At 37.6% G+C, this 57,671-nt stretch carries 56 protein-coding genes (2 of these 56 running past the window's edge); 14 read left to right on the top strand and 42 right to left on the bottom strand.

Translation table 11 applies throughout. The features are described from left to right. The 12 genes from IGI80_RS10810 to IGI80_RS10755 form a co-directional block, all read right to left on the bottom strand. Positions 1 to 973 carry the 5' portion of a phage tail protein gene (locus tag IGI80_RS10810; RefSeq protein WP_425134609.1) on the bottom strand. Its footprint begins 485 nt before the window's first position, so only the first 973 of its 1,458 coding nucleotides appear in the window; its start codon is at positions 971 to 973; its stop codon lies beyond the left edge, outside the window. Positions 974 to 985: 12 nt separating this feature from the next. Beyond that, on the bottom strand, positions 986 to 1,912 hold the full coding sequence (locus IGI80_RS10805; RefSeq protein WP_002363804.1) for a distal tail protein Dit: 927 nt from the start codon (positions 1,910 to 1,912) through the stop codon (positions 986 to 988). Position 1,913: 1 nt separating this feature from the next. After that, positions 1,914 to 4,715 carry a phage tail protein gene (locus tag IGI80_RS10800; protein ID WP_438723378.1) on the bottom strand — a complete coding sequence of 934 codons (2,802 nt, stop codon included), beginning with the start codon at positions 4,713 to 4,715 and terminating at the stop codon, positions 1,914 to 1,916. Next, complete coding sequence (locus tag IGI80_RS10795) at positions 4,705 to 5,073, bottom strand: hypothetical protein (RefSeq protein WP_002365551.1); 369 nt, start codon at positions 5,071 to 5,073, stop codon at positions 4,705 to 4,707. Before IGI80_RS10795 ends, IGI80_RS10800 begins: the two co-directional genes overlap by 11 nt. A gap of 17 nt (positions 5,074 to 5,090) precedes the next feature. After that, positions 5,091 to 5,450 (bottom strand): tail assembly chaperone, encoded by a 360-nt coding sequence (locus IGI80_RS10790; RefSeq protein WP_002357848.1) that lies wholly within the window; start codon positions 5,448 to 5,450, stop codon positions 5,091 to 5,093. A gap of 32 nt (positions 5,451 to 5,482) precedes the next feature. Next, the gene (locus IGI80_RS10785) at positions 5,483 to 5,995 is read right to left on the bottom strand and encodes a phage major tail protein, TP901-1 family (RefSeq protein WP_002380206.1); all 513 of its coding nucleotides are present in this window, start codon (positions 5,993 to 5,995) and stop codon (positions 5,483 to 5,485) included. A gap of 12 nt (positions 5,996 to 6,007) precedes the next feature. After that, positions 6,008 to 6,424, bottom strand: coding sequence for a hypothetical protein (locus tag IGI80_RS10780; RefSeq protein ID WP_002382237.1), 417 nt, complete (start codon positions 6,422 to 6,424; stop codon positions 6,008 to 6,010). Positions 6,425 to 6,645: 221 nt separating this feature from the next. Then, on the bottom strand, positions 6,646 to 7,053 hold the full coding sequence (locus IGI80_RS10775; protein ID WP_002360491.1) for a RinA family phage transcriptional activator: 408 nt from the start codon (positions 7,051 to 7,053) through the stop codon (positions 6,646 to 6,648). Between the two features lie 19 nt (positions 7,054 to 7,072). Beyond that, complete coding sequence (locus tag IGI80_RS10770; RefSeq protein ID WP_002363798.1) at positions 7,073 to 7,465, bottom strand: hypothetical protein; 393 nt, start codon at positions 7,463 to 7,465, stop codon at positions 7,073 to 7,075. Positions 7,466 to 7,531: 66 nt separating this feature from the next. Then, on the bottom strand, positions 7,532 to 8,374 hold the full coding sequence (locus IGI80_RS10765) for an ATP-binding protein (RefSeq protein ID WP_002384644.1): 843 nt from the start codon (positions 8,372 to 8,374) through the stop codon (positions 7,532 to 7,534). Between the two features lie 18 nt (positions 8,375 to 8,392). Beyond that, positions 8,393 to 9,148 (bottom strand): DnaD domain protein, encoded by a 756-nt coding sequence (locus tag IGI80_RS10760; protein ID WP_002397212.1) that lies wholly within the window; start codon positions 9,146 to 9,148, stop codon positions 8,393 to 8,395. 45 nt (positions 9,149 to 9,193) lie between these two features. Further along, on the bottom strand, positions 9,194 to 9,376 hold the full coding sequence (locus tag IGI80_RS10755; RefSeq protein WP_073459191.1) for a hypothetical protein: 183 nt from the start codon (positions 9,374 to 9,376) through the stop codon (positions 9,194 to 9,196). 168 nt (positions 9,377 to 9,544) lie between these two features. On the opposite strand from IGI80_RS10755, the gene IGI80_RS10750 reads away from it, so the two are divergent. Then, complete coding sequence (locus IGI80_RS10750) at positions 9,545 to 10,027, top strand: helix-turn-helix domain-containing protein (protein ID WP_002360496.1); 483 nt, start codon at positions 9,545 to 9,547, stop codon at positions 10,025 to 10,027. Between the two features lie 34 nt (positions 10,028 to 10,061). Continuing rightward, the gene (locus IGI80_RS10745) at positions 10,062 to 10,547 is read left to right on the top strand and encodes a toxin (RefSeq protein ID WP_002382232.1); all 486 of its coding nucleotides are present in this window, start codon (positions 10,062 to 10,064) and stop codon (positions 10,545 to 10,547) included. A gap of 372 nt (positions 10,548 to 10,919) precedes the next feature. On the opposite strand, the gene rbfA is transcribed toward IGI80_RS10745, so the two are convergent. From rbfA to IGI80_RS10705, 8 genes are all read right to left on the bottom strand, one after another. Beyond that, positions 10,920 to 11,270 (bottom strand): 30S ribosome-binding factor RbfA, encoded by a 351-nt coding sequence (gene rbfA, locus IGI80_RS10740; protein ID WP_002360497.1) that lies wholly within the window; start codon positions 11,268 to 11,270, stop codon positions 10,920 to 10,922. Between the two features lie 24 nt (positions 11,271 to 11,294). Then, the gene (gene infB, locus IGI80_RS10735; RefSeq protein WP_002357859.1) at positions 11,295 to 13,691 is read right to left on the bottom strand and encodes a translation initiation factor IF-2; all 2,397 of its coding nucleotides are present in this window, start codon (positions 13,689 to 13,691) and stop codon (positions 11,295 to 11,297) included. Positions 13,692 to 13,703: 12 nt separating this feature from the next. Then, positions 13,704 to 14,009: a YlxQ-related RNA-binding protein gene (locus IGI80_RS10730; RefSeq protein ID WP_002357860.1), complete on the bottom strand. Its 306-nt coding sequence runs from the start codon at positions 14,007 to 14,009 to the stop codon at positions 13,704 to 13,706. Further along, positions 13,999 to 14,298 (bottom strand): RNase P modulator RnpM, encoded by a 300-nt coding sequence (gene rnpM / locus IGI80_RS10725; protein ID WP_002363794.1) that lies wholly within the window; start codon positions 14,296 to 14,298, stop codon positions 13,999 to 14,001. The genes IGI80_RS10730 and rnpM overlap by 11 nt, the downstream gene beginning before the upstream one ends. Before the next feature lie 20 nt (positions 14,299 to 14,318). Beyond that, complete coding sequence (nusA, locus tag IGI80_RS10720; protein ID WP_002357862.1) at positions 14,319 to 15,518, bottom strand: transcription termination factor NusA; 1,200 nt, start codon at positions 15,516 to 15,518, stop codon at positions 14,319 to 14,321. A gap of 143 nt (positions 15,519 to 15,661) precedes the next feature. After that, complete coding sequence (gene rimP / locus IGI80_RS10715; protein ID WP_002357863.1) at positions 15,662 to 16,135, bottom strand: ribosome maturation factor RimP; 474 nt, start codon at positions 16,133 to 16,135, stop codon at positions 15,662 to 15,664. A gap of 205 nt (positions 16,136 to 16,340) precedes the next feature. Then, positions 16,341 to 18,227, bottom strand: coding sequence for an Ig-like domain-containing protein (locus tag IGI80_RS10710; protein ID WP_438723377.1), 1,887 nt, complete (start codon positions 18,225 to 18,227; stop codon positions 16,341 to 16,343). 141 nt (positions 18,228 to 18,368) lie between these two features. Continuing rightward, positions 18,369 to 20,789, bottom strand: coding sequence for a cation-translocating P-type ATPase (locus tag IGI80_RS10705; protein ID WP_002393199.1), 2,421 nt, complete (start codon positions 20,787 to 20,789; stop codon positions 18,369 to 18,371). A gap of 218 nt (positions 20,790 to 21,007) precedes the next feature. On the opposite strand from IGI80_RS10705, the gene rnhC reads away from it, so the two are divergent. Beyond that, positions 21,008 to 21,925 carry a ribonuclease HIII gene (gene rnhC / locus IGI80_RS10700; RefSeq protein WP_002393198.1) on the top strand — a complete coding sequence of 306 codons (918 nt, stop codon included), beginning with the start codon at positions 21,008 to 21,010 and terminating at the stop codon, positions 21,923 to 21,925. A gap of 66 nt (positions 21,926 to 21,991) precedes the next feature. On the opposite strand, the gene IGI80_RS10695 is transcribed toward rnhC, so the two are convergent. Then, entirely contained in the window at positions 21,992 to 23,164 is a 1,173-nt protein-coding gene (locus tag IGI80_RS10695) for a class I SAM-dependent rRNA methyltransferase (RefSeq protein ID WP_438723376.1), read from the bottom strand. A 257-nt stretch (positions 23,165 to 23,421) separates the two neighbouring features. Here IGI80_RS10695 and IGI80_RS10690 point away from each other — a divergent pair, with 257 nt between their 5' ends. The 3 genes from IGI80_RS10690 (at position 23,422) to IGI80_RS10680 (ending at position 26,903) form a co-directional block, all read left to right on the top strand. Then, entirely contained in the window at positions 23,422 to 25,530 is a 2,109-nt protein-coding gene (locus IGI80_RS10690; protein WP_002357869.1) for an LTA synthase family protein, read from the top strand. 105 nt (positions 25,531 to 25,635) lie between these two features. Beyond that, the gene (locus IGI80_RS10685) at positions 25,636 to 26,337 is read left to right on the top strand and encodes a hypothetical protein (protein ID WP_002360505.1); all 702 of its coding nucleotides are present in this window, start codon (positions 25,636 to 25,638) and stop codon (positions 26,335 to 26,337) included. A gap of 14 nt (positions 26,338 to 26,351) precedes the next feature. Further along, positions 26,352 to 26,903, top strand: coding sequence for a hypothetical protein (locus tag IGI80_RS10680; protein WP_002360506.1), 552 nt, complete (start codon positions 26,352 to 26,354; stop codon positions 26,901 to 26,903). Between the two features lie 38 nt (positions 26,904 to 26,941). Here the strand turns inward: IGI80_RS10680 and IGI80_RS10675 are convergent, their stop codons facing one another. Beyond that, on the bottom strand, positions 26,942 to 28,399 hold the full coding sequence (locus IGI80_RS10675; protein WP_002407008.1) for a sensor histidine kinase: 1,458 nt from the start codon (positions 28,397 to 28,399) through the stop codon (positions 26,942 to 26,944). Further along, positions 28,399 to 29,118 carry a response regulator transcription factor gene (locus IGI80_RS10670; protein WP_010709366.1) on the bottom strand — a complete coding sequence of 240 codons (720 nt, stop codon included), beginning with the start codon at positions 29,116 to 29,118 and terminating at the stop codon, positions 28,399 to 28,401. Before IGI80_RS10670 ends, IGI80_RS10675 begins: the two co-directional genes overlap by 1 nt. 214 nt (positions 29,119 to 29,332) lie before the next feature. Between IGI80_RS10670 and IGI80_RS10665 the strand changes: the two genes are divergently transcribed. Next, entirely contained in the window at positions 29,333 to 30,112 is a 780-nt protein-coding gene (locus IGI80_RS10665; protein WP_438723375.1) for a Cof-type HAD-IIB family hydrolase, read from the top strand. A 17-nt stretch (positions 30,113 to 30,129) separates the two neighbouring features. Here the strand turns inward: IGI80_RS10665 and IGI80_RS10660 are convergent, their stop codons facing one another. Next, on the bottom strand, positions 30,130 to 30,336 hold the full coding sequence (locus IGI80_RS10660; protein WP_002357875.1) for a hypothetical protein: 207 nt from the start codon (positions 30,334 to 30,336) through the stop codon (positions 30,130 to 30,132). Between the two features lie 231 nt (positions 30,337 to 30,567). Here IGI80_RS10660 and IGI80_RS10655 point away from each other — a divergent pair, with 231 nt between their 5' ends. Together IGI80_RS10655 and IGI80_RS10650 are read left to right on the top strand one after the other, a co-directional pair. After that, positions 30,568 to 31,344 carry a threonine/serine exporter family protein gene (locus tag IGI80_RS10655; RefSeq protein WP_002363785.1) on the top strand — a complete coding sequence of 259 codons (777 nt, stop codon included), beginning with the start codon at positions 30,568 to 30,570 and terminating at the stop codon, positions 31,342 to 31,344. Between the two features lie 11 nt (positions 31,345 to 31,355). Further along, positions 31,356 to 31,817 carry a threonine/serine exporter family protein gene (locus IGI80_RS10650; protein WP_002357877.1) on the top strand — a complete coding sequence of 154 codons (462 nt, stop codon included), beginning with the start codon at positions 31,356 to 31,358 and terminating at the stop codon, positions 31,815 to 31,817. 30 nt (positions 31,818 to 31,847) lie between these two features. Here IGI80_RS10650 and IGI80_RS10645 read toward each other — a convergent pair whose 3' ends face one another. The 4 genes from IGI80_RS10645 to IGI80_RS10630 all read right to left on the bottom strand — a co-directional run bounded on the left by IGI80_RS10645 (position 31,848) and on the right by IGI80_RS10630 (position 36,032). After that, on the bottom strand, positions 31,848 to 32,615 hold the full coding sequence (locus IGI80_RS10645) for an ABC transporter ATP-binding protein (protein ID WP_002357878.1): 768 nt from the start codon (positions 32,613 to 32,615) through the stop codon (positions 31,848 to 31,850). Beyond that, positions 32,612 to 33,499 carry an ABC transporter permease gene (locus tag IGI80_RS10640; RefSeq protein WP_002357879.1) on the bottom strand — a complete coding sequence of 296 codons (888 nt, stop codon included), beginning with the start codon at positions 33,497 to 33,499 and terminating at the stop codon, positions 32,612 to 32,614. Before IGI80_RS10640 ends, IGI80_RS10645 begins: the two co-directional genes overlap by 4 nt. A 24-nt stretch (positions 33,500 to 33,523) precedes the next feature. Then, a complete protein-coding gene (gene trpX / locus IGI80_RS10635) occupies positions 33,524 to 34,513 on the bottom strand; it encodes a tryptophan ABC transporter substrate-binding protein (protein WP_104855901.1) in 990 nt (329 codons plus the stop codon). Between the two features lie 859 nt (positions 34,514 to 35,372). Continuing rightward, on the bottom strand, positions 35,373 to 36,032 hold the full coding sequence (locus tag IGI80_RS10630) for a hypothetical protein (RefSeq protein ID WP_002386659.1): 660 nt from the start codon (positions 36,030 to 36,032) through the stop codon (positions 35,373 to 35,375). A gap of 219 nt (positions 36,033 to 36,251) precedes the next feature. Between IGI80_RS10630 and efbA the strand changes: the two genes are divergently transcribed. The 3 genes from efbA (at position 36,252) to IGI80_RS10615 (ending at position 38,798) form a co-directional block, all read left to right on the top strand. After that, positions 36,252 to 37,964 carry a fibronectin-binding protein EfbA gene (gene efbA, locus IGI80_RS10625; protein WP_002384661.1) on the top strand — a complete coding sequence of 571 codons (1,713 nt, stop codon included), beginning with the start codon at positions 36,252 to 36,254 and terminating at the stop codon, positions 37,962 to 37,964. Positions 37,965 to 38,119: 155 nt separating this feature from the next. Further along, complete coding sequence (locus IGI80_RS10620; protein WP_002381957.1) at positions 38,120 to 38,383, top strand: hypothetical protein; 264 nt, start codon at positions 38,120 to 38,122, stop codon at positions 38,381 to 38,383. Between the two features lie 73 nt (positions 38,384 to 38,456). Continuing rightward, a complete protein-coding gene (locus IGI80_RS10615) occupies positions 38,457 to 38,798 on the top strand; it encodes an iron-sulfur cluster biosynthesis family protein (RefSeq protein WP_002391631.1) in 342 nt (113 codons plus the stop codon). Between the two features lie 38 nt (positions 38,799 to 38,836). On the opposite strand, the gene IGI80_RS10610 is transcribed toward IGI80_RS10615, so the two are convergent. The 3 genes from IGI80_RS10610 to IGI80_RS10600 all read right to left on the bottom strand — a co-directional run bounded on the left by IGI80_RS10610 (position 38,837) and on the right by IGI80_RS10600 (position 42,276). Beyond that, on the bottom strand, positions 38,837 to 39,295 hold the full coding sequence (locus tag IGI80_RS10610; RefSeq protein WP_002363780.1) for a DUF441 domain-containing protein: 459 nt from the start codon (positions 39,293 to 39,295) through the stop codon (positions 38,837 to 38,839). Positions 39,296 to 39,768: 473 nt separating this feature from the next. Then, positions 39,769 to 40,818, bottom strand: a complete 1,050-nt coding sequence (locus IGI80_RS10605) for an oxidoreductase (protein ID WP_002394374.1) — start codon at positions 40,816 to 40,818, stop codon at positions 39,769 to 39,771. A 24-nt stretch (positions 40,819 to 40,842) separates the two neighbouring features. Continuing rightward, complete coding sequence (locus IGI80_RS10600) at positions 40,843 to 42,276, bottom strand: glycoside hydrolase family 1 protein (RefSeq protein ID WP_104877137.1); 1,434 nt, start codon at positions 42,274 to 42,276, stop codon at positions 40,843 to 40,845. A gap of 242 nt (positions 42,277 to 42,518) precedes the next feature. On the opposite strand from IGI80_RS10600, the gene IGI80_RS10595 reads away from it, so the two are divergent. Then, positions 42,519 to 43,232 (top strand): GntR family transcriptional regulator, encoded by a 714-nt coding sequence (locus IGI80_RS10595; protein WP_002366529.1) that lies wholly within the window; start codon positions 42,519 to 42,521, stop codon positions 43,230 to 43,232. A 270-nt stretch (positions 43,233 to 43,502) separates the two neighbouring features. Beyond that, positions 43,503 to 44,033, top strand: coding sequence for a DUF5067 domain-containing protein (locus IGI80_RS10590; RefSeq protein ID WP_002384665.1), 531 nt, complete (start codon positions 43,503 to 43,505; stop codon positions 44,031 to 44,033). A 32-nt stretch (positions 44,034 to 44,065) separates the two neighbouring features. Here the strand turns inward: IGI80_RS10590 and IGI80_RS10585 are convergent, their stop codons facing one another. From IGI80_RS10585 to IGI80_RS10535, 11 genes are all read right to left on the bottom strand, one after another. Beyond that, positions 44,066 to 45,031, bottom strand: a complete 966-nt coding sequence (locus IGI80_RS10585; protein WP_128704710.1) for a LacI family DNA-binding transcriptional regulator — start codon at positions 45,029 to 45,031, stop codon at positions 44,066 to 44,068. A 15-nt stretch (positions 45,032 to 45,046) separates the two neighbouring features. Then, positions 45,047 to 48,322 carry a GH36-type glycosyl hydrolase domain-containing protein gene (locus tag IGI80_RS10580; protein ID WP_438723372.1) on the bottom strand — a complete coding sequence of 1,092 codons (3,276 nt, stop codon included), beginning with the start codon at positions 48,320 to 48,322 and terminating at the stop codon, positions 45,047 to 45,049. 17 nt (positions 48,323 to 48,339) lie between these two features. Next, positions 48,340 to 50,490 (bottom strand): glycoside hydrolase family 3 N-terminal domain-containing protein, encoded by a 2,151-nt coding sequence (locus IGI80_RS10575; RefSeq protein ID WP_438723371.1) that lies wholly within the window; start codon positions 50,488 to 50,490, stop codon positions 48,340 to 48,342. Between the two features lie 4 nt (positions 50,491 to 50,494). Continuing rightward, on the bottom strand, positions 50,495 to 51,259 hold the full coding sequence (locus tag IGI80_RS10570; RefSeq protein WP_002377753.1) for an endonuclease/exonuclease/phosphatase family protein: 765 nt from the start codon (positions 51,257 to 51,259) through the stop codon (positions 50,495 to 50,497). Continuing rightward, positions 51,240 to 52,157 carry an acetylxylan esterase gene (locus IGI80_RS10565; protein WP_002385975.1) on the bottom strand — a complete coding sequence of 306 codons (918 nt, stop codon included), beginning with the start codon at positions 52,155 to 52,157 and terminating at the stop codon, positions 51,240 to 51,242. The genes IGI80_RS10570 and IGI80_RS10565 overlap by 20 nt, the downstream gene beginning before the upstream one ends. Continuing rightward, positions 52,150 to 52,743 (bottom strand): DUF624 domain-containing protein, encoded by a 594-nt coding sequence (locus IGI80_RS10560; protein WP_002357898.1) that lies wholly within the window; start codon positions 52,741 to 52,743, stop codon positions 52,150 to 52,152. The genes IGI80_RS10565 and IGI80_RS10560 overlap by 8 nt, the downstream gene beginning before the upstream one ends. Positions 52,744 to 52,799: 56 nt before the next feature. Beyond that, positions 52,800 to 54,398: an ABC transporter substrate-binding protein gene (locus IGI80_RS10555; protein ID WP_002357899.1), complete on the bottom strand. Its 1,599-nt coding sequence runs from the start codon at positions 54,396 to 54,398 to the stop codon at positions 52,800 to 52,802. A gap of 17 nt (positions 54,399 to 54,415) precedes the next feature. Then, positions 54,416 to 55,297 (bottom strand): carbohydrate ABC transporter permease, encoded by an 882-nt coding sequence (locus IGI80_RS10550; protein ID WP_002357901.1) that lies wholly within the window; start codon positions 55,295 to 55,297, stop codon positions 54,416 to 54,418. A gap of 14 nt (positions 55,298 to 55,311) precedes the next feature. After that, the gene (locus IGI80_RS10545; protein WP_002382199.1) at positions 55,312 to 56,223 is read right to left on the bottom strand and encodes an ABC transporter permease; all 912 of its coding nucleotides are present in this window, start codon (positions 56,221 to 56,223) and stop codon (positions 55,312 to 55,314) included. A 291-nt stretch (positions 56,224 to 56,514) separates the two neighbouring features. Beyond that, positions 56,515 to 57,405, bottom strand: a complete 891-nt coding sequence (locus IGI80_RS10540; protein ID WP_002384670.1) for a metallophosphoesterase — start codon at positions 57,403 to 57,405, stop codon at positions 56,515 to 56,517. Between the two features lie 257 nt (positions 57,406 to 57,662). Then, a protein-coding gene (locus IGI80_RS10535) for a hypothetical protein (protein ID WP_438723450.1) crosses the window boundary here: on the bottom strand, positions 57,663 to 57,671 show its 3' portion. The gene runs 666 nt beyond the window's last position; only the last 9 of its 675 coding nucleotides appear in the window; the start codon falls outside the window, past its right edge; the stop codon is at positions 57,663 to 57,665.

Below are 57,671 nucleotides of genomic sequence, written 5' to 3'. Positions count from 1 at the left end.
CTTTTTTACTTTCTTTTTTGATACGAAGGTTGACACTCCCAAATTCATTCGTATTAATCATGATAACCGTACCCAACCGCAAACGATCGATTGCCAAAGGTTGATCTGTTAATTTAATTAAATCAGCTGCAGTCACTACCCAAGAAACTTGTGGTTTGGTCCATTCTTCTAACATTCGCAAAGCATTTTCCTTTAATGCCTTGGGATCAGAAAAACGCTGTTCCACCCAAATTGACTCTAATAAACCATAGCGGTCAATTGCGGCCTTGTTCTCTAAATACGGAACCCCTTGATTGACCGAGCGAATATTGACTTTGTTAACACCTTCGCCTGAACCTAATGGATAAATCCGATTGATTAGCATCTTGGGATTACGTTCTATTTCAAATCCTTGCATGTTGTAACCTTCTTGAATTCGCGCAACTGGTTCTGTTGGCGGTTTGACTAATGAAAGTTCAAAAGGATAGACCTCTGTATTCCATTGCCAAAGATATTCCTCTTCGAAATCGGCTGGGATGCTAAATAAAGGCTCGACTAGCCCGTTTTCATTCTCCCATTTATAGGTTAATTTCCTTGAAAAATCACATTTTTTTAGGACCCAATGCTTTGTTTTTTGTTTATTCAATAGAAATTGAATGGCCTCTTTCGTTGTTTTGTTTTTAATTTCGTGACAACCAAATAGGACAGTATCGCCTAAGGTACATAATGCTTCTGTGGCAGAGTAGTGAATTTGATTATTGTTCGCATCTTTCTTAATTGTGGTTGGCATCACGCGATATAAACCAATATATTCATTCTCATTGTCGGTCAGTTCCACCCATTGCATTTCTTCAATAAATTCATTTTTAGGATCATCTAGTGGCATGGTAAAATCTAAACTCCCAATTTTGTTCTCTATTTTTTCATAACTGACTTGATAGGCATTGTCCAAAATTGCCGTATATGTTCTTTTCAAATCCAGCGCCATTAACATTTAATCACCCTCCTACACAAATCGGTTAGGATAGCGAATCGTCAAGCGGAAGTCGCTATCTTTGGCTTGAATATACAGCGGTTCATTGGGATATAGATAAAAATCGTTCATTGGTCGAATCATCGGTGCACCATTTTTTGTCAGATAAAAATTTTCAGTATCAATGATAATTTCCGAACGATCAAAGTCTCCTAAGTTAATTGTATCGTTCCGTGTTTTAATCCAAACACCACGTCCGGTTCCTGTTAAAATAATGATCGGTTTGACTTTTAATCCTTCGACCGTAGGATAAATTTCAATTGGCCGAACTTCTTTACCTAAATCCCCCATCGTGTAAGCCCGATTTTGAAAGGTAATCATGGTTGATCCCCAATAAGCCCCGCCTTCAATTAAAATTGGAAAATCAACTGCACCTGAGCCTGTATTCCCCATTAAGTAATTCGCTTGAAATGTAATGGTTGGCGAACCCCACATCACACTAGTCGCATCACTCCGTGTGTATTTATACGGATCAGAAAGCAATAAAGTAAAGGTGCCTGTTACTTGGTTAACACCTTCGGGTACATCACTCACTGAAGACTTACTGCCAAACCACAGCATTTCCGGTTCATCGTTAAACCAAATAGAAACGTCTTTTTCCGTAAACAAAGCAACGTTTAAATGATTAAATGCATCTCGAAACGCTTCATTATTCACAGCTGAAAGGCGATATTTGACTGTTAATTCTCGTTCTGGAATTCGCGCATAAACGTGACGTTTACCATCACGAATCCCTAATTGATAGCTTTCAATTTCGCTTGGAACTAATTCTCGTCCTGAAACTGATAATGTTTGATAGCCAGGGATGACTTTTTCTAAAAATTGACCGTTAAAATTCAACGCTTCTGAAGGAAGAGGCGTTGAATGAGTTGCTTGATTGGTATCAACAAATTTATACATGTTATCCTCTCCTTCCTAAGCGGTTATTTTGTTTCACTTGTTGTCGTTGTAACTCTGTTGCTAAATAAGGCGCCGTAGTTGCTGCGACAACTTTTCCATCTAACGTTGACTCTACTGTCACAAATAATGGTCGATTGTATGCATCATTTTCTAAACGATGGTCAATCGTTGCCGTGAAGTTTCCTCGACCAGCTAAGTCCAAGGCAAAATCATTTAACAGCGGTAAATCTAAAATAGAAGCCATTGCTCTACTAACGGCTGTTTCACCTGCATAAATCCCCGTGGCAATCGTGCCGCCGAAATTCAATTTATGCAAATCAGATAAGGGACCTTCTTTTGCTGGTGAAAATGGTAAAAAGTTACGAATTTTACTGACGACCCCATCGATTGCTTCTTTGGCTTTTCCAATTGCGCCTGTAATTCCATCAGCAATCATACCGACAATATTCGCACCGGCATCGGTGAATTTTGAAAACCAACCTTGGATTGCTTGCCAAGCACCTTCAATTACAGAACCAATGGCATTTTTTACCTGATCGGCTGCATTGGTAACCCCATTTTTGATATTTTCAACTAACTGTCCGCCCGAAGCTAACAGTTGACCAAAATAAGAACCAATCTTCGTGATCATTTGTGAGATTAATGTTCCTGCTGCGGACAGCAAGGCACCCAATAGACTGAGTACACCATTAATTAAGGCTTGAATCAGTTGAATCCCAGCACTTAACAACTGTGGCAACGCATTGATTAACGCACCCATTAAAGCGGTAATTAGCGTAATTGCTGCAGTAACCAGTTGCGGTAAAATTGAAATAATCCCTTGGATCAAAGCCGTTAGCAATTTGACGCCTGCGCTGATGATTTGTGGCAAGGCACCTACCAACGCAGTCACTAACGCTAGAATAATCGTCAGCGCTGATTGAATTAACTGAGGTAAAATCGTCATAATCCCAGTGATTAATGCCATCAAAATTTGTAAACCAGCAGTCAAAATCAACGGTAACATAGTAACAAATGCATTGACTAAGGCTGTGATAATTGAAACACCTGCTGTAACTAGCATTGGTAACGCTGTGACAAAAGCTGTCACTAATGTAGTGATGATATTAATCGCTGCAGTTGTAATTGTTGGCAAGGCGGTGACAATCGCATTAACTAAAGTCATTAATAAGCTCAAACCAACTTCTATCAACATTGGTAAGACTGTTGTAATCCCCTGAATCAACGTAGTAATAATTTGTGTTGCCGCTTCAATTAAGACGGGCAAATTGGCAACGATCGCACCAACAATTAACGTAATTAAACTAGATAACGCGGTTACGATGCTTGGAATAGCTTCTGTTATTTTCCCGAGAATACTGGTTAAGACTGTTGTAAAAAGTTGTATAACTTTCGGTAGATTAGCTGCCAGCATTGTTGTAACCGATGTAATCGTGTTACCTAAATTATCAAAGACTTGGGTAATACCACCCGCACTCAAATCACCGGTTTTCATCCAGGCCGTCACGAATGAAACAATCAAGGAAATAATTAGACCAAACGGCCCAGAAATTCCTAATGCAGCCAGTGCAACCTTTGTCAGAACTTTTACCAAAAGACCAACCGCTAAACCAGCTTTGTCAAAGGTGCCACCAAATTGCCCTAATAAGTTACTACCTAATTGCAAACCGCTGGCAAAAACGCCTGCTAGCACACGACCAATTGTTGAAAAAATAGTCGCCATTTTCTCTAAGCCTACTGCAAAAAATTGTTTAAAAACTGCCATTATTTGTTGAAAGGCCGGCTGGATCTGTTGTAGCAGTCCTACCAATTTACCAAACGCCGCTGAAACAGCTCCTTGAATGGCACTAGCTAAGCTATTGATACTATTTCTAAATGTTTCATTGGTTTTATAGAAATAAATAAACGCTGCTACCGCTGCTAAAACGGCTGCTACAATTAAAATTAATGGTCCTCCACCTAAGGCACTAAAACTAGCACTTAGTTTTGATAAGCCACCACCTAACTTCCCAATGTTTCCTTGTACAAGAGCCAAACCAGCACTAAACTGTTGAAATTTTTGCTGAGCCATCGTTACCATAATCAACATGGGGCCAATGGCGGCTAAAATGCCCATAATGGCAACAATAAAAACTTGGACGGGTTTTGGTAATTTGATAAATAAATTCACCAAAGCTGTAATGCCTTTGACGACTGTGATAACCACTTGAACCAAAATTTCCATTCCTGGAGCCATCACGCTTTGAATCACTTGTGCTGCCGCTTCAAATGATTGATTCATCTGAGTCAATGCCCCTTGCAACTCGCCTTGCAATGAATCAGAAATCCCTCCTGCACTGGCCATAATCAGTCCTTGCATTCCTTGAAATTCGCCACTGACCCCAGCACCGACGCCCATAGCTGTTTTTAAAACGTTCAGCATAGGTAAGGAAACGGCACTAGTCATGGCCGTCCCAAAGCTCAGCATATTATTTTGTGCATTAGTAAAGCCATCAGAGGTTTCTTTCCCCGCTTTTTTAGCTGCTTCACCAGCTTGTTCAGCAGAATCTGTTAACGCTGTGTTCATTTGATCTGCTGCCTTTGCTGTTTCGTCTCCTGTTTTTTTCACTGTTTCTCCAGATTGTTGCATGACGGTTTTAAATGTGTTCATGACCGTGGTTGACTGATTGACACCCGCACTAATTTTCCCTAAATATCCACTTAATAAGGCATACTCACCGCTCATACTTTTTAATGCTTGTTGGACGCCTGCAAGGCTTTTCTTTGCCTCCGATAACGGCGTTTTTTCTTTGTCATTCTCCATCTACTCTCCTCCCTTCTCGATAGCGGCGTAGACGCTCTGCCACAGTGGCAAGTTGCGTTTTTTTCCGCTCATTTAATTTCGTTCGTTGTGGCTGGTTAGCTGCCAGAACTTCAGCAACTCGTTTTTCATAATCATAAAAACTTTTAAAGCTTTCAAAAACGGGTTTTCCTTTTTTGTTCGTCGCTTGCGCTTTAACATTTAAGTAGGCAAGCTCGTGCCTTTTCCGCTCTTCATCTACTTCTGCTAAATTAAAAGCAATCATTCGTAATTCAAATTCAGACATGGTCATCCGATCCACTTCTTCAAATGAATGACAGCCTAAGTAGCGAAAAGCAGAAAGAGCGATGTCGTGATACACGTCATCGCTCGTTTTAATTAGTTGGTCGCTTGCGCTTCTGCTTTCTTCGCTTCTTTGCTGAACTGATCGATCATTGGTTTTGTAAGAGGTTGCTTTCCCATTTCTTTAAGCAAATCATCTGAAAGTTTTTTGACATCTTGGGTCATTAACCATGCTTCAATTTCCGACTTACCTATTTTTAATTGCCCACTTTGTAAAGCTTCCATGATGTCAACTAAGATTACTGGATTGTATTGGCGTAAATAAATCATTGCTGAACTGATGCCCATGCCGAATTTGGCAGCGCCATTTTCAATTTGGTAACGTTTATCTAATTCACGAATCGCGCCAATCGTAAATTTCACTTCAATTGTTTTTCCGTTAATCTCTAAATTCATTTTTTATCCTCCTAAAATTCAACACTTTTTGATTATTCGCCAGGTTGTGGTACTTTATCTGGAACAGTATCTTGGAACGCATATTGTGCTTCCGCAATAATATCTGCTTCTACTGTTGCAAAACCATCTTGTGGTTTGCCATTAATAGAGGCTTCTGTTTCGATTTCTACTAATTCTTCTACATTGGCTGGTAAACTCCATGAATTTACATAACCTTGGGCATAAATTGCTGGATATTTACCTTCCGCATTTTTTTCACCTTTTAAATCAACATCCCAAAATTCCATTAAGATGCCATCTTCAACTGCGTCTTTCATGTATAAATTTTCATCATCTCGAGAGGCTAAACCGCTTAACGATAACGTAACTTCTAAACCAGAAACAGCATTCGCAACGCCATCTTTTGTTTGCGTACCGCTCGATTCACGTGAGAATTCCCATTCATGTTCAATTTGAAATAAGGGTTTCATTGCTTTCTTTGTCGCTGCTTCATCCAAGCGACGAACTAATAAAATACGGTCTTTTCCTTGCATAACTTCTCCCATTGATAATTCCTCCTAGTAAAATTGCATGTGTAATGGTAGTACAGCATGCCAAATTGTTTTTTTCATTTGTTTGGTATCTTTTACCATTTGTGCTTTGACTTCTTGATGTTTGATACCCCAATTAAAATGAGCCGTTCGTTTTAAGTTACTGGTTGCCTGCCGTAAAATCGTTCCTTTAATTGTAGAAATTTGTTGTCGTTCAGATAACGCACCATAAACATGCATTATTAATTCAATTTCACCCAAAATAGCTGATTTAGTTGGCTTAGGTAATTCTTTACTATCACCTAAGTAAACAAATGGCTGATCTGGTAAATCTGTCGGCAGTTCCTCTAGCAACAAAAATCCTGACGTCTGGCAGATTGCAACAAGGGCTTCATATAACTCTTGTTCCGCTTCATTCATTTTTAGCGCCACCTTTCCATTCAAAAAATTCAGGATTGGTTAACAAATTGGCTCTCTTCTAGTCAAAATGAAGGATCTTGAAAGTAGCCGGCATTTTCTGCTCCTTCATAGCTGACACAAGAAAGCAGTCAAAATCATAGAATTCCGTGTCTTCATTTTTTTGGTTGCCTCACGTTTATCTATCTCTTTCGACACTATTAATTTACCATGTTGACACCTGAAAAAATTCCACGCTTTTTCCATGTTTACATCCCTAGTTCATCCGCCACCGCTTCAAAGAAATGATTTCTTAATTTATAGGCTTGGCTTTTACTAATAAATAATTGCTGGGCAAGTCCAATTAATGTTAAAGAGGGCCGTTTTTTCATATATAGTTCTTCAATAATCACGCGCGTTTGTTCATCCGCTTCAGCTAAACAATTTTTGATAATGTCTCGATTTCTCTCTAAGTTCCACAGACGACGATCCATAGCTATCGTAATCGCCATTCGTTCGGTCACTACAGAGTGAAGTCCTTGTCCTCTAATACCAGCATTTAAATCTGCTTCTTGATAAGGGTGCCGTAATTCTTCTTCCCGTTGCCGGATATACTCATCTGTTTTATAAAAGTCTGCTAAAATATCTTTGATATAATTAAATGTTGACGTACGCATTGGTTAATCTCCTTTACTTTTATTCATTTAAAAGTGTTAATCGATAAATAAAATAACACTCTTTCGACATGTCTAAGCCGTGACGAATCGCTTCATCTGAATAACCGAGCCAAATTAAATAGAGATACTCGCTTTTTGTAAACGATGCGGCCTTGATGGATTGGATGGGTCTTGATTGATCCATCGACCAATTACCGATTGCTTGTCCTAATTCTTGAATTTCCTGCATAATAAGTTTATTTTTTTGACTTGCCCAATCGGGATATTGATTCATTAGTTGTAAGAGTCGTTTTCTTTTTTGTGCTTTTTCGCTTTGTTGCTTTGAAATATCTTTAAATACAACGCTTTTCATTTCAAATAAATCTTTTTTACATTTTGTTAAATTACTCATGTTTACGGCCTTCTCTTTCACCAATTAGATAACCTAACATCAGTGTCATTGTCCAAAAGATAAACCCAATAATAATTGTTAACATATTTATTTCACACTCCTCATTCGTTTGTCTGTTGTGTCTTTATATTGGAAAACATAGCCACTGGCGTGCTTCATTAGACGAGAAATAATGCGTGTTCCATAGGCCTCCACCAGTTGTTTTCCAGAAAAATTAGTAGTAAAAATAGTTGCTTTATTCTGTCTAGCTTCTAAAATTCGATTTAAGATGTCATTATTAAAATCCGTACTAACTTTATTTTTAATTCCTAATTCAGCACCTAAATCATCTAAGACCAAAACGTCTGCTTTTTTCATTCTAGTAATATACGCTTGAGCCTTTGCTTGGCTTTTGGCCGATTCATTCATGGACATTTTTAGTTTTTCTAATAACTCAGAGTAGCTGACAAATAAACAATACTTTTGATATGCAGAGCGTTCTAAGACTTCAACTAAAATACTGATAGCCAAATGACTTTTACCGACACCAGGTTTCCCTGAAAAAATAACGTGGATTGGCTTTCCTTCAACAATCGCTGAAACTGCTGCTAAGGCCCGTTCTTTTGCTTGTCTTGTTTCTAATTCAGTGGTTTGGTAATTGGTTAAGCGACATTGCCGTAGCGCATCATCAGCAATTAAGGACCCTTGATGAAAAAATTTTTGTGTACGCGCCATAAAACTCTCTTGAGAACGTTGTTGAGTGGCTTCTTGTTCATGTTTTTTTAGCATTTTATACCCACACGACCAACAAGTTGGGGCACAACGTTCTGTGCCATCTTTATTTTTTTGTTGCCAAACATATTGTTCACTGCCACATTCAGGACAACGGTCTTCAACTTTTTCTAACAATTGACTCAATAGTATTTGAAAAGTTTGATCTGTCGCATGCATACTGATTTCCTCCTTTCTTTAAAAACCTAACTCTTGATATTCTTCTGTCATTTGCGGCGTATGCTCCAACACTTGTTTTTTATCATTTACCAGAACTTCATGTACGGATAAATAATTTTGTTGCTCCCAACTTTTCAAAATAGCATTTACATAGCCGTAATTCCGTTTATTTCGATCGACGGCAATTCCTAAAGCATGCAAGATTAATTGGCATGCTTCCTCTTGGCTAGCCCCTTTTTGTATAAAATCTTGCAACCAATACTTAAAATCTTGGCTTGTTTTTGAGGCCAGTGTACCAAAGCCGTTTTCCTCATAAAAATGATAAATCATCTTTAAACAATCGTTTTCTGAACTACTACCTTGACTCTGACCTAACTTAGACTGGACTATGCTTTCCTGTGGTAACCGTTGGTAGTCAGCTGGTTGACCACTGACAGACGATTCTGCTTTAAACGTATAAGCTTTGCTATTTTTTTCAACAATCTGATTTTTCTCTTCTTGATACAAGGTTGGTTTGTAACGATCACTGCGAATATAATTATGAATTTTCCAATGTTTGATAACGATTACACCACTTTCAAATACTAGAATAAATTTTTTAACCATTAGCAATTTTAGATCGTCTTCCCCACAACCAACCATTCGCTGCAATTTTTTGGGATTATTGATAAATCCATCATCATCGGCACGCATCGCTAAATGAAAATACAGGGCCTGACTTGATAAGGGCATATCTAAAAACGCATCACTATCAATAATCGTTTTTGCAAACATGCGTCGTTCTGCCAATCCGCTTCTCTCCTTTTGACTAAATTATTGTTACTCTGTTAGTAATTCCATGAGGCCAATCATACCAATCACGATGGCCCCAATTTTTATTGAGACACTGCTTATTAATAAAATAATTGCTAAAAGTAACATATCCGACAACGTTTTTTTATAATTCCGACTCATTTCTTCACCCTTTCTACAAAAATACGGTTTTCCGAACAAAATGTTCAAAAAAATAGTTCAGTTAACCGAACATTTGAATGGCTCTATCTTAGCATCAAATATTTTCACTGTCAACTCATAAGTTTGGTTTTATGAACCTCTAATTTTAATTGCGATTGTTACTTGCCTTCTCTAAACAGGTATAGTATACTTTGAGGCAATAGGAGGTTCGGAAATATGAACATTTTTGCTGTCCGTTTAAAAGAGGCTTTAACAGCCAAGAACATCAAACCTAGTGATTTAGCGAAAAAAACTGGCATCGGTAAATCTTCGATCAGCGATTGGCTAGCTGGTCGTTACGAAGCAAAACAAGACAAAGTTTATCGCATTGCAGATGCATTAGACATTAATGAGGCCTGGTTGATGGGACAAGAGGTTCCCATGGAAAAAAATGCCTCAACTATCGACCGCATTTATAAAAAATTAGAGCCCCAACGACAAGCCATCGTTTATCAATTTGCCGAACAACAATTACACGAACAACAAACGCAAGCAGAAATTCTCTCATTCCCTCGCCGTGACGAAATGACACTGGCTGCCCACGCTGGGGATCCAGAAAAGATATTTTCAAAAGAAGAAATCGAGAAAATTCACGATTACTTGGATGAAATTGATGCCAAATATCAACAATCGATTTCTTCTGACAAAAAAGAGGATTAACTTCCCATCTACTCTTTTTATTAAGTAATGGCAGGTGAATGGTAAAGTGAATGATTATGAAAAACTCGTCAGTTCCATTCAAAAGGATGTGACGGTTTTAGAAATTGATTTATACAATCAAACAGGTTGTTATGGGTTGTATCGAAATGGCAAAATTTATATTGAAAAAACATTGAGTACCCGTCAAAAGAAGAACATTTTAGCCGAGGAATACGGGCATTATCAAACATCCGTTGGCACTATTTTAAATCAAAATTGTACAGAAAATCGGAAGCAAGAGTTGAAAGCTCGCAATGTGGCCTTAGAGCAATTAGTTACATTAGACGATTTAATTCGTTGCTCTGAAGCTGGCTTAAGTAACCATTATTCTTGTGCTGAATTTTTGGAAATCGATGTTGAAACATTAAAAAATGTGATTACGTACTATCGACAAAAGTATGGCGCCACTTATCTTTATAAAGGACGGATTTTTGAATTTAGGGATTATTCTGTGATGGTATTAAATACTGGGTTAACTTAAAAAGCATGGAACAAAATCAATAAGGATTTTGTTCCATGCTTAAAAGTATTCTGGAAAATTCAAGAGCGGTTTTTGTACCAATGGTTAATATGTCCGACGCCAAGCATAAGATTTGGGACAAGTATGAGGACGAATATAAATGACGGCCAAAATCCGATGAACTGAATAATATGTTCCCGCATACTATGTAGTACAAAGAAGAAAAGAAAAAAGTACAGGGAACTCTTGCCTGAACCCATTTCTTTTAAATAACGATCTCCATTTTTATAGAAAACAACAATTCTTTTCATCTTTGCACCTCCATGACTATTTTATCAAGAAATCATGAAAAGAAAAAGCACACCATTCGTCTGGTGTGCTTTTTCTTTTTAATTATTCACCTTGATTCAACTTACGAATCAACTCATCAATGTGATTTCCGTATTGGACAGATTCGTCTCTTTCAAAAATCAACTCTGGTGTTTTATACAAGGTTAACCGTTGTCCTAATTCTTTACGAATCAGTCCTTTGGCTTTGTCTAAGCCTTGTTGAGCTTTTTGTTGTTCGGAAGCTAAATCAGATAACAAGCTGTAATAAATCGTTGCTTGTTGTAAATCACCGGTCACACGAACATCTGTAATAGTGATGCCTTGGACGCGTGGATCTCTGATGCGTTTGTTCAAGATATCATTCACTTCACGCATGATTTCTTGACCTACACGACGGTCACGATAATTTGCCATAGTGTCTTCCTCCAATTACTAAAATTATTGTTTGATTTCTTCCATAATGAAGCCTTCAATCGCATCATCTACACGTAAATCATTGAAGTTTTCAATCATAGCGCCACATTCAAAACCAAGTTTGACTTCTTTCACGTCATCTTTAAAGCGTTTCAAGCTTGCTAATTTACCTTCATAAATAACAATACCATCACGAATGACACGCACGCCACTATCGCGGCGAATAAAGCCTTCTGTAACATAACAGCCAGCGATTGTGCCAACTTTAGATACTTTGTACAATTCACGAACCGTCATTTGACCCGTAATTTTTTCTTCAAATTCTGGATCTAATAACCCTTTCATCGCTGTTTCGATTTCTTCTAGGGCTTTATAGATAATACGGTGTAAACGAATATCAACTTCTTCTTGTTCTGCTTGTTGTTTCGCTTGTGGTGTTGGGCGAACGTTAAAGCCGATAATAATCGCATTACTTGCTGCGGCTAAAGTTACGTCGCTTTCATTGATGGCCCCAACTGCCGCGTGAACAATTTTCACACGAACGCCTTCTACATCAATTTTTTGTAAACTTGCTGAAACGGCTTCGGCAGATCCTTGTACGTCTGCTTTGACAATGATATTAACTTCTTTTAATTCGCCTTCTTTTAGACTTTCAAATAAGTTATCCAATGTCACACGGCTACTTGCTGAACGTTGTTCAAGCAACGCACGTTTAGCCCGTTCTTCCCCTGCTTGACGTGCTGTTTTTTCATCTTCAAAGACCACAAAACGATCACCCGCTTGAGGAACATCATTTAATCCGGTAATTTCTACAGGAGTTGCGGGTCCTGCTTCTTTATCACGGCGGCCCATGTCATTGGTCATCACACGAACACGTCCGTAAGTATTACCAACAACGATTGGATCACCAACATGTAAAGTTCCTTGTTGAACGAGTAATGTCGCAACCGGACCTTTACCTTTATCTAAGCGCGCTTCAATCACTGTTCCAATTGCTTTTTGCGTTGGATCAGCTTTTAAGTCTTCTACTTCAGCAATCAATAAAATATTTTCCAATAGCTCATCAATGTTTTGATTGAATTTCGCTGAAATATTGACGAAAATCGTATCTCCACCCCATTCTTCAGGAATTAATTCATGTTCACTTAATTCTTGTTTCACATGATCAGGGTTCGCACCAGGCTTATCAATTTTGTTAACTGCTACAATAATCGGCACTTTTGCCGCTTTGGCATGGTTAATCGCCTCGATTGTTTGTGGCATTACTCCATCGTCCGCTGCAACAACTAAGATGGTAATATCAGTGATGCTGGCACCACGCGCGCGCATACTAGTAAAGGCCGCATGTCCTGGTGTATCTAAGAACGTAATTGGTTTGCCATCAATATCTAACTGATAGGCACCAATATGCTGCGTGATACCGCCTGCTTCACCTGAAGTCACACGAGAATGGCGCAATGTATCTAATAATGTTGTTTTCCCGTGGTCTACGTGTCCCATGATTGTGACAACAGGGGGACGTGTAGTTAAGTTTTCTTCAACAACTGCTTCTGGTTCGAAGAATTTATCAATGTCCGCAATATCAACTTGGACTTTTTCTTGCGGTTCCATGCCATAGTCCACAGCTAATAATTCAATTGTATCTTTATCTAGGGCTTGGTTTTGGTTAACCATGACACCCATCATAAATAATTTTTTGATGATTTCCGCTGGTTCGCGGTGGATTTTTTTCGCAATATCCGCCACGTTCATACCTTCTGTATATTCTAAAACATCTGGTAATTCACGGAATTTACGTGCTGGTACTGCTGGCTTCGCTGATTCTTGTTGATGTTTGCCTTTTTTCCCTTTTTTGTTGAAACGATTGCGGTTTTGGTTATTAAAGTTATTCCGGTTATTACGATTTTGACCGCCACCAAAATTGTTGTTACGGTTTTGGCCGCCACGGTTTTGGTTGTTCCCGCCATTGTTATTTTGGCTGGTCCGATTTTGATTCGTTGTAGAACCGTTATTGTTTTGGGTATTGCGGTTTTGATTGTTTGTATTTGTTTGATTGCTACGGTTTTGTGTGTTGCTTTGGCCGTGACGATTTTGGTTGTTGTTGTTTCTTTGTTGTCCATTCGTTGATTGATTGTTTGGACGATTTTGGTTATTTCTTTGTTCACCAGGTTTATTGTTCATTGGTTTCTTATTGGCTGGTTTATTTTGTGTTGTTTGTTGCTTTTGGTTGTTTGTTGCTTTTGATTGAGTATTTACGGTACTTCCTCCTCCGAATGCTTGACGAAGCTTTGTTTCTTGCTCGGAACTAATTGCGCCCATATGGTTTTTAACATCCATACCTAATTGATGCGCTTTATCGACAACGTCTTTGCTTGCTTTATTCATTTCTTTTGCTAGTTCATAAATTCTTTTTTTTCCCATGCAATCACCTTCCTAACCTTTTAGTAATTCCTTGATTTTGGTGGCAAATCCTGCATCAGTTACTCCGATAACCATTCGTGGTCGCCCAATCGCTTGGCTGAGCTCGAATTGACTGAACAGTTCGCTAACAGGAACATTATAATAAGAACTTTTGTCCTTGATTTTCTTTCTAGTATTCTCACTGGCATCTTGCGCAACAAACACAAATTTCGCTTTGTTTGCACGAATATCTTTAAGGGTTAATTCCTCGCCTGTGACTAATTTACCGGCGCGCATTGCTAAACCTAAAAGGTTCAAAATTTTGGTTTTATTTTCCATCGCCAAACAACTCTTTGCGGGCTTTTTGGTGCGTTACATAATCCAATAGTTCTTGATAAAATTCATCACTTAATTTTGTTTCTAAGACACGATCAAGAATTTTTTTATCCCAAGCTTTTTGGACTTCCGCAGGATCCAAATCAACGTAAGCGCCACGTCCTGGTAATTTACCAGTTGGATCTAAGGCCACTTCGCCTTCTTTGGAGCGAGTAATTCTGACTAATTCTTTTTTCGGTTTCATTTCGCCTGAAACAACCGATTTACGCATTGGAATTTTTCTCTTTTTCATTTTTTCACCCTCCAAAAACGTTATTCTTGTTCAGGTAATTCTTCTGTAATTTCTGCTTCAACAACTGCTTCTTCAGCAGCCAAGTTTTCGTAATCATCTGCCGTCATATCTGAATGGATAATTGCTTCATCCATTTCTTCTGCCACTTCGGCAACTTCTTGATTGGCTTGTTGTTCATAAAATTCAGCCATATCAGATTCTGATTTGATATCAATTTTATGGCCCGTTAATTTAGCAGCTAAGCGCGCATTTTGACCACGTTTACCAATTGCTAATGACAATTGATAATCAGGTACAACAACTGTACATGCTTTGCTATTTTCTGGATCAAAAATAACATCTAATACTTGAGCTGGATTCAAGGCATTACTAATATAAATAGCTGGATCTTCGTTCCATTCCACAATATCCATATTTTCGCCTTTTAATTCATTCACAATCGCTTGGACACGTTGGCCTTTTGGACCGACACAGGTACCCACTGGATCAATATTAGGATCTGTTGAACGAACAGCTACTTTTGAACGATCGCCAGCTTCACGAGCGACACTTACGATTTCAACAATTCCATCATAAACTTCTGGAATTTCTTGTTCAAAAAGACGTTTTAGTAAATCTGGATGACTACGGCTTACAAAAACTTGTGGGCCTTTTGATGTGTTTTCAACACGTGATACGTAAACTTTAATCCGATCATGCGGTTGGTAAAATTCATTTGGCATTTGATCTTGTTTTGATAAGACTGCTTCGATTTTGCCTAAGTTTACATAGATATAACGACGATCTTGACGTTCAACAATTCCTTGCATGATGTCATTTTCGTATTCGCTAAATTCATTATAAATAATTGTTCTTTCTGCTTCACGGACACGTTGTAAAATTACTTGCTTTGCTGTTTGGGCAGCAATGCGGCCAAAGTCTTTTGGCGTAACTTCAAAACGAATTTTGTCGCCGATTTCATATGCACCATTTAATGCAACGGCATCTTTTAATGAAACTTCCAATTGTGAATCAAATACTTCTTCTGTTACTTCTTTGACAGCATACACGTGAATATTGCCTTTTTTTGGTTCAAATTCAACTTCGACGTTGCTTGCTTGTCCATAATGTCTTTTATATGCAGAAACTAAAGCTGCTTGTAACGCTTCAATCACCGTATCTTTAGGAATCCCTTTTTCAGCTTCTAATACGTCTAATGCATTTAACATTTCTTTGCTCATTGTTTTTCTTTTCCTCCTATGGATTCGTTAAAGCTGAACGAGTGGTTCTTCTTCCAAGGGAAAAACTTCTCGTTAAAACTTGTCACAGGCCTAGCTAAAAGTAAAACTTTTAGTGGACCCTTTTTTACATTCGAGTCTGTTGATTAAAATTGAATGGCTAAACGAGCTTTTGCGATATTTTTACGTTCAAAAGTCATTTCCTTCACTCTGGTTTTAATTTTTACACTTAATGTTAATTGTTCTGAATCAAGATGGACTAAGGTACCCTCAATCTGTTTTTCTCCATCAACTGCTTGATAAAGAGAAATATGAATGTACTTGCCTACCGCTTGTTCATAATCGCTTTCTTTCTTTAACGGACGTTCTGCTCCCGGAGAAGAAACTTCCAGAAAGTACGCTTGCGGAATTGGATCTGGATCCATTGCATCTAGTTTTTCACTTAATTTTTCGCTGACAAAGGCACATTCCTCAATATCAATGCCACCTTCTTTATCGATAAATACTCGTAAAAACCAATTTTTTCCTTCCTTAACAAACTCTACTTCCACAAGTTCAAAATTTTGTTCTTCTAAGATTGGTGTGACTAACTTTGTTACAGTTTCCACAGCACTACTCAAAATTTTCGCCTCCTTCGAGATTGATGTAACGAACCGTGTCCTGATGACTTTTCCATCAAAAAGAGTGAGCAGAAATCCGCTCACTCCCAACTAGTATCATTACGCTAAAGATAGTATAGCACAGAACCACTCCAAACTCAAATGAACAAGCTAAATCTCTCGAAATTTGCACATTTTGTCTCGATTACTGAAACTATCTAAGCGATTATTTTTTCGTTTTAAAATAGATAAATAATCCTTGAATCAAAAGAAGGCTACCTAAGAAAAGAAACGCGTTTTCTTTTGTTTCACCTGTTTTTGGCAATTCCTTATTACGAATCGCCTGTTTTTCAATGGTTATTGAAGTAGTTTCTGTGGTTGAATTCGTGGTAGTATCTGTTGTCCCACTCGTTGGTGGTGTGGTACTTTCTATAGGTTTTTCTGGCGTATAGTGATTAGTAAATACTTGACCTCCATCATACTGAGTAGTCGCCACAAGATTTCCTAAAAGCGCCTCGACGGTTACTTGAACTTGAAGGTTGTGCGTATCGTAGGAAACACCTGCCTGTCGCGTGTTTACTTCCCGAATGGTGTATTGATAGTTTCCGGGAGTTTCAAAGGTTAATGGTGAAAATTGAATTTTCCCTAAAGTATCGTTACTAACCGTTTCTAGTACTGTGCCTTTCTCATCTAACAATTCAAATTGAAATTCAGCATCCTTCAGTGGTTTTCCTAAAAGAACTTTTCCAGCTAAAAATGAAGCAGCGACTGGTTGATATGAAATCTTATGATTCACAACAGTTTTCAGTGCAACTAAGTTTTTACCAAAGTCTTCAGGTGTTATTGAAATCTTGTTTTGCGAAAGCTGGTAACCGGTAGGTGCTTTGGTTTCTTCTAAAGTATAGTTATCTTTTAACAAGCCTTTAACAATCGCTGTTCCGTTTTGATCTGTTGTGATTTTGGCCACTGTTTGATTGGTTGAGTTACGAATGAGTTTAAACTCTGCACCTGCTAAACGCTGGCCTGCTTCATCTTCTTTATGAATTTCAACAACATATTGTTCACCATTAGCTTCTCCACCACCTGTTTGTGAGACACGACTCACTTCGACTTCTTCCACCACCGTTTGATTTTCTGTTAATTTTGCATAATTTGTGAAGGTTTCACCTTTTTCGGGAAGATGATCGATTTTGGTTTTATAGGTGATACGATATTCGTTAGTCCCAATATTGCCAAAATGCACCGAAAAATTGCGGTCACCAGGACCATACTGGACAGCCAACTGATCAGTTATATCTTCCTCTGGCGTGAACTGCCAAATAGCATTTCCATCCAGTGTCCATTGTCCTCGTTCAATTTTCATAGTGTCTTTCATATAACTTAAACTTTCTGTTTTTAGCACATCTTCCACTTCTAAATCAGTATACGTTTGCCCTGTTGGATTAATCCGTAGTACATTGTAAATTTCGGTTGGATCGTCTTCGATAAACCACGAATACTTGCTAAATTTTTCGTTAACATCATCGCCTTCACCTTGGTAATCAAGATCGCCAGCAAATATTTTTTCCCCTTCAACCGTGACGTAAATAGGAATCTTGGATTCATTTTCCACATTTTCGAAATCAATCAAACTTGTAAAATATAAAGACCCACTAATACTAGCATGGTTTTCTACGTAATCTGTATACGTTAACGTGACCGTTTTATTTGCTACATCGGTCTGTGCAATTGCAACCACAGCACCTGTATCATCTACTACATTAAAGGTCATATTTTTCTCGAGACGTAGCTCTTCGGGCAAAGTAATCACACTCGTATCCCCACTATTAACGGTATTATCCGGTAAGTTGAACTCAATTCGGAGGTAGATGTCTGTATATTGATTAATGGTCCCAAGTGGGTTTCCCTCTTTGTCCGTTAGATGAATCGCTGTCACAATGTTGCCTACTTGCTTACGCGGCACTACGTTTGGCGTAGCAGAAATTTGATTGGTTTCACTGGTACTAGTTGGTTCCGTTTGCGCATATCCTGTTTCAAGTTTCAGAAAAGGCGTTATCAGCGTCGACAAAAGAATGAAAAACATTCCCCAATAGACAAAACTTCTTTTTTTCATTTTTATTCAATCCTTCCTATCTAAAATAATTGGTTAGGTTTATACTATCAAGGATTAACTAGGTGCAAGTGTTTTTATTTTTCCCAACAATAAAAAACAAAAAACACCGAACCAAAATAATTTTGGCTCGGTGTTTTGCTCCTAATGTCTTTTCTTATAAAACCATAATTGAACTTTTTCAGAAATGGTTGATAAATGTTGGAAAGTTGAGTCTGCTGCAAAGAAAAGAATGGCTAAAAGTAACAAGGCTGTTGGCGATACCGAAGTTAACGAGAACAAGTTTTTCATGGAAATACTTGTAATAACCATTCCGATTAAACAGCCAATCATTACGCGCTTGCGGTAACGATTCATTGGTGAACTAATTTTATAAAGAACCATAAAGCCGACTGAAACTAGCAACAATGTTGCAGTCGTTGAAATGTCCGTTTTTTGAAGTGCAAGAATATCACCACAAATTAGTAAGGCACCGACTACTAACATATCCGTTAACCCACCAGGAATTGCTTTTGATAACACATTGAAAAGAAATTTCCCTTCAATGCGACGATGATTTGGTTCCAAAGCTAGAAATGTCGAAGGAATCCCAATTGTAAATAAACTAATCAATGTGACTTGTGTCGGTTGTAAAGGATATGTCACGGCAAAAATCATAGCAAAGACAGACATCAGCAAGGAGAAAATATTTTTTACAAGGAATAAACTTGAAGAGCGTTCAATGTTATTAACTACTTGGCGGCCTTCAAAGACAACCTCCGGCATCGTTGAAAAATCAGAATCCAACAACACAACTTGCGAGGCTTGTGCTGTAGCTTGATTTCCTGAAGCCATGGCAATACTACAATCTGCTTCTTTCATGGCTAAAATATCATTGACTCCATCCCCTGTCATCGCCACTGTATGATCTAATTTTTTCAACAATAGTACAAATTGTTTCTTTTGTTCTGGCGTGACACGACCAAAAACGGTGTATTTTTCTAACGCTTCTGTCTGGGCTTCCATTGTAGTTAATGTTCGCGCGTCCACATAATTTTCAGCACCAATAATGCCTGCCGCTTGTGCTACATTGGATACTGTTAAAGGATTATCGCCAGAAATGACCTTAATAGCCACATTTTGTTCAGCGAAATATTCAAAAGTTGCTTTGGCTTCTTTACGAATCGGATTCCAAAGAAGAATGTAGCCTAGAGGTTGTACCTCTGCTGTCAACGTTTCCTGAAATTCTCCTAAATACTTTCCGAACACCAATAAGCGATAGCCTTGACTTGTATAATGTTCCACTTCAGATTGATACATTTCATAATTGTCTCTCAAAATCATCTCTGGCGCTCCAAGAATATACGTCGCTTCTGGGAAAGTCACGCTACTAAATTTTTCGACAGACGAAAACGAGGTATAGCTAACGGCTTCCCTCTGATTATTAGTAACAAAAAATTCTTTCATCGCTTTCATCGTATCGTTGTCAGCTGACATTGTTCGGCAAAAATCGCCAATTAATTTTTCGACATTGGTTAAGTCTGTACCATCATTTTCGATACTCACCACAGGAACCAACTCTTGGACTTCCATCGTGTTTTCAGTAATTGTTCCTGTTTTATCTACACATAACACATCGACACGTGCTAAGGATTCGATACTTTTCATGTTGTGCAATAAAACGCCGCGCTTCGCTAAGCGCATTGTGCTGGCAGCTAATGCAACGGTTGTTAAAAGGTACAACCCTTCCGGAATCATCCCAATCAAGGCAGCTTCCATGGAGACAATGCTGTCATGAAGCCCTTGATGGTTGATGAAATAACTTTGGAAAAATAGAACACAGCCGATTGGAATAATAATAATCCCTACCCATTTCACCAAACGGTTAATGGAACCGACCATCTCTGATTGTTCCCCTTTTTTAATTGATTTCGCTTCAAGCGTTAATTGATGAACATAGGCCTCAGCGCCAATTTTATCAATTCTTGCATAACAAGAACCTGACACAATAAAGCTACCTGACAAAAGTTGGCTATCTGCTACTTTGGTAATCTCATCAGATTCCCCAGTTAACAAGGATTCATTCACACGGACTTCACCAGATAAGACAATTGCATCCCCAGAAATCTGTTCACCCGATTTAAAGAGCACCACATCGTCCAAAACCAGTTCATCTGGCGAAATTTCTTGTTCTTGGCCATCCCTCACAACGGTTACTTTTGTAGCATTTAGAATATTTAAGCTATCTAATACTTTCTTCGACTTAATTTCTTGGTAAATTCCAATGACCGTATTAATGATTACTACTGGCAAAAAGGTCATATTTTTATAAGATTGTACCAGCATTAATAACACACCTAGTACCACAAAAATTAAGTTGAAATACGTAAATACGTTATTAATAACAATCTGTTTCGTTGTGATAAACTCTGTATCGACGGCGGCATTGACTAAGCCTTTTCGCTGTCTTTCTTCAACTTGTGCGGCCGTCAAGCCTTGTTTATCTTCTGGATAATAGCGTTCTGCGTTAGCAGTCACTGCTATTGGTTCATTTTCTTGCATTTCTTTTTTTCTTCTCAAACACATCACCCCTTGTTCTAGTTGACTCTTTCATCGTCTCCTTCTCTCCCACAGTATAGCACTGAATAAAAATTTAGATAACAACTAGCGTCCAACTATAGAAAAAAATTATACATTTCCTAAACATTGTCATTTTCAGGAACAAGCTAACGCAAAACCTTTTCATTTACTTGTTTTTCCTTTACTATAGTAAAGAAGAAATATCAAGAAATGAGGAACAATTGATGGCACAGAATCACGTAATTAAAGTTAGTAAAAAAACATTAGCAGAGATGACCACTGTTTATCAACCCAATCGTTTAAATAAAACGGTCCCTTATACTGTCTTTGTGGCCAAGGTTGGTACCACTACCATCACTGCTTATCAATCAGGTAAAGTCATGTTTCAGGGACCTCAAGCTGAAAAAGAGGCCGCTCGTTGGGAAGGAACGAGTACCACACCAAAGAAAAAAATTTCTCCCCAGACTACTACACTGCCTGCTGATTTTGGCAACTGGTCTGTGATAGGTTCCGATGAAGTCGGTAATGGTAGCTATTTTGGTCCAGTAACTGTCTGTGCTGCCTATGTTGACAAAAGCATGATTAGCAAACTAAAAGCATTAGGTGTTCGTGATTCCAAAGAATTAACCGACCCACAAATTATTCAATTGTCACATGTCATTAAAGAACTGATTCCTTACAAGTTATTAATCGTTGAACCAAAAAAATACAATGAGATCCAACCAAACTACAATGCTGTACACATGAAAGTCGCTTTGCATAACCAAGCGATTTATCTGTTGCTACAAGAGTTGGCTCCCACAAAGCCAGAAGGGATTTTGATTGACCAATTCACCCCTGAAAATAATTATCGGAAATATGTTCGTAATGAAAAAAATCAAGTCACTGAAAAATTGTTCTTCGTCACTAAAGGAGAGCAGTATCATGTTGCTGTTGCTGCCGCCTCTATTATTAGCCGCGCTGCTTTTTTAGAAGAGTTAGACAAAGAATCTGCAGAATTGGGTTTCTCTGTGCCCTCTGGTGCCGGCAGCAAATCAGACCAAGTAGCCGCCCGTATTTTGAAAAAAGGCGGCCTAGACTTATTAGCGAATTACGCGAAGCTGCATTTTGCAAACACCCAAAAAGCCCAAAAGTTACTATAAAATAAACACCAAGCAAAAGTCCCAATGCCGATTAGCGGCGCTGGGACTTTTGCTTGGTGTAAAAAATTATTTTTCAATTTCGATAAACAGGACTTTTAAGTAGTTCCCCTCTGGAAAATTAGGATTCAGTTGAAAGTCTGCTGGTAATTGATACGTGTCCGTAATCTTGTAACGAACATTTTTCTCTTGCAAGGCAGTAATCACCATTTTTTGATATTTGGCCAAGGATAAATTTGCCGCATTGGTTGAGGCAATAAGCGTTCCCTTATCCGTTAAAATATCAATAGAATCTTTCACTAGCTCCCCATAATTTTTAGCAACGGAAAAAACTTTCTTTTTGTTGCGAGCAAAACTCGGCGGATCCAAAATGATCATGTCATAACTCAAGCCTTTACGTGAAGCATATTTAAAGTAGTCAAAAACATCCATGACAATAATCTTTTGCGGGGCAAGATTTAAATGATTGACTTCAAATTGCTCAGTCGTTTTCGGTAAGCTTCGTTTAGCTAAATCCACACTAGTGGTGGCCACGGCACCCCCCATAGCGGCAGCTACTGAAAAAGCACCTGTATAACTAAACATATTTAAGACTGTTTTACCTACTGCAAACCCATCTACTAATCGACCACGAACTTCTTTTTGATCTAAAAAGATGCCTGTCATTAATCCTTCGTTTAAATAGGTAGCAAATTGAACGCCATTTTCAGTGACAAGTAATGGCTCGGGTGCTTGTTCGCCATACAAAAACTGTGATTCGGGTAAATTTTTTGTGGAAAAGCGAATCTTTTCGTAGGCACCAATAATGTCAGGGTAAACTGTGCGAAACGCCGTCAAAAGTTCGGCTTTTTTCTGATAAAGGGTTTCATTATACCATGAAAAAACGGCGTAATCTGCATAGCGATCGATGATCACTCCCCCAATGCCATCCCCTTCTCCATTAAATAATCGATAAGCGGTTGTCAGCGAATCCTTTTCAAAAGACGTCCGCTTCTCACGACTTATTTCAAAAAGTTGCTGAAAAAAAGATTGATTAATTGGTCCATGCCATGACAGCAACCAACCAATTCCTTTATTTTGTTCGCCTAAATATCCTTCGGCTAAACGCTGGCCTTTACTATCAATCAAAGTAAGCCAATCTGTTGGCAACGGCGCTGGCACTTGTTGCAAATCTTCTTTCTGAATTAAAGGATATCCTTTTTTAAATTTATGTTCTGCTTTTTTAGTTACTTGAAGTTTCATTCTGTACACCTACTTTTCAAAGTCCTATCTAGTATAGCAAAAAAAGGCCCATCTGTCTTTAAAGGATTCAAGCTTCACGTCATTTAACGAACTAAAAAGTTTAAGGAAATAGTAAGTTTTCTTTAACATCCCCATTCCTCACTTCGGTAAGAATTGACATAAAATTTGTGAAAGAGTAAAATTAAAGCGATATTGTAAAATACGAAATTTACCTAATTTTACTTTTATAGAATCATCGTTTAGAAAGGACGTTTATTTTGAAAAAATTATTTAAAACAAATATTTTGAACACGCGACTGGGGTTATTCTCGCTAATCGCCATCTTACTGTGGCTAAAAAACCTCTTTGCGTACGCCGTTGATTTCCATTTACGTTTGGAAAATATTAACGAGTATTTCATACTCTTAATTAATCCAATTGCCACAACGGTCTTTTTATTAGCCATCGCTTTGTATGTTCGCCGTAAAAAAGCTTCTTATATTACAATGATGATTATTTACTTCTTGATGAGTTTACTGCTCTTCTCAAATGTCGTGTATTATCGAGAATTTACTGACTTCATCACAGTTAATACGATGCTTGGTGCTGGCAAAGTAGCTAGCGGTCTTGGCGAAAGTGCCTTACGTCTCTTTAGACCTTATGACGTCATTTATTTCTTAGACTTCATTATTATTGGCGTATTATTATTAACGAAAAAAATTAAAACAGATGCGCGTCCAGTCCGCGCACGTGTAGCAGTCTCTGTCACACTCCTTTCTGTTGTCTTTTTCTTATTCAATCTATTTATGGCTGAAACAGAACGTCCCCAATTATTAGGACGTCAATTCTCTCGTGACTATATCGTGAAATTCTTAGGCTTAAATGCCTTTACCGTATACGATGGCATTACAACTTACCAAACAAACCAAGTCCGTGCCGAAGCCAGTGCTAACGATATGAAACAAGTTGAAGATTACGTGAAACAACAATATGCGGCACCCGATGATAGTAAGTTTGGTATTGCAAAAGGCAAAAATGTAATTTATATCCATTTAGAAAGTTTCCAACAATTTTTAGTTAATTACAAATTAAAAGATGAAAATGGCGTAGAACACGAAGTCACACCATTTATCAATAGTCTTTACAATAGTAAAAGTACCTTTAGCTTTGATAACTTCTTCCACCAAGTTGGTCAAGGAAAAACAAGTGATGCCGAAACGTTACTTGAAAATTCACTATTTGGTTTAGACCAAGGTTCACTCTTTACACAAGTTGGTGGCAAAAATACGTTTGAAGCAGCACCCGATATTTTAAAACAAACGCAAGGTTACACTAGCGCTGCTTTCCACGGAAATGCCGGTAACTTCTGGAATCGAAATGAAACCTATAAACGTTTAGGCTATGACTATTTCTTTGATGCTAGTTATTATGATGTTAATTCAGATAACTCATTCCAATATGGGTTACACGATAAACCATTCTTTAATCAATCCGTTCAATATTTAGAACATTTACAACAACCGTTCTATTCTAAATTTATTGCTGTGTCCAATCATTATCCTTATTCTCAATTTACAAACGATGAAGCAGGATTCCCAATTGCAAAAACCTCTGACGAAACAATTAATGGTTACTTTGCAACAGCGAATTATTTAGATAAAGCGGTCGAAGAATTCTTTAACTACTTGAAATCTTCAGGTCTCTATGAAAACTCAGTCATTGTTCTTTATGGCGATCACTATGGGGTTTCTAATTCAAGAAACCAAAACTTAGCAGAGTTAGTAGGTAAAACCAAAGCAGATTGGAACGATTTTGACAACGCCAATATGCAACGTGTTCCTTATATGATTCACGTTCCTGGTCAAGAAAATGGTGGTGTGAACCATACGTATGGTGGCCAAGTTGATGCCTTACCAACCCTTCTACACTTACTTGGTGTCGATACGAAAAACTACATTCAGCTAGGCCAAGATTTATTCTCTAAACAACACAATCAAATCGTTGCTTTCCGCAACGGCAATGTTGTAACACCTAAATATACTATTTTAGGTTCTAGCATTTACGATACTAAAACAGGCACTTTAATTACAGAACCAACCGAAGAAGTTAAGAAAGAAGTCGCTGATTTAAAAGCCAAAGCGACGAAACAATTAGAAACGTCTGACCAAATTACTAACGGTGACTTGCTTCGTTTCTATACCAATAGCGGCTTAAAACCAGTTAACCCAGAAGACTATGATTACAAGAACCAATTGCAACAACTGGAAGCAATTGAAAAAGAAAAAGGTGAAAAATCAACGAGTGTTTACAGTAAAAACAATAATAAATCAACCGTTGATGAATATCACACTGACAGTTATCAAGGCTATCAAAAAACTGGTAAATAAATCTTCAAAAAGCTTGAGCAATTTGCTCAAGCTTTTTTGCTACTTTTTCATAATTAATTCATATTATTTCACTATACTAAAGATAGTTTAGAGAGGTGAAAGTTGATGAGAAGTGTCCGTTACGCTACAGCTAGTAGTTTTTATCATAAAAAAATCACGTTAATCACTGCACTCTTCTTCTTCCTGTTCTCTTTCTTATTGACTGGGCTGTTTAACTTAATTGATTTTGAAAAAGAGTTTTTACGAACGATGCCAGACTTTGTCGATATTGAAAAACAAACTAGTTACCATTACCAACTGATCCAATACTATTGGCACCTCTATCTAGGTAGTGTCATTTTCTTTGGTGTTACTTTTCTTCTGTTGATGTATGTGACATTACGCATAAAAAAGGAAGAAATACATACATGGTATCACATGCACTTTTCAAATATGTATGTCACCAAACAGCTCTTACTAGAGTTATGTTTACCGGCTCTATTAGGAATTTTCAGTTTTTTACTTTTCACTTTAATGTTTCAAGAAACGTATAATACTGTTCTTTGGGCTGCTCGTGATGCTATTTTACAGTGGTCTCATTTGGAAACTCCAGCATTTTTAGCTAAAAGTACCGACCAGGATGTCACGATTACAAATATCCAGCATTTAGGGATTCAAACGATCCAAGCGTTTTCTTTTGATTTTAAAAGTATGCAGTCACTTTATACAATCCGTAATTGCTTTGTTAACTGCTTAATCTTGCTTGGCATTCCTCTTGTTTGCGGGACTCCTTTCACGTTGATTTATTTACGCACACATAAGAAATAAGGGAGGGATTTTCTATGAATGTCACACCATCATTCAAAAAAACAACCGAAAAAAAATCCTCATTCGACGCGTTAGCTTTGCGAGAAGTTTATGGAATCATTTATTCTGCTCCAGAACAAGAACTCGCATTGGCCGATTTTTTCCAAACAAACCAACTAACCATTACTAGGCTTTCTTCTAGTGAAACCTTTTTGCCCTACTTGCCATTAGAAGAAAATTTATTTATCGCTAGTACGATCAAAGAACGGGATCGAAAAGTAGTTCTAGCCGAAGCTTTCCAGGTGTTCCAATTAGAACCTGCCTTACTTGGTCGTTCCTTTACTTCTTTTACGACTTTTGAAAAAATTAAAATGCGCATAATACAACTTTTGCTTTCAAAAACAAGTACGTTAGTGATTGATGACATCTTTTCTTCATTAACGATTGGACAACGTCAAGAAATTTTACCTCAATTAAAAATAGCAGTTCAAAAAAGAAACAAGCGCTTGCTATTTCTGACAAAAGATCCACAAATTATTGATAGTCCCTATGTGCACCCCCTGTCTCTACATGCGTTATTAAACTAAAGAAAACGTCTGGCACTGATTGTGACCAGACGTTTTCTTTAGTTTTCAGTAATTTCAACATCAGGAAATGAAATAATAAACGTGGTGCCTTTACCAAGTTCACTCTCAACATTAATTTTTCCTTTATGCAAGCGGACCAATTGTTGAACGATTGGTAAGCCTAATCCTGATTCTCCATATTTCGTATTTTTACGGGATGGATCTACTTTGTAATAACGATCCCAGATATTCAGAATTTGCTCTTCCGTCATGCCGATTCCTGTATCAGAAATACGGACAATAGTTTCTAAATAGCCTTTTTCTAAAGCAATATGAATTTCGCCATTTTCAGTAAATTGGATGGCATTTTGAACAATATTTACAACTACTTGAACGAAACGATCATAATCGGCATACACATCAATTGGTTCGGTGGTGTCTAAATACAATTGATTACCGGCGGCTTCAGCTTTGGCCGTTAGTTGAGTCACAATATTTTCTAAAGCTTCTGTTCCGTTGAACTTCTTCACAACAATTTGAATCTGGTTGGTCCGAATTTTTTCATAATCAAGATTTTCATTGACTAAGCGAATCAAGCGAGCGGTCTCATTCTGCATCAGTTTAATCGCATTCTCTTTTTGATTTTCAGGAATAGCATTATACTGCAATCCCTCTAACAAGCCATTAATAGTTGTTAAAGGCGTCCGCATTTCATGAGAGGCATCCGCCATAAATTGACGACGGCGCTCTTCTTGCCGATTGATTTCTTCTTGTGATTCTTTTAAAGACGCGGCCATTTTATTAAAATCTTCTGCTAGGTCATCAAATTCATCTTTGTCATGAACCGGTAATTGAATATCAAAATTTCCACTAGTAATTTCTTTGGTGGCTTTACGCATCCGATTTATTCGTTTCACTTGGAAAGTCGCAAATAGATAACTTAGTAACAAGGCAATCACACCAGAAAAAATAAAGCCTTTAATCAAGTTTTGTGTCACGGACTGAACACTTCGGTCAACGTTTTTGGCAGGTTGTGTAATAACTATTGCACCAAGCAGATTATTAGTATTTTTATCACGCACAGGCAGCATCACATAAGCTGAAGTATTCTTTTCCCCATAGATATCAATATTTTCTGTTGCATAAACACGATTACCTTTCATGATTTGATCCCAATTTTTATCGATTAAGGAAAAGTCTAATTTTTTTGTGCTATCAACTGGTGGGTACTGCACTACGCGGTCCTTATTAATAAACACAAATTGCACATCTTGCTTTTGGAGTACACGCTCAGTCAACTGAAATGAATAGGATAAAACATCTCGATCTGAAACACCTGCAACATTAATAAAAAAGTCACGTGTTTCTAAAGCCGATTCTGCATAACCATACAGCTGTTCATAGTTATTTTCTTGCATTGTGCGCTTGGTCAATTGTGTGAAAGACGTCCCGACAATGAGAATAATCAGAGCGATCACACCTATAAAAGCAAGTAATTGTTGATACAAATACTTCATTAAGCAACACCTGAATCGTCGAATTTATACCCTACGCCCCAAACCGTTTGGATGACTTGAGGACCCACTTTTTCAATTTTTTGTCGTAATTTTTTGATATGGGCATCAACTGTCCGTTCATCGCCAAAGTATTGATAGTCCCAAACCAATTCTAGTAGTTGTTCGCGTGAAAAGACTTGGCGTGGTTTTTTTGCTAAAGTGTATAGCAAATCAAATTCTTTAGGTGTTAAGCCTTCAATTAATTGATTATCTAAATATGTTTCTCGTGTTTTCGTATTCATTTTAAAATGATCCGTAATCACATCAAACGTTTCATCTGTATTCTCAGACGTATCATGCGCAGCCTCTGCCACCTCGGCACGACGATGTAGAGCTTTCATCCGTGCAATCAAAGTTAATGGACTAAATGGTTTTGTCACATAATCATCCGCACCCATTTCAAGGCCAATTACTTGGTCACTTTCAGAATCACGAGCGGTCAACATAATAATGGGAACATTGGCTGAAACTTTGCGAATTTCACGACAAACAGCCATCCCATCCATACTAGGTAAGTTTAAGTCTAACGTAATCATGTCCCATTTTTCTGGCGAAGCAAGAAAAGTCGTCAATCCTTCTTTGCCATCATCTTTAAAGGTAGCTTCCCACCCTTCATTTAAGAAAAACATTTGCATCATTTCTGAGACGGATTCATTGTCTTCAATCATTAATATATTCATTTCATTCACTCCTTATTCACTTTTCATAAAACTGCTCTATTGTAGTATACTCTAAAATTGAATTTGTACCAACCGATTCTATATTTCTTCAAAAATCCTTTACAGAACCATCAAAAATCACTTTTTTTCCTGCTCTTTTAAAGAAAACGAAGGGAACCCATTGTCTTTTCAGAAAAGTTTGTTAAAATAACAAGCGTAGAGAGGATGTTAGGGTATGGATAAAATGAAAGCTATTACTTTTTTTGATTTAGATGGAACTTTGTTAGATGGAACATCGCAAATAACTCCTGAGATTACCGCAGCAGTGGCGGCCTTGAAAGACAATCAAATTTTACCTTTAATTGCGACAGGACGGACCTTGTGTGAGATTCAGCCAATTATGAAAGACAGTGGCATTGATTCTGCGATTGTAATGAACGGGCAATTTATTCATTATGAAGGAAAAACGATTTATTCAGATGAATTTACAACAGAGGAATGTGTTTCACTGCATGAACATATCAAACAGCGTGGTCATGAATTGGCTTTTTACAATGAGCGCCGTATTTTTTGTACAGGGCATACTGGCACAGTGAAACAAGCCTATGATTATATTCATTCAGCTGTTCCAGAAATTGATCCCACAGGTTATGAGAATGATGCCGTCAACATGATGTTGGTCTTAAGTCAACATGGCGATGATGATGAATATTACTATGAGCGGTTTCCTGAATTGACCTTTTATCGCAATGGTCCTTTTTCAATAGATATTGTTCGTAAAGGGGTCTCTAAAGGCTCTGGTGTCAAAAATCTTTTTAACACCTTGGGATTAAACGGCATTCCCACTTATGCCTTTGGTGATGGCATCAATGATTTGGCGCTGTTTGAGGCCTGTGATTATGGAATTGCCATGGGTAATGCGCGAGAAGAACTAAAAGAAAAAGCCACCTTTATTTCAACTAAAAATACTGAAAATGGCATTGTTAATGGCTTGAAAAAATTTGATTTACTATAAGAGAAAACTACCTTCTTCTATTGATGTACTTTAGAAGAAGGTAGTTCTTTTGTATGTTCATTTTTCTTTTTCTGCTGAGCACAGAGAGCTACTCCCACTACTTGAATCAGCAAAATCGCTCCCAACAAACAACTTAATACGATGTTTCCTGATAGGATTGTTCTTCTGATTAAAATAATTAATACGACACTGCTAATTCCGTAGAGTAACCATTGGTTGTCCATTTTTATTGACCCCTTTGTTTTTCTATGTTTAGGATAGGATGTTTCCTACTAAAATGCAAGGAAAGATCCTAGATTCTTACAACTAACCCATAATTTTTACTAATTCCTTATTTGTTTTCATTTATTCTTAAGATTCGTTTCATTTTTGTAAAAAATCACACTTTTTTTCTATCTCTGTTTTAAATTGCGTACAGTTCTTAAAAAAAATGATACACTAAAAGTGAACTCGAAATGAAAGGAGCCATTCCTTTGGTTAATAGCGAAAAAAGAAAACAATTAATTATTGATACATGCATTTTAGCTGGAAAAATTATGCTGGAAAGCGGATCTGAAGTATATAGAACCGAAGATACAATTACTCGGATTGCTACAAATGCTGGCGAGCCAGAGAGCGTTTGTTACACGACGGCTACAGGGATTTTCGTGGGTTTTCGTTCCAGTAATTATACGCAATTAGAAAACATCCCCCAGCGCTCGATTAATTTGGAAAAAGTTAGCCTTGTCAATCAATTATCAAGAGAATTTGCGCAAAAAGAGATTACTTTGCCAGAGCTTTATCAGCGCTTAACTCTATTAGAAACAGATACCCCCACTTTTTCAATTTCGTTACGCTTGTTAGCAGCCGGGATTGTTAGTTGTACGTTAATGTACATTTTTGGTGGCACTTGGCAAGATTTTATTGCAACTTTTTTTGTTGGCGTGATCGGGTATGCCAGTTATCTTTTTACCCAAAAGTTATTCCAAGTTCCTTACCTCGATTCATTCGCAGCGGCTTTTGTCATTGGTTTGTTGGCCTATTTGGCTGTGCATTTTCACTTAGCGGTCAACATCGATAATATTATTATTGGTGCGGTAATGCCGTTAGTTCCAGGTGTGGCGATTACGAACTCTTTTCGCGACATTTTAGCGGGCCACCTCATCAGCGGGACGGCGCGAGGGACAGAAGCTATTTTTATTGCTGGGTCTGTTGGCCTGGGAATTGCCTTGATTTTTAAATTATTTATGTAAGGAGTGTTCAAATGGAACTAATTTTTCATCTTCTTTTTAGTTTTTTAGCGACTGTGACGTTTGGTATTATTACGAACATTCCTCGTAAAGCACTGGTGGCTTGTGGCATTACTGGCATGACAGGCTGGATGATTTATTATGTCTTAACGCAAACTTTTGATGCTAGTCAAACCTTTGCAAACTTTTTAGGAACGGTCGGGTTAGGAATCGCTAGTATCTTTTTTTCCCGTTACAAAAAAATGCCGATGATTATTTTTTATATTCCGAGTTTGGTTCCTTTAGTGCCAGGAGGCCCTGCCTATCAAGCGGTTCGGAGCATTTTGTTAGGAAATATTGATGACGGTTTGCAGTTGATTTTAAAAGTTGTCTTTACTGCTGCAGCTATCGCAGCGGGCTTTATGGTGACCTCGCTACTGGAACGAATTGTCAAACGTTTTTTCCCCAAGCGACTCTTCCGATTGGTCAAAAAATAAAAAACAAGCTCATTTTCTGAGCTTGTTTTTTTATTCTACTTCTTCAAAGAACAGCAACAAATCTTGTAGCGTTAATTGTGCTTTTTCAGCAGCGTTTAAATCTTGAACAATTTTACCTTTTTGTAAAACAATTAAACGATTGCCATATCGTAAAGCATCTTCCATTCGATGGGTAATCATCAAACAAGTTAAGTTCCCTTCTTCAATCCGTTGTTCCGTTAAGTGCATCAACTGCTTGGATGTTTTGGGATCTAAGGCAGCAGTATGTTCATCTAAAAGTAATAATTCTGGTTTTGTGATAGTGGCCATTAATAAACTTAAGGCTTGGCGTTGACCGCCAGAAAGGTTACCTGTCGGTGTATCCAGATGATTTTCCAAGCCATTGCCAACTTCTTGGCAGATTTTTGTAAACAAGGCGCGTTGCTCATTTATCTTCCGTAATGTTAAGGGACGTTTTTGTCCGCGTTTCATGGCAAGCAATAAATTTTCTGCCACAGTCATTCTTGGTGCTGTCCCCATTTTAGGATCTTGAAAAACACGCGCTAGAGATTTGGCCCGTTTGACTTCAGAAAGATTGGTGCGATTGACTCCTTCAATTAAAAATTGTCCTTCTGTTAGTGTCAAAGTTCCTGCTAAACTATTGAATAGCGTACTCTTGCCTGCGCCATTTCCACCTAAAACAGTAATGAAGTCCCCAGGATAAATGGCTAAGTTCACATGATCCAAAATCACTTTTTTTTCATTCATCCCATTATCAATGATTTTTGTCGCATTTTTTAATTCAACAACTGGTTTCATTTCGTTTCCCCCTTATCAGAAAAGCCGTGTAGTCGTAATGCTTTTTTCAATTGTGGGATCATTAAACAGATTGCTAAAATCACTGCTGAGAAGATTTTCAAATACGTCGTATCAAAGCCTAATTTAATCACTAATAAAATCAATAGTTGATAAATAATACTCCCTACAACAATCGCCATCAACCGTTCACCAAACGTTAATTCTCCAAACAGTACTTCACCAATAATGAGTGAAGCCAAGCCAATCACAATGACACCGGTTCCTTTACTTACATCCGCATATCCATCATTTTGGGCAATCAAAGCGCCAGATAAGCCAATCAAGCCATTCGATAAAACCAATCCTAAAATTTTCATGCGATCCGTTTGAATGCCAATCGAGCGAGCCATTTCTTCATTGTCACCTGTCGCAATATAGGCTTGTCCTAAACTAGTGTTAAAGAAAAATAACAGTAAAATCATTACCACAGCCAAAACACTAATCCCTAAAAAAATAGTATCATAATAATCGGGTAAGGCCATTTTTTGAAAAACATCTTGAATCTTCGGTTGGTTTAATAAAGACTTATTTGGCGACTTCATCACAAATAAAATCACGGAATTTAAACCAGACATCACTAAAATTCCTGCTAAAATAATTGGAATTTTTCCTTTTGTAAATAGTAAACCAGTCACTAAACCGGCAAGCATTCCTGCTCCGACCCCTAAAAGAGTCGCTACAAATGGTGAAACCCCTGTTGTAATGGCAGTTACACAAACCGCCCCTCCTAACGGAAATGAACCTTCTGTGGTCATATCTGGAAAATTTAAAATACGATAAGTCATAAAGATACCTAGTCCTAACAAGGCCCATAACATTCCTTGTCCAATTGCTGAAACAATCATCGCTTCTCCTACTTTCTTTGATAATTAGTTAATCAATTTCGATTTTTTTGCTAACTCTGCGGGAATCGTAATCCCTAACTTTTGAGCTTGTTTTTCATTGATAATTGTGTCGCCTGTATTAAAGGTATAAATGGGTGTAGTTGCTGGTTGACTTTTTCCAGACAGAACCTCTGCTGCCATTTTGCCGGCTTGTACCCCCAATGCATGTTGATTAATCCCAACAGTTGCTAAACCGCCTTGTTCTACCATTGTATCCACTGAAGGAATAATCGGCGTCTTGGTTCGATTTGCTTCTCCGACTACCGTTTGCATGGCATTAGCAATCGTATTATCAGTTGGTATATAAATCACATCTGTTTCCTTAGTCATCACTTGAACCGTTTGTGCAATTTCATTACTTGATGGCACAGCATATGTTTTCACTGTCAATCCTTTGGCTTCAGCTGCTTTCTGCGCTTCAGCTACTTGGTATCGAGAGTTTTCTTCTGAGGAAGCATAGAGAATACCTATTTTTTTGGCAGCTGGTATCAATTCTTTTAGTAAATCCATCTGGGCTGACAAAGGTGATTGATCACTAACACCCGTGATGTTACCGCCTGGCTTTTGATTGTCTTTCACCAATCCTGCACTAACAGGGTCCGTAATGGCGCCTAAAATGATTGGGATTTCTTGGGTAGTGTTGGCTAACGCTTGCGCAGCTGGCGTGGCGATGCCAATTAAAACGTCTGCCTTTTTTTGTACTAATTGTTGACTCATGATTGCTAACTTACTCTGGTCGGCTTGACCATTTTGAAAAATAATTTCTAAGTTTTTGCCTTTGTCATAACCATTTTCCTTTAACCCTTCCTCAACACCTTTATAAATTTCATCCAATGCGGGGTGACTGACAAACTGCAAAACCCCTACAGTAACTATTTCTTTCTTTGAATTCGTCACTTTTTGATTCACAAAAAAAGCACCAATTAAATAAATAGCTAATAAAGACACGACAAACGTTAAACGTTTATTTTTCATTTTGCATTCTCCTAACTGCCCTTTTGTTTGGCAACTTTTTCTTTTTAATAATAAAACCATTATCTATAGGGCGTTTCTTCCGTTGAAAGTGAAACTGAGATTCGTAATCCTCTGCTTAGTCAAAATCCTAGGAACACTTTTTTACAAATGTCAGGATTTAACTGCGACGAGGATCGCAACTTTGGTGAGAATCGCAGGAGCACTTTTCTACGATTGTGACAACGTTCTCTTCGTTCACCTTGTGCTACTCATCATCTACTCTGTCACTTCGTGCCAATCGTAGTGATTCGTAGCAAAAAAACAACGACTTATCCTAAGTGTTTAGGAGTGGTCGTTGTTTTTATGCAAAACAAAAACCACATAGATGGGTCCTCTATGTGGTCGTTTTTTCTTCTTGAATATAACCAGCATAGATACACTTTTTAGAATAAGTCTTCTAAAGTTGTATCTATGAAAGAATCATACATACAACTATCTACGCCAGTTTTGCCATGATTGGTGCATTTCTTTTACGTTAGATAATTGTGTCATGTATTTTCCCTCCTAGTTATGTTGTTAAAGGTAGTCTACACTATATTGATTTTGTTCGTCAAGAAAAAGTTTTTATTTTCTTGCATTTCTTTTACTTCTAAAAAACGAGCCACTCTTATGAGAGGCTCGTTTTTCTTTATTTCAGCATATTTACCACTTAATTGTTTCGGTTTCTTTCAATTTTCACGGGAACTTTAACTGCTTGTTTTTGCGATTGAATCAGCCATAAACTTACTAAAATCGTCATTGAAATTACTAATGCCATCGAAAATCCCCTCTTTCTAATTCCTTAAAACTTTCTACAATCTAAGTTTAACATAGCTAGCTATTATTCACCAGTTTCTGGTACTGTATCAGTGCTTTCTGTCGTCGTTTCAGTAGATTGAGCAACGCCAGTCGTGCTGGTCGTCGTCTGTGTTTCAGCGGTCTTTGCTGCTTCTTTTTCAGCTTCTTGCGCCGCTTTTTGCTGGTCTTTCAAAACGCCAGCCATTGGTAATCGATTTAATTCTGGTATTAATTGTGTTTTTAAATCCATAGATTTTTCGACAACCGTCCGTGTCTTTTCTTTGCCGTTTTCAAAGAAAACAAGCGTGATCTCATCGCCGCTAACATTGTATTGCTCTTGTGCTTTGCCAGCATTATAAATTAACGGATAGATATACAGCGAACGATGAAATTCATTCATTTTATCTGAATTAAACAGCTTCACCATTTGATCGTATTGCTTGCCAGATGGTTTAGCAAACATGACTGACATGGCTCCTGTTTCTTGGATTTTCTTGTCTGCTGTTTTGTAATCTAAGACACTGACTTTCTCTGATTTGATGGGTCCTGCGACTAACGATTCAACTTGAGCAGCTCGAATATTTTTTTGCATCGTTGGAATAAAAATGATTGAGCCAATTATTAATACTAATGCTACAATAGCGGTAATCATTAACAGTTTTCTTTGTCTTAATTCATAAAGTGCCTCTTTTAGTTCTTCCATAAAATTATTCAACTTCTAATCGCTCCTCGCTTTTAGTTCTTATCTATTATACTAATCATTTTCTTTCTTGCCTACCCTTGCGCTTTAATTACTAAAAAAACCAGCAAACTTCCCCAGCTTTCTAAGGAAAACCCAACTCCTTTTTAACAAGCTTCTTTCTTAAATTCAAAAACTCCGCTATAATAAAGCTATTAGTCGGAAAGAAACGAGGGATTTATTATGTCATTTGATGGCGTATTTACTCATAGCATGGTTCATGAGTTGACAGAAACACTCGTAAGTGGCCGGATTTCAAAAATCCATCAGCCTTATGAAAACGAAGTCGTTTTAGTCATTCGTGCGAAAGGTAAAAACCATAAATTATTATTATCAGCACATCCTAGTTATGCGCGCATACAACTATCTACAATTACCTATAGCAATCCAGAAACACCTCCTAATTTTGTGATGATGTTACGAAAATTTCTAGACGGTGCCATTTTAGAAACGATTCAACAAATAGAAAATGATCGCGTGATTCACTTCACCTTTTCAAAAAGAGATGAACTAGGTGACTTACAAAATATTGTTTTGATTGTTGAATTAATGGGACGTCACAGTACAATCGTTTTAGTTAACCAATCTTCTGGAAAAATCTTAGATGCAATAAAACACATTGGAATGAGCCAAAATAGTTATCGTTCGTTGCTTCCTGGAGCAACTTATATTGAACCGCCAAAACCAATGGGACTTAATCCGCTCACGGCCTCAAAAGAAGAAGTCTTTGCGCTTCTTTCTACAGCTCCTGAATTAAACGGACGCTATTTACAACAACATTTCCAAGGTCTAGGCAAAGATACAGCAGACGAATTAAGTGCCCGTTTACTTGCACAACCAAATGAAAAAATGGCCATCTGGACGGAATTTTGGTCCTCAGTCACTGAAGCTGTTGTACCGACATTAACAGTCACTGAAAAAAAAGAATATTTTACGCCCATTCCTTATCAATCATTAGTTGGTGAACAAACAACGTATCCGACACTCAGTGAATTACTAGATGCCTTTTATTCTGGTAAAGCAGAGAAAGACCGTGTCAAACAACAAGGCGGCGAACTAATTCGCAAAATTGAAAATGAACTAAAAAGAAATCAAAAGAAACTTAAAAAATTACAGCAAACCTTAGCCGATACAGAAAACGCTGAAAATTACCGTCGCGACGGAGAACTATTAACAACCTTCATGGCACAAGTCCCAAAAGGAGCCACCGAGGTGGAATTACCAAATTATTATGAAGAAAATGCACCGTTGCGTATCTCGCTAAGTCCTGCACTTTCACCTAATCAAAATGCACAAAAATATTTTCAAAAATACCAAAAATTGAAAAATGCTGTCCGAGTTGTTAAGACACAAATTCAGCAAACGCAACAAGAAATTTCTTATTTAGAGTCAGTTGTGGCACAACTTGAAATTGCGACACCAATGGACATTGAAGTGATTCGTGAAGAACTGATTGAGCAAGGCTATTTAAAACGTAAAAAAAATAAAAAACAAAAACAGCCGAAAAAAAGCCAACCCGATCTTTTTTATGCCACAGATAGCACACCTATTCTCGTTGGAAAAAACAATTTGCAAAATGATCAATTGACTTTACGAACCGCTAAAAAAACTGATTATTGGCTCCATGCCAAAGATATTCCTGGATCTCATGTAATTATTCGTGACGCACATCCTAGCGAAGAAACCCTTACTGAAGCCGCACTTCTAGCAGCTTATTTTTCAAAATATCGACTTTCTTCACAAGTGCCTGTCGACTATGTCCAAGTAAAACATGTGCACAAACCCAATGGAGCAAAACCAGGTTATGTGATTTATGAAAACCAACGAACGTTATATGTGACGCCAACAGAAGAATCGATCAAAAAAATCCAGCAAAATAAGGCTTCTGCTTCCTAATTATATTAAACTAAAAAACAACGTACTGCCGATTGATCGTACGTTGTTTTTTTGCATTGGCAAAGACATTTATCAAGTGATAAATAACACAAGTAAGCTCAATTAGTTTACAAACTAGCCATTTCTCTCTATACTGACTGTTGGAGGTGAAATTCATGGTCTTTTTACACATTATTTTTGGGATGTTTGCCTTTATTGGCGCTTTAGGTTTAGGTGTCGCCTTCCGCGATAGCTTTACAGAACTTTCAACACCAAAGAAAGCAGCGATTATTTTATCTTACGTAGGTGCGATTGGTTCAACAGTCCTAGGGTTCACATCAGCAACAAAAAATCCATTTGTTTTAGCTGCAACAGTTGTCTTAGTTGTCGCCTTTTCTATTGCTCTTTTCAAAAAAAGCAGTAAAGAAACAAGCAAATAATAAAACCTTTGAAGAGCGGCATAGCGACAAGCTACCCTCTTCCTTTTACATACTATTTAAAGGAGTGAGGCAAATGTCTCTGACTATTTCTGAAGAAGTAAAACAACGTTTAGCCCCTTTCTTAACTGAAACGAACACCTTCTTGTTGGTAGCAAATGACGGCTCTAATCCTTATTCTTCCGCAGAAGGTTGTTGTATGATTGGCGATCGTTTCATTATCGTTCCTGTTGATCAAGCGGAAGCGCCTTATACCGAAACAATTGCTAATGATTCTTTTCACGTCTATACTTCGACGTATGACCAAATGTTTTTAACAGGGCATTTACAGCTAGTGATTCATCCGAATGCGGGAACCATTACTTTAAAAAATGAAAGTGGCATATTAGATAGTAATGTGGACATTTATCAACACTAAAAAAGCAAACAAAACGTTTACGCGTTTTGTTTGCTTTTTTAGTGTTGAAAGGCTTGAAAGGTAGTAATGATTACGTACATCATCCCCGATGCAATAATCGGACCAGCTGCAATTCCTTTTAAAAAAACGACGCCAAGAATCGTTCCAAAAACTAAGGCCACCGTAATCTCAGGCGATTGATTAATTAAACCTACTCCTTTTGAGGATAAAACAGCAACCAGAATTCCACAAAATATCCCCAGCCATCCCATCGGTGTTTTGAATGATTGGATTAAATCCTTTAAGCCAATTTGTCCTGTAGCAATCGGGACTAAAATGGTAATTGAAATAATTGTGACGCCTAAATTAATGCCTTTATCTGACAACCACGACATGATTTTCGCACTATTTGGTAAAGCTTTTAAAGCAAGCACAACAACTGACGCAATTAATAAACTTTGATTTTTTGCAACAAACGCAATCAAGGCAATCAGTAGTAAAAAAAGCCAACTTTCCACTGGTTGTCCTCCTTTCTGATTTGGTTCTTTCGTTAACCAAACTTTCTTGTCTTTCCTATTTTAGCAAAGAACCTCTTTAATTACCATTCAGCTTCAGTAATTATTGTCTTTTTCACCCGAATCTTGCTTAGAAAAAACGAGTTAAAAATTAATTTTTTCTCATAACAAGCCTTTTTCTCTTTGAAAAATTATTTTATGAAGTATACTAATATTAACTATAAAGTAGTTTACTTGCATTTATACTGGATATTCGATATCCTATTTAAGGCTCTTCAATTGAGCGAGCATCACAAAAGACATTTTAGTAGCAATTCTTGGGGAAGTAGTGCTACTAAGATGTCTTTCCTTTTTTTATTTTTACTAACAATATACGTTTCTTATATTAAAATTCACAATTCTTTATAAATAAAAGCGCCTGCCCCACAGTTGTCTGGACTGTAGGGCAGGCGCTTTTCAAGTCATTTAAATACGCTTTAGTTTTCTTTCAAATGATAAACACTTGGACTTGGGTTAAGAAAACCTGCTTCTAAAATTTCGATGTTAGTTAATGCTTGCTCTTTAGTTACTAGTTGCGGTGCACCATTTTTCAACGTTTCATAAACGGCATCATAATAACGACCGTAATCACCTACAGGCGTTTTAATTTGTTTTTTAATCCAGTCGCCATTGCCATTACGGTAGGTCACTTCTCCATAATACATTGGTGAATCTTCTCCAAAGCCTGGTGCATCTGGCATGATTCCGGCTTTTAAATCATTTTCTTGTTGATCTTCACCATATTTGATGAACGAGCCATTGCTGCCATGAACAATAAAACGTGGATACGGACTAGCGACAGAATGATTCGTTTTAACTTTTACTTTTAATTTTGAACCATAATGTAAATCAACGTCAAAATAATTATCGACTGCCTCGCTCACTTCATTATTACGAATATCATAAGTGACTTGATCTGGACGCCCGAAAAGAGCAATCATGCGATCCATTAAATGAATGCCTAGTCCGTAAAACGAACCATTTTCTTTAGGTCCTTGTTCCGTGATACTTCCTGGTCGATAATAATCAATATGTGTTTCCACTTCATTGATTTCTCCTAAAAAGCCTTGCTCTACTACTTGCTTCATCGCTAGGTAATCGCCGTCGAAACGTCGATTTTGATAAGGCATCACTACTACCCCTTTTTCTTGCCCTAAAGCAAATAATTCCTCTGCATGTTCTAACGTATCACAGAATGGTTTTTCCACAATCACTGATTTACCAGCTAAAATGGCTTGTTTGGCTAAATCATAATGTGTATGCGCAGGTGTACAGATTGTGATCAATTCAATTTCTGGATCCGTCAATAATTCATTAAGATCAGTGGTAAAATTTACGCCTTTTTCTTTAAAGGGCGCTGCTGCTTTTTCATTAACATGTAAATCGAAAATCGTTTTCACTTCTAGTGTTTCTCGAATCATTACGTAAGGTAAATGGTAGCGGTTGGCACTTTTACCAAATCCAATAAACCCCATTTTTACTGTCATATTTTCCACACTCTTTTCTTATAATTAGATAAGTCCATTTGTTTCAATGACTTTTTGATACCAATAATAACTGTCCTTCGGGATTCTTTCTAAGGAACCTTTTTGTGTTTCATCTTGATCCACATAGACAAAACCATAACGCTTTTGATAGCCGTTAAGCCACGACAGTAAATCGGTGTAACTCCATGTACAATAACCAATAACTGAAACGCCATCCGTAATCGCCTCTTGAATCGCTTGGATATGGCTTCGCAAATAATCAATGCGATACGTATCGTGAATTTGTTTATCTTCTGTTAAGGTATCATATTCGCCTAACCCATTTTCAGTAATTAAAATAGGCACTTGATAGCGACTAGCTAATCGTCGTAAGGCAATTCTCAAACCTTGCGGGTCAATGGCCCAATCCCAGTTCGTTCGTTCAACATATGGATTATTTACTTTTTTAAATAAACCCGGTACCCCAGATTCCGTTTCAGAACCCTTTTCACCCGTTGTATTCATCTTCCCTATTCCGACGCCATCTAATGGATTAGCAACAACCGTATCCGTCCGATAATAATTAATACCTAGAAAATCAGGTTTGGCTGAACGTAGTAACGCTAAATCGTCCTCTTTTATCGTTGGGGCCACACCTTGCTCCTGTAAGTAATTTAATGCGGCAATTGGGTATTCTCCCCAAAGATAGACATCTAACCAAAAATGCGACAACAAATCTTCTGCATTTTCTGCCGCCAAAACATTGGCAGGATGCGCATCAACGGCATAAACAGGCGTATAAGCAAAGCTAGGGCCAATTTTGCCAGGCATTTCTAATTCATGAAACGCATTAATCACTGCTGCATTGGCTAAATTAGCAATATGATTGGCCTCATACATCCGTTTATTGTCTGTTACGCCGGGAGGATGCACGGCTAATTGATAACCTAACGAAGTAAACACATTTTGTTCATTTAAACTAATCCAATAGCGAACTTTGCCACGGAAAGCGTCAAATAAAATTTTCGCATAGGCCACAAAATCATCAATAATTTTTCTTGATTCCCAGCCACCATATTCTTTTTGCAAAACAGCTGGCAAATCCCAATGATACAAAGTTACCATTGGTTCAATTCCTGCCGCTAATAACTCATCAATTAAATCTGAATAAAATTTCAGTCCCGCTTGATTTACTTGACCACGCCCTTCAGGTAAAATTCGTGTCCATGCAATCGAGAAACGATATGCTTTTAAACCTTGTTGTTTCATTAAAGCCACATCTTCTTTGAAACGATGATAATGATCGACGGCTAAATCGCCAGTTGTCTCTTTGAACGTTTTTCCTGGTAGCCGAACAAATTCATCCCAAACAGATGCGCCTTTGCCGTCTTCATTCCAAGCACCTTCTACTTGATAAGCTGCCGAAGCTGAGCCCCATAAAAAATCTTGCGGAAATGCTTTTAGTTGGTGATGTTCCATTGTCATACCTCCCTCTTTTCTGTGCTGCCCTTTTATTGTAAAAGGTTTTCACAAAAAGTACCAATCAGATCAATAAGTTCTTCTGTTTACTTTTAAAACTATATAGTTTTAAAAAGAATAAGTCAACTACTTTTATTTAAGTACTTGATTATTAAGTGGTTACGTTAAAAATAAATATATAGTTTTAACACGTTAAATTCATGGTATAATGAGAGAAATACTGGTGATAAAGGAGGACTCTGATGCGGACAAATACACGTTATAAAGAAATTTATGCAGCTATAAAACAGGATATTGAAGCAGGTGTTTATCCAATTAATCAAAAGTTACCCCAAGGTCGTCTTCTTGCAGAAAAATATCAGGTCAGCGAACTAACCATTACAAAAGCCTTACATTTGCTTGTGCAAGAAGGTTATGTTGTCAGACGACGTGGCTCGGGCAGCTTTGTTCAAGACTTTCAAAATCGAACCATTACTAAATTTTCTCCGTTAACCGGCACTTACTCAACCTACGATGGAAAAGTTGAATCCGTGGTTTTAGGCTTTGCAACAGAAGTACCTGAGCCTTGGGTGACTGAAAAATTAAGTATTACAGAAGAAGAGTTAGTCTACAAAATTATTCGCTTACGGATTATCGAAGATGTGCCCTCAATTATTGAATACACTTGGATGCCCGTTGCTTTAATTCCGAACTTGACAATGAAAGAATTGAAAGTCTCCATTTATCAATATATTTCGGAACAATTGCATCAAAAAATTCAAAGTGCGCGGGTCAGCATTTCTGGGATCCGTCCTTCTGCGTTGGAAAAAAAATATTTAAACTTAACCGATAATGATTTCCTGATGCGTGCAGAACAAATTGCTTACCTAGGCAATGGACATATTTTTGAATACTCAATTGCGAATCATATTCCTAGTGAATTCACTTTTGAAACTGTCTTAATTGCAGAAAAATAGAAAACTTTTATGTTGCCATTTCTCATTTCTAACAAAATGATCTCTTTACTTTGAGCCAATACTTTTTGTTAGAAATGTTTTTCTGCTAGTTAAAAATATTTTTCAAATTATATTTCCAAACATGAATTTTGATAAAAGTATTGCTATTTACTAGAACTACGATTAAAATATTGCTTGTAGCACTCTTTTTTATATAGATACAAGCAATTTGTTTTTTACATAGTCAATCAACCAAAGTGAGGACTTTATATGAGGAAACCCTACATTTTAATGAGCTTACTCGTTCTAAGTACCTTATTAAGTGCTTGTTCAACTGTAAGTGGCAGCCCAGCAAGTCAAAGTGCGCCCGCACCTGATGAAGTGTTGGCGACAAGTATTGGGACGTATGAAAATCGAACATTGTTGGTTCCAGATGGGCGTTTAGCCTTAACTGCCTTGCATAAAGGAAAAGATTATCAAGGCAAACCAATGTTTTATGTCCTGTTTGAATTAACCAATACAACCGAAAAAACACAAAATATTCAGCTAATGATTCAAAGTTTTATGGAAGTTAGTCAAACTGTCCACGGAAAAGCCCAAAATTTACAATATGCAGTCTTAACAGATTCACCTTTCCAAGACAAATTAGATCGTTTAGCAGATGAAATCAATCCTGGTGAAACAATCCAAGGCGCTTACCCGTATGAATTTATTAATGAGAATAAGCCGGTCCATTTTAAATTTAGAGATCGCCTTCTCAGTCTGGATGAACCCATTGCATCAGAAGAAATTACCATTACAGAAAAAAGTTTGGTCCGCTAGCTTAGCTAGCATTGGACCAAACTTTTTATTTATTATTCAGACGGAAAAGATTCTCCTTCTATAAAACGTGTGTAAATGTGTTCGCTCTCAGCAGCTTCTCCCCGCATTAAATGAATAATTTTTTCTGCAGCCACCATGCCCCATCGATGTTTAGAATAGGCAATTGTTGCTAATCGCGGTTGCACAAACGCACCTAGTTCAGAATTATCAAAACCAATAATCCGAATGTCTTTCCCCATTTGGTAATTTGTTTCTGCAACATATTTATAGACACCGATCGCCATTTCATCATTAAAAGCAAAAACATCGACTGGTTCTGTCTGTGGTTGACTCAAAATTTTTTTAGCAGCCGCATAGCCAGAAGGTTCGGTAAAATCGCCTTGGATAATTTCATAAGGTATCCCAAAACGAGTTAATTCTCGTGTACTAACAGCCAATCGTTCTTGGCTATCATAACCTTTTTCTGGTCCAGAAAGCAGAAGAACTTTTTTTGAACCCACATTGACAAATTGCTCAATTGCCTGCGTGGTACCGCCACGATTATCCAAGAGAACTTGCCGGATATTCCTATGTTCAGTGGTTCGATCAAGGACAACGATCGAATGGCCTCGTTCAGCAAACTTTTCAATTTCTTTTGTTGGAAATGTCCAATCTAAAATAATTGCCCCATCCACCATTTTTTCAGGAATGAAAAGATGTGACTTTTTACCGCTGCAGACAATCATCTCATAATCAAACAGTGCTAAGCCTTTCTTAATTCCCTCCAACAATTCACCATAAAAACTACCGCCATAATCGGCCAAATAGACACCAATAATATTGGTTTGACGACGTTTTAATGTGCGAGCGGCCATGTTAGGAACATAGTTTAGCTCTTCAGCAATTGCTTGGATGCGCGTTCGTGTTTCTTCAGTTACCTTTGAACTACCATTCAATGCGTAAGAAACGGTCGAGATTGATACGCCTGCTTTTTTTGCAATATCTTTAATTCCTACCATGGACTACTCTCCTTTCTAATGGTAAATTTCAATAACACTTGCTTCATTTAATAATGAAAGCACCTCGTCTTTTTTAACTTCCATTCCCCCTTCTCGATAAGGGTTTTCTTCAAACTTAAACGGAACTTCTTGACCATCGATAACTATTTTCGCTGACTGATTTGGATAAAATTTATATGTGACAGGTTTATCAAACAATTGGTAAGTTAGTGTTAAACCAGACAATTTTTCTGGTAACATGGGATCAAAAACCACACTTTGGGCCTTTTGCCGAATCCCTAAAACAGCTGTAATTAATTGATTTAAATAAATTCCCGGCCCGCTTGAATAAATTCGCCAACCACCTTTTACCCCAATACTTCCATCTTTTAGTTTACCAAAATTTTCTTGTGATTCATACCTTGTTTTAAAATCGCCATCGGAACTACTAAAATAGGCATTGGCTTGACGTAACTCTGCATTGTGAACCCCTTCTTTTAATTGAACTGGATTGATTTGCATTAATGCTTGCCAGGTTTTGTCTCGCTGACCAATTTTCGCCATCGCTTCTGTATAGCGAATGTGCGCATGAACATACTGTAAGCCAATTTCGCGACCAAAATTAGCCGCCTGTTCTGCTCGTTTAAAATTAGTGCTCACACCGCCTCGATAGTTCGCTGGTTTGTTCATTAAACGCACGCCATCAGGAAACGTTAATTCTTTTTCAATAATTTCTAAATGATGACTTACTTGTTCCGGTGTTAATAATTCAGCTAACATACTACGAGTCATTGGCAATAATCGATATTGAATCCCTGTTTTTTGGTCATTTGGGTGAATCATTTGTTCAAAAGTTTCTGGCGTTTCCATATAAATAAACCCTGGAATCGTTTCATCCGCCAACATATATTTTTGAAAATCGTTCTTTATTCCTGCGACTAAAATTGCTAAGTGTTGACTATAAGTAGCATCGATTTCCGTAATTAAAGCCGCAAATTTTTTTAACACTTGATACGTTAAGGCAACGGTCCAACTACTAGCCATTTGCTCTTTAAGACGATTATCATAAGGTTGTAACGTGTCATCCCAATCGCCGTCACCGTAACAGGATAGAAAAGTTTCTGGTAAAAAATGTTGTTCAATATAATTTATTTCTTTTTTCAAATGTTCAAATAAAGATGCTGTTTCTTTTGTTTTGTGATTATCTTTGCGACTTGTATAAGGGATTTCCGTAGCTAAGATTGAATAATCTGCAGTTTGTTCCAAATAATCAGTCACTACTTTCAACGGCCAGACGATAATATCGCCATGGCTTTCACTGGCTTTTTGTTCTTCGTATCGGTCAAACATAAACCATTGCGGCCAGTTGCCATCGTCCTCAAATTGATTTTCAAATAGATGCTGAATAATGGAGGCCACGATCTTAGGCTGTTGCGTCGCAAAGAAAAATTCTGTCGGTCCTTGCGACACATCTCGTGTGCCCCAAGCTGCTCCACCATACTGTTCTAAGCCATGTGGCGACAAATAATGAACGAGCATATTATGAGTATACCAACGAGTTAATTGATTCATTTGCTGCACACTTGAGTCTGTGTGTGTTAACTCAAAATGATGCAACAAGCCATTAATGAATGCTAAATATTGACTTTCTGCTTTTTCAAAATCTAATGGTGTATTGACTAATGCTTGGTCCTCTGTGCTGCCCGTAATAAGTAGTGAAAATTTTTGGGTCTTTTCGATTGCCAAAACTAATAAGTCCGCTTCAGCTCCACCAAATAATGTGCTATCGGTTACTTGAAATGATTTATCAACTGTCAATGCATAGGTTAGTTCTGGGTAATAATTTTCTGTAGCAGAATGATTTCCCGTCACTCGAAGCGTTTTGCCAGTTTGTTCTAATTGATAGGTTGGTACTTCTTCAGGTCCTAATAACAAATGGTTAGAAACAGCCCACATATATGCATCCTTTTGACTGGTCACTTCCAATTGAATCACTCTTGAATCAGGCGAAGTGAAGGTGCGTACTCGAATTGTATCCTTTGGCAACTTATAATACCACGTAGCAGAGTTCAACCCCATTTCAAAAGCAGAAGGCATTGTTAGTAAGCGCCATAAGCCATTCTCTAAAATGTAGATTCGTTGACCAGAGCGTTTCATAACGTTTAAAGCGTTTCGGCTATTACTCATTAATTTGTTCATGGTCGTATTTCCTAAAACTACTTGTGAATTGAAAATGCCATACATATACACTGTCGTACTAAGCAAAGGTTCGTCAACCGTTAAGCCTTTACCACTTAATAAAATGTGGCCATGCGCTCTTTCCATGGCAATTTCTTTTTCTTGAAGAACAACGTGATGGTAATTTTCCGTGAAAAAGGAATACGTCTGACCTGCTACTTTTTCAATTTGTGTCTGAATGGGATAAAGTGCAGCCAACTCTTCTTCTGTTAATGGATTTCCTGTGATAGGTTCTCCTAAAAGTTTCGGAGGATAGTCCTGTGTTTCTTCTAATGAATCGAATGTCACAGTTTCATAAATAGCTTGTAAGTCTTCTTTCGATAAAAAAGGTTCAGCTAATGCTTGCGGATGTGTTTCTGTTACCGCACCATAAAAAACAAATTCCTTACTTTCATTCGTTAATTGGACGGCATCCGTTTGTAAAGCGGTGTAAGCAAATTCATATTGATAGACTTCATTTGCTAAATATCTTTTCCCCAATGCTTCTGGTGTGTTTGTTTGTTTAAATGAACGTCCAAAAAATTGATAGCCGTCCGTTGAGTAGCCTGCTAATTTTTGAAAACTCCCTTGAATAAGGGCTGGAAACTTCTCATTTTGCGGTTGATTTTGTCTTGATAAAACAACAAGCTCTTCGCCCTCTTGCCAAATGTGATGATCAAGATACTGCGACACATACGCTTCATTTGACTGAACGGCTCCTTTTGTCGCTAAGCCAATATCTTGACCATAAACAATATCTACTAAGCCAGTTCCAGTGACATTAACCCGCCAGAACCATTGATTGCTTGACCCCAAACGAAAGTCAACTTGGTAACGAACCGCTTCAAATTCACCCCGCCATGTCAATTGGTTATCTGAAAGATAAAAATCACTTTGACTGTTGGAACCAATCATTGGTCGATAATTAATTGTGTCACCTGTAATTATCCGCAAATAGAGTTGATTCATACTGCCGTCTAAAGGATTGCCTTCTAATTGATTAATCATCATGCCACAGCTGTTCAATTCTTTTAAATCACCTGTCTCTAGAAATGTAGCGACTGTGTCTGCTTGCTTAAGCTTCTTTATCTGCATAACTTATCCTTCCCATCTTATTCATTTAACGTGACTGTTGCGGTTTGTACATCGCGACTATTTCCACCAATCATTACGATAAATTCACCTGCATCACTGGTTACCTGATTGTCTGAATGAACATAACGCACCATATCCTCTGAAAGAAGAAACTGAACTTCTTTTTCTTCCTTTGGTTCCAGCCAAACTTTTTGGAAATCTTTTAACTCTTTAATTGGGCGAACCACTTGTCCCACCAAATCACGTACATAAAATTGCACGGTTTCCTCTCCAGCGATTGGACTGTCATTTCTTACTAAAACAGAGACAGTGACTGGTTCTTCTTTGGTAAATGTTAATGCACTTAGTTGAATTGGTTGATAAGAGAAATGACTATAACTTAAGCCAAATCCAAAGGGATATTTAGCGTAATTGGAGACATCTAAATATTTAGAAACATATTTTTCTTCTGGTGCTGACTCATAAGGACGCCCAGTATTGTCGACATTGTAAAAAATTGGCACTTGACCAACCGTTTCTGGGAACGACATACTTAAACGACCACTTGGATTGTACTCTCCCCACAAAATTTCTGCTAGCGCATTGCCCCCTTCTGTTCCAGGTTGCCAAGCTTGCACAATTCCTTTTGCAACATCTATCCCTTGTAAATCTAAGGGCCGGCCACTGTAGACCGTGACAACAACATTGGGATTTTTCTCAATAATTTGTGCCACTACTGCTAATTGTTTTTCGGGTAGACGAATATCACTGCGACTGGCAGCTTCCCCACTCATCCAGTCTGTTTCGCCTAGTGCCACTACTACTTTATCTGCTTGACTAGCTAATGTTAAAGCCTCTTCAATGGCCGCCGCGGTCGGTTCAAAGTAATCAAAGGGTTCTTGGGCAACTAGGAGATTTGTGGTTAATTTTTGGGCCCCAGCCACGAGGGAAATGGCTTCTTCTTTCTTTCCTTGCCATGACCAAGCCCCTAAAATATCTTGTGATTGGGCCCCTGGGCCGACAAGCGCGATTTTTTCTTGCGGTGTAAAAGGCAAAATATTTTCATTTTTTAAAAGAACCATTGATTTTTGAGCAATCTTTTTAGCTATTTCTCGATGTTCTTTGCTTAAAATCACTTCTGCTTCCACTTGTTCATCCGCACCACGATAGGGATTTTCAAATAGGCCTAGCTCATTTTTTAGTTTTAAAATTCGCATAACTGCTTCATCAATAAGTGTTTCAGCAATCCGACCTTCTTCAAGTAATTCTTTTAAATAATCTGGATAACACGTGGTCATCATTTCAATATCTACACCAGCTTTGATAGCCAATTCTGCTGCCTGTTTTTCATCTTTGGCGACGCCATGAGGAATTAATTCTTTAATCGCTCCCCAGTCTGAAATCACAACCCCTTCAAATCCAAATTCATTTCGTAATACGTCTCTAAACAGCCATTGGTTGCCTGTAGCAGGAATCCCATCCACTGTATTGAAGGACGTCATGACAAGTTTTGCACCCGCATCTAATCCAGCTTTATAGCCAGGTAAATACATTTCTCTTAGCTGCCGTTCAGACATATCTACCGTATTATAATCCCGACCAGCTAAGGCACCACCATATGCCGCAAAGTGCTTCACGCACGCGGCTACTCGCCAATTGTCTTCTTTTAAATTTTCTCCTTGGTAACCTCTAACCATTGCAGCAGCTAAGCGGCTGTTGAGTAATGGATCTTCACCTGTTGACTCCATGACACGTCCCCAACGTGGATCGCGCACTAAATCAACCATTGGTGAAAAGGTTACATGTAATCCTGAAACAGCAGCTTCTTTTGCTGAAATCTCCGCCATTTTTTCAACCGCTGCTTCATCCCAAGTGCTTCCTAAAGCCAAAGGAATCGGAAAAATGGTTCTGAAACCATGAATAATATCCGCCATTAAAAGTGTTGGAATATTTAATCGATGATTTTGCATATATTCTTTTTGAACACGTTTTGCTTCATTTGCACCGGAAACACCCAATGTTGTCCCCGCCGTATCAATCGTTTCTTGACTTAGTCCTAACTCTGACATAGGGCCAGTCTTTTCTTCTGCTTTATCTGAATAAAACGCTGCTGCTAATTGTAATAATTGATTAATTTTCTCATCAATTGTCATTTCTTCGACTAATTGAATCAGTTGATTTTCTTTCATACTCTCACCTTTCTTCAATACATACTTCTGCTTCTAAAGGAAAATGGTCGGAGGGAAAACGTCCATCGATACTATCTGTTAAACTTGCGGTTTGCTGTACTTGCCAACCTTTTACATAAATATAATCAATTTCTTCTAATTCCGCCCAAGGTTTTGTGTAAGTAAAATTTTGAAATGTTCCTCTTGGGCCATAATGAGTAGCTAAATTTTTGCTATCTTGAAATTTTTTTTGAACAAGTTGATGAACCGCTTCCCCCGATTCTGCATTAAAATCGCCCATTAATAAAGTTGGATACTGTGCAATTTTGTCATGTAACTCCTCTAAGATAACGGTCATTCCTGCTAAACGAGCATGAGCTGAAATATGATCCAAATGAACATTGATGACTAAAAAAGGCGTATTTTGAGTCGTTTCCTTAAATAGTCCCCACAAAGCAATTCTTGGACAGCCAGCTTCAGGATGGATACTTGGCTGCTGAGGTGTTTCAGATAACCAAAAATACCCTGTATCAATAGCCTGAACTTTTTGTTCGTTATAGAGAATCGCTAGTCCTTCTCCTTGACCATCCCCTTCTCTTTCCGCAGAAAGACAGGTGAATGTTGTATACGCCTTTAAATCCCTGACTTGATTCGGTCGTACTTCTTGAATACAACAAAGGCTCCAATCATGAAAATTGATTAACTGACAAACAGCCTCTTTACGAAAAGACCATTGCCAATCTTGGTCATACTCTGTATCTACCCGGACATTATACGTAGCTATTTTCATTTTTAACCTCCTGCAATAGTTGTTGAATTTGACGCATCTCACGACGGATCTGGGTTGTTTCACCGCCACCATGGCCTTTTTTCCAATACACTCTGACTGCTTTTCTTGCCTTTATCTGATGATAAGAAGGGAAAAAATCTTTCATCGGACATATCGGATCGTGACTCCCAACAGAAGCAAAGACTGGATTTTTAATTTGCGAAACAAAGTGACGACTATCAAAATAAGGAAGGACCGCGGCAATTTTTTCATGCGCTTGGGGATGCTCTTGTAAGTACTGATGAATAATTTGATACGACCCCGTTCCTTCTGCTACTCTATTTTCTAAACAAGAATGACTTGGAACATCTGCAAAAGTAGCTAAAATCGGGAAGTCGACTAAACTGTTCACCATTAACACTACGCCACCCCCTTGGGAACCACCACGAAGAATGATTTGGTCCTGATTAATTTCAGTAAAGGTCCGCACCACTTCTACGCTACGTAAATGGTCGGCAAACAAACGGCGTTGGTACCAATCTTCTTTGTCTAGAAATCCTCGTCCCATTGGTGCTTCATGCCAAATTGTTTGATATGGCACGCGATCTTTGGTTAATCCCCCTTGACCTCGATTATCAATGACAAAACAAGCACAACCAATTTGTGTCCAATGAGCAAATTGCCAAGGTTCTTGAATATGATTCATATAGCCTAAACAATCAATCACTATTGGCTGTTTCCCCGCCGTTTTAGGAAGTAACAAATAGCCAAAGATGCGCTCACCTAGGAAACTTAAAAAGTCGACCTGTTCCACTTGAACATTTTCCAATGGATAGTCAATGACCCGCCGATGGATATCTAGCGGTATTTTTTGAAGTTCTTCCTTAGTCTTTTCCCAAAACTCAAAATACTCATTCATGTTCCACACCTAACACTTTCTGAAAAAACGCAACTTGAAGAAAAGCCGTTGTCCCGAATCCTAACGCAATATATAAAAACAAATTAAGCTTATAGAAAAAAACAAACGTTAAAAGAGGTAAAATAAACAAAATAATCGCATTTGCACTATTACTTAAGACCACATAAACCGTCTCACCTAGTGTCTTTTTAACGGACCAATTAAAAACGGAAAAGAGAAAAAGAAAACTCGTCAAAAATAATGCAACAAAACTTAATAGAAAAATAGCTAAGAAACCTAAACTAGTGGCTATTTTAAATAAACTTGTTACGACAATACCGCCCAGTAAAAAAGCAACGAACAAGACACCTGTTAAAATAAAACCTCGCATGATGTTATTTTTTAATGCTGTCCAAAACGTTCGCAAAACAGGAATATCTTTTTCACGATACAAACGATAGATCGTTCGATACAACGCAATTAAGCCGACACCGCTAAAGATGCCTGTTATACAGGTAATTAAAAAGAGAAAATTAATAATGATCAAGTTGGCAATAAAAGAAAAAATCCGATAATACCAACCTTCATATGCAAATAGCTTATTCATATTAAAAGAGAAAAGCGGATTTCTCGTTGCTTTATCCGCTTTTCTCTCCTCCTCTCTTACTTAAGTTTGTCTCTGTTTTCTGCCATTTTCTCAGATTTTATTTTTTCAATTGCATCCCATTTATTTGATTTTAAGAATGCTTTGTAGTCTTCTAAAGATTTGTCAAAGGCTTTATCATCTTTCGCACGAATCATTGAAATAACGGTTGTATTTAGTTTGGTTTCAATCGCTTCATTCGCCCGAGCTTCCGGAGTTCCTGCATCTGGATTAATATTTTCAATTACGAAATGTGGGACCAATTTTCCTTTGCCCCATTCTTGCATTTGCGTTAAAGCACTTTCCATTGGCACTTTTAGTTTATTAACACGGTCATTGTTAAAGTATAGGAAACGACTAATGCCATATTTTTTGTTGTAGGCATCATTGTCTGTTTGTTCTAATTTTTTCACTTCTGGTAAATAATCAATTTTTCCTTGATCATTGTACGCATAAGTAACTCCTTCAACGCCATATTTTGTTAAAATTTGTCCTGGTTCATCAATTAAATATGTGAATAGTTGAGTGACTTTCGCTGGATCTTTCGCATCTTTCGTAATGTAATTACTTAACCAACCTGAAATGCCGGTTTGATTTAATGTTGGTTTTCGGCCAGAAGTACTACTTGGTCCATCAATGGCTATATAACGTGTGCCAGATTTTTTCATAAATTCTGTAAAGTTCCCACCTTGACCGCTGGTTCCAGCAACGAGCATGGTTGCATAATTTCCTTGTTTCACTTTTTCATCAAACGTTGCCCCATCATCTGTGAAGCTATCATCACTAATATTTCCTGCTCGGTAAACATCATTAAATGTTTTTAACCATTCTAAATATTCTTTATCTAAATTTCGATCATAGTATTTACCATTTTTATCCTCTAAAGGAACACCTAAGAAGTCTTGTAATTTGTCTAAAAATGGTCCTGCACCATCGCCCACTGTGGTGAAGCCCATTGGGGTCATCTCAGGATATTTTTCTTTAATCTGTTGCATGACTTTTTCAAAATTTTCTGGTGTTGAAACGTCTGGCTTGCCTAATGCATTATAGACATCTTCACGAATAACAAAATTATCATTTACTGGGATATTTCCACTTTCATAATCCGCTTTTGTATTAGAGTAATTAGGGTAACCATATGTTTTTCCATCCTCTAAGGCATACCATTTAAACGTATCTTGGTTAACAACTTTCATTAAATAGGGGTCATATTTTTTAGCTAAATCGTTTAAAGAATAGGCCCAAGAATCTGCTTTCAATGCTGCTTGTCCAGTTTTTTCAGTTAATGTCACGATATCAGGCATATCTCCACTTGAAATCATGGCATTTAATTTTGAATCATCGCCGGAAATAAATTCAATATCCACATTTAAGTCTTTTTTAATCTGCGCAGTGGTCACGTCTTTTCCAAAAGGCAGCGCCGTCCAATCTGAGTTAATATACCATTTAATCTTGGTCGGTTCTTTCTTCTTATCTAACTTCCAAGCAGGCGTCTTTTCATCTAATTCATACCGATCCTTAATTGAGACATCTGAGCTAGCTTTCTTTTCCCCTCCGCTACAGGCCGCTAAACTAACGACCGCCGTTGCCACCAATAAACCGCCTAAAACTTTTTTCATATTGTTCCCTACTTTCTTTATTCTTTTACTGCACCGGCCATCATACCGCCGATAAAGTGTTTTTGTAGTAATGGATAAATGATTAAAATTGGTATCGTTGTAATGACAATTGTTGCCAGCTGAACACCACGTGTCGTTGCCTGCACCACCATATCTGTACTGCCGCTCTCTGTCATGGTACTCAAGTTGGATTGAACAATAATTTCATAAATTTTCATCTGCAATGGATACAGATATTCTTTGGTAATGTATAATTTCGTGGTCATAAAGTCATTCCATTGACCTACCCCATTAAATAAAATAATGGTGGCTAATGCCGGTTTTGTTAAAGGTAAAAAGATTTTATAAAAAATTTGAAATTCACTGGCGCCGTCTATTTTGGCGGATTCTTCTAAAGATGGTGGAATTTCTCGGAAAAAGTTCATTAAGATAACTACATCATAATAGCTAAATAAAGCTGGAATGATATATACCCAGAAGGTATCTAAGAGTCCTAATGACTTAATCAAAAGATACGTGGGAATCATGCCCCCACCAAAGTACATTGTAATGACACCCATCGTTGTATAAATATTACGCCCGACTAGTCTAGATTTACTAAGTCCATAAGCAACAATTGCACAGAACAGCGTATGCGTCGACGCACCGATGACTGTTTTTAAAACAGAAATCAAAAACGCTCGCGGAATGCTACTATCCGAAAAAACTTTCCGATAATTTTCTAGCGTAAATCCTTTCGGCCATAAAACCAAGCCTTTACCGGCTAAACCCGAACTTGACGAAACTGAGGAAACTAAAATATTCCAAATTGGCACGATAATTAATAAAGAAAACAACACAAGAATTAACGTATTGAAAAAGTAAAACCATTTGTTTTCTTTTGATTTTCTTTTAATCACAGCTGTTGCCTCCTTTATAAAATAACCGACCGACCATTGTTCATTTTTCTAGTAATGCGATCTGTAATGACTAATAAAACAATTGAAATAACGGAAATCCCTAAACCAACTGCCGTCGCATAAGAAAAGTCCCCTTGCGTTAGCCCCATACGATAAACAAATGAATTAATTACTTCTGATTTGTTTTGGTTTTGAGCATTCATTAAAACCAACGTTTGATCTAAGTTCGATCCCAATAAACCACTAACATTTAGAATTAAGTTCAACGAAATAATCGGCGCTAATAAGGGCAAAGTAATCGTTCGGATTTGTGTTAATTTGGAAGCACCATCAATTCTCGCCGCTTCATAAAACGTTGGATCAATGCGAGACATGCCAGCAAGATAGAGAATCGTGCCCCAACCTACTTCTTTCCACAAATCAGAAAGAACAGCAATCCACCAATACTTATCAGGATCTAACAAATGATTGACGCCCTGATTCATTAAGCCTAACGACATCATAACTTGGTTGATAAAGCCATTTGTTGAAAGCCACGAAATCAACATCCCGCCTAAAACGATCCAAGAAAAAAAGTGCGGAATATAAGAAATCGTCTGAATCACTTTTTTTAAATGTCCATCTCTCATTTCAAAAATCATTACTGCTAAGATAATCGGAATAGCGAATCCTAAAAAAAGTTTCATTAAACTAATCGCTAAGGTATTACGAACTGCTTCCCAAAAAAAACTATCTTCCATAATGATTCGAAAATTTTCAAGTCCAACCCATGGTGCAGAAGAAACCGTATCAACAATCGTATAATTTTTAAAAGCAATGATAATTCCATAAATTGGAATGTAGTTAAAGACAATCATGAATGCTACACCCGGAAGTACCATCCAATGCAATTGCCGCTGATCATAAAACTTTTTTAGTTTTTTCATAAGCAGGGTTCCTTTCTTTTTAGTGAAACGTTTCTACAAACAGATTATACATTCACTTCAAACGGTTGTAAACCCTTACATTATGGTTTTATTTAAAAATAACAGCATTAAAAAGCGCTATAGACCATTTATAAAGAAATTATTTTCCCTGCTTCTTTTTCCATAAAAATACTCTTTTCTAGATATTTTAAAGCATTTTATAGAAACGTTTCACCAAAATATGAACATCTTTTTCTTAAAAATAATTCTGTTAAATAACAGAAAAAAGTCTGGTCGGATTGACCAGACTTTTTAAATATAGATAGTAAAATGTGTAATTTCAGGGATCACCCCAAAACGGGCATGAATGGCGGTCGTTCCTAAGCCTGTATTAACATATAGTTGCGTTTCTTGGTCCAACTGATACAATCCTCTGGTATACTTTTCTGCTAAAACATTTGTGATTGGATAAAAAGGAATCCAAATTTGTCCGCCATGGCTATGTCCTGCTAAAACTAACTGTGTACCCGTACCAACAAATGCATCCGCGACATCTGGTTCATGGGTCATTAATAACGCATAGTCATACGTTTCTCGATAGGATAATGTTTCTGAAACGGAAGGATTTCCTAATAACGAGTCATCTAAACCACCAATAAAAAGACGGCGTCCATCTGCTAAGGTTACTGTTTCTCCTTGGTTTTTCATAACGGTAAAGCCACTGGCCTCCATGACTTCATCATACACCGCAGAAGCACCGCCACCATAATCATGATTTCCCCAAACTGCATATTTTCCAATTGTCGCTTGCAACTGTTTTAACTTTTCAATCATCGGTTCTTTTTGTTGCGGATTTTTGGCATAATTGTCAAATAAATCACCTGTAAAAACGATAATATCTGGTTTTTCACGATTGACTTTTTTTATGACTTTATCTAACCGCTTCGTCTCATAAAATTCTGAAACTTGTATATCCGAAAGTTGCACAACATTTAATGGTTCTCGTTGATTTTTCTTTCCCAAAGTCACCTGATTAACGTGAACTAAATTCGGCTCAATCTTCCACGCATAGATTGGGAGTGCGATAATTAAGAAAAAAAATAAGAGCATTATACTTAAACCAATTTTTTTAACCACATCACTCGCTCCTTTCTTTTCTTTGATTTCCGAAGACTTAGTATAGAGAAAAATCTTCTTAACCACAATCTAAAACAAAGGAAATTAAGGCTTTGTTAAACAACCTAAAGAATTTCCACAATCTCTTATCCTTTTCTTAGCTTTTTTATAAAAAAAGCTAGATAATTTCATCTGTCGATGAAATTATCTAGCTAGAACATTCTTCTCTTAATGATGATGTTTTCGAAACGTTTGATAACCAATTAAGCAAAATAAAATCCCCAATAAAATCATTCCAGTTACTGAAAATAAGCCTGCTAACATCTTTCGCATCCTCTCTGTTGCTAAACTTC

The sequence above is a fragment of the Enterococcus sp. DIV1420a genome, from assembly GCF_051712165.1.
GTDB lineage: Bacteria > Bacillota > Bacilli > Lactobacillales > Enterococcaceae > Enterococcus > Enterococcus faecalis.
Note: the sequence above shows the minus strand (reverse complement) of the source record. Positions and strands in the feature narration are given on the sequence as shown.

What these genes read in the sequence shown, in the direction of transcription:
- IGI80_RS10760 (WP_002397212.1), bottom strand. Translation starts at nt 9,148, where the DNA reads ATGTTTGCAAAAACGATTATTGATAGTGATGCGTTTTTAGATATGCCC.
- IGI80_RS10710 (WP_438723377.1), bottom strand. Translation starts at nt 18,227, where the DNA reads ATGAAAAAAAGAAGTTTTGTCTATTGGGGAATGTTTTTCATTCTTTTG.
- rnhC (WP_002393198.1), top strand. Translation starts at nt 21,008, where the DNA reads ATGGCACAGAATCACGTAATTAAAGTTAGTAAAAAAACATTAGCAGAG.
- IGI80_RS10775 (WP_002360491.1), bottom strand. Translation starts at nt 7,053, where the DNA reads ATGCGTACGTCAACATTTAATTATATCAAAGATATTTTAGCAGACTTT.
- IGI80_RS10585 (WP_128704710.1), bottom strand. Translation starts at nt 45,031, where the DNA reads ATGGTAGGAATTAAAGATATTGCAAAAAAAGCAGGCGTATCAATCTCG.
- IGI80_RS10565 (WP_002385975.1), bottom strand. Translation starts at nt 52,157, where the DNA reads ATGAATGAGTATTTTGAGTTTTGGGAAAAGACTAAGGAAGAACTTCAA.
- IGI80_RS10665 (WP_438723375.1), top strand. Translation starts at nt 29,333, where the DNA reads ATGGATAAAATGAAAGCTATTACTTTTTTTGATTTAGATGGAACTTTG.
- infB (WP_002357859.1), bottom strand. Translation starts at nt 13,691, where the DNA reads ATGGGAAAAAAAAGAATTTATGAACTAGCAAAAGAAATGAATAAAGCA.
- IGI80_RS10660 (WP_002357875.1), bottom strand. Translation starts at nt 30,336, where the DNA reads ATGGACAACCAATGGTTACTCTACGGAATTAGCAGTGTCGTATTAATT.
- efbA (WP_002384661.1), top strand. Translation starts at nt 36,252, where the DNA reads ATGTCATTTGATGGCGTATTTACTCATAGCATGGTTCATGAGTTGACA.
- IGI80_RS10575 (WP_438723371.1), bottom strand. Translation starts at nt 50,490, where the DNA reads ATGAAAGAAAATCAACTGATTCAATTAGTCGAAGAAATGACAATTGAT.
- IGI80_RS10675 (WP_002407008.1), bottom strand. Translation starts at nt 28,399, where the DNA reads ATGAAGTATTTGTATCAACAATTACTTGCTTTTATAGGTGTGATCGCT.
- IGI80_RS10560 (WP_002357898.1), bottom strand. Translation starts at nt 52,743, where the DNA reads ATGAATAAGCTATTTGCATATGAAGGTTGGTATTATCGGATTTTTTCT.
- IGI80_RS10785 (WP_002380206.1), bottom strand. Translation starts at nt 5,995, where the DNA reads ATGGGAGAAGTTATGCAAGGAAAAGACCGTATTTTATTAGTTCGTCGC.
- rbfA (WP_002360497.1), bottom strand. Translation starts at nt 11,270, where the DNA reads ATGGCAAATTATCGTGACCGTCGTGTAGGTCAAGAAATCATGCGTGAA.
- IGI80_RS10640 (WP_002357879.1), bottom strand. Translation starts at nt 33,499, where the DNA reads ATGATTGTTTCAGCAATTGGACAAGGAATGTTATGGGCCTTGTTAGGA.
- IGI80_RS10595 (WP_002366529.1), top strand. Translation starts at nt 42,519, where the DNA reads ATGCGGACAAATACACGTTATAAAGAAATTTATGCAGCTATAAAACAG.
- IGI80_RS10695 (WP_438723376.1), bottom strand. Translation starts at nt 23,164, where the DNA reads ATGAAACTTCAAGTAACTAAAAAAGCAGAACATAAATTTAAAAAAGGA.
- IGI80_RS10650 (WP_002357877.1), top strand. Translation starts at nt 31,356, where the DNA reads ATGGAACTAATTTTTCATCTTCTTTTTAGTTTTTTAGCGACTGTGACG.
- IGI80_RS10790 (WP_002357848.1), bottom strand. Translation starts at nt 5,450, where the DNA reads ATGAATTTAGAGATTAACGGAAAAACAATTGAAGTGAAATTTACGATT.
- IGI80_RS10765 (WP_002384644.1), bottom strand. Translation starts at nt 8,374, where the DNA reads ATGCATGCGACAGATCAAACTTTTCAAATACTATTGAGTCAATTGTTA.
- IGI80_RS10685 (WP_002360505.1), top strand. Translation starts at nt 25,636, where the DNA reads ATGAGAAGTGTCCGTTACGCTACAGCTAGTAGTTTTTATCATAAAAAA.
- IGI80_RS10800 (WP_438723378.1), bottom strand. Translation starts at nt 4,715, where the DNA reads ATGGAGAATGACAAAGAAAAAACGCCGTTATCGGAGGCAAAGAAAAGC.
- IGI80_RS10615 (WP_002391631.1), top strand. Translation starts at nt 38,457, where the DNA reads ATGTCTCTGACTATTTCTGAAGAAGTAAAACAACGTTTAGCCCCTTTC.
- IGI80_RS10570 (WP_002377753.1), bottom strand. Translation starts at nt 51,259, where the DNA reads ATGAAAATAGCTACGTATAATGTCCGGGTAGATACAGAGTATGACCAA.
- nusA (WP_002357862.1), bottom strand. Translation starts at nt 15,518, where the DNA reads ATGAGCAAAGAAATGTTAAATGCATTAGACGTATTAGAAGCTGAAAAA.
- IGI80_RS10620 (WP_002381957.1), top strand. Translation starts at nt 38,120, where the DNA reads ATGGTCTTTTTACACATTATTTTTGGGATGTTTGCCTTTATTGGCGCT.
- IGI80_RS10705 (WP_002393199.1), bottom strand. Translation starts at nt 20,789, where the DNA reads ATGTGTTTGAGAAGAAAAAAAGAAATGCAAGAAAATGAACCAATAGCA.
- IGI80_RS10680 (WP_002360506.1), top strand. Translation starts at nt 26,352, where the DNA reads ATGAATGTCACACCATCATTCAAAAAAACAACCGAAAAAAAATCCTCA.
- IGI80_RS10630 (WP_002386659.1), bottom strand. Translation starts at nt 36,032, where the DNA reads ATGGAAGAACTAAAAGAGGCACTTTATGAATTAAGACAAAGAAAACTG.
- IGI80_RS10600 (WP_104877137.1), bottom strand. Translation starts at nt 42,276, where the DNA reads ATGGAACATCACCAACTAAAAGCATTTCCGCAAGATTTTTTATGGGGC.
- IGI80_RS10750 (WP_002360496.1), top strand. Translation starts at nt 9,545, where the DNA reads ATGAACATTTTTGCTGTCCGTTTAAAAGAGGCTTTAACAGCCAAGAAC.
- IGI80_RS10805 (WP_002363804.1), bottom strand. Translation starts at nt 1,912, where the DNA reads ATGTATAAATTTGTTGATACCAATCAAGCAACTCATTCAACGCCTCTT.
- IGI80_RS10590 (WP_002384665.1), top strand. Translation starts at nt 43,503, where the DNA reads ATGAGCTTACTCGTTCTAAGTACCTTATTAAGTGCTTGTTCAACTGTA.
- IGI80_RS10580 (WP_438723372.1), bottom strand. Translation starts at nt 48,322, where the DNA reads ATGCAGATAAAGAAGCTTAAGCAAGCAGACACAGTCGCTACATTTCTA.
- IGI80_RS10545 (WP_002382199.1), bottom strand. Translation starts at nt 56,223, where the DNA reads ATGAAAAAACTAAAAAAGTTTTATGATCAGCGGCAATTGCATTGGATG.
- trpX (WP_104855901.1), bottom strand. Translation starts at nt 34,513, where the DNA reads ATGAAAAATAAACGTTTAACGTTTGTCGTGTCTTTATTAGCTATTTAT.
- IGI80_RS10605 (WP_002394374.1), bottom strand. Translation starts at nt 40,818, where the DNA reads ATGACAGTAAAAATGGGGTTTATTGGATTTGGTAAAAGTGCCAACCGC.
- rnpM (WP_002363794.1), bottom strand. Translation starts at nt 14,298, where the DNA reads ATGAAAAAGAGAAAAATTCCAATGCGTAAATCGGTTGTTTCAGGCGAA.
- IGI80_RS10645 (WP_002357878.1), bottom strand. Translation starts at nt 32,615, where the DNA reads ATGAAACCAGTTGTTGAATTAAAAAATGCGACAAAAATCATTGATAAT.
- IGI80_RS10655 (WP_002363785.1), top strand. Translation starts at nt 30,568, where the DNA reads ATGAAAGGAGCCATTCCTTTGGTTAATAGCGAAAAAAGAAAACAATTA.
- IGI80_RS10555 (WP_002357899.1), bottom strand. Translation starts at nt 54,398, where the DNA reads ATGAAAAAAGTTTTAGGCGGTTTATTGGTGGCAACGGCGGTCGTTAGT.
- IGI80_RS10670 (WP_010709366.1), bottom strand. Translation starts at nt 29,118, where the DNA reads ATGAATATATTAATGATTGAAGACAATGAATCCGTCTCAGAAATGATG.
- IGI80_RS10730 (WP_002357860.1), bottom strand. Translation starts at nt 14,009, where the DNA reads ATGGAAAATAAAACCAAAATTTTGAACCTTTTAGGTTTAGCAATGCGC.